The 57259-nt window shown below is 61.8% G+C and carries 52 protein-coding genes and 1 tRNA gene (1 of these 53 cut by a window edge); 17 read left to right on the forward strand and 36 right to left on the reverse strand.

Annotation, left to right across the window (positions count from 1 at the left end; genetic code table 11):
* Positions 1 to 279: 279 nt before the first annotated feature.
* Positions 280 to 1782 (reverse strand): hypothetical protein, encoded by a 1503-nt coding sequence (locus V3330_RS18725; RefSeq protein ID WP_354696988.1) that lies wholly within the window; start codon positions 1780 to 1782, stop codon positions 280 to 282.
* A gap of 98 nt (positions 1783 to 1880) precedes the next feature.
* Here V3330_RS18725 and V3330_RS18730 point away from each other — a divergent pair, with 98 nt between their 5' ends.
* Together V3330_RS18730 and V3330_RS18735 are read left to right on the forward strand one after the other, a co-directional pair.
* Positions 1881 to 3839: a sulfotransferase family protein gene (locus V3330_RS18730; protein WP_354696989.1), complete on the forward strand. Its 1959-nt coding sequence runs from the start codon at positions 1881 to 1883 to the stop codon at positions 3837 to 3839.
* Positions 3840 to 3873: 34 nt separating this feature from the next.
* A complete protein-coding gene (locus V3330_RS18735) occupies positions 3874 to 4581 on the forward strand; it encodes a sulfotransferase family 2 domain-containing protein (RefSeq protein ID WP_354696990.1) in 708 nt (235 codons plus the stop codon).
* On the opposite strand, the gene V3330_RS18740 is transcribed toward V3330_RS18735, so the two are convergent.
* The 4 genes from V3330_RS18740 to V3330_RS18755 form a co-directional block, all read right to left on the reverse strand.
* The gene (locus V3330_RS18740; RefSeq protein ID WP_354696991.1) at positions 4517 to 5404 is read right to left on the reverse strand and encodes a glycosyltransferase family 2 protein; all 888 of its coding nucleotides are present in this window, start codon (positions 5402 to 5404) and stop codon (positions 4517 to 4519) included. The two genes, V3330_RS18735 and V3330_RS18740, sit on opposite strands and share 65 nt — an antisense overlap.
* 687 nt (positions 5405 to 6091) lie before the next feature.
* A complete protein-coding gene (locus V3330_RS18745; protein ID WP_354696992.1) occupies positions 6092 to 6280 on the reverse strand; it encodes a hypothetical protein in 189 nt (62 codons plus the stop codon).
* Between the two features lie 36 nt (positions 6281 to 6316).
* Positions 6317 to 8530, reverse strand: a complete 2214-nt coding sequence (locus V3330_RS18750) for a right-handed parallel beta-helix repeat-containing protein (protein WP_354696993.1) — start codon at positions 8528 to 8530, stop codon at positions 6317 to 6319.
* 48 nt (positions 8531 to 8578) lie between these two features.
* Positions 8579 to 9373 (reverse strand): right-handed parallel beta-helix repeat-containing protein, encoded by a 795-nt coding sequence (locus V3330_RS18755; RefSeq protein WP_354696994.1) that lies wholly within the window; start codon positions 9371 to 9373, stop codon positions 8579 to 8581.
* 797 nt (positions 9374 to 10170) lie between these two features.
* On the opposite strand from V3330_RS18755, the gene V3330_RS18760 reads away from it, so the two are divergent.
* Positions 10171 to 10746, forward strand: coding sequence for a DUF6515 family protein (locus V3330_RS18760; RefSeq protein WP_354696995.1), 576 nt, complete (start codon positions 10171 to 10173; stop codon positions 10744 to 10746).
* Between the two features lie 64 nt (positions 10747 to 10810).
* Here V3330_RS18760 and V3330_RS18765 read toward each other — a convergent pair whose 3' ends face one another.
* Genes V3330_RS18765 through V3330_RS18780 form a run of 4 tightly spaced genes read right to left on the reverse strand, consistent with a single transcriptional unit; the run spans position 10811 to position 15446 of the window.
* On the reverse strand, positions 10811 to 12013 hold the full coding sequence (locus V3330_RS18765) for an ABC transporter permease (RefSeq protein WP_354696996.1): 1203 nt from the start codon (positions 12011 to 12013) through the stop codon (positions 10811 to 10813).
* Positions 12014 to 12724, reverse strand: a complete 711-nt coding sequence (locus tag V3330_RS18770) for an ABC transporter ATP-binding protein (RefSeq protein WP_354696997.1) — start codon at positions 12722 to 12724, stop codon at positions 12014 to 12016. It abuts the gene before it with no gap.
* Complete coding sequence (locus V3330_RS18775; protein WP_354696998.1) at positions 12721 to 14034, reverse strand: efflux RND transporter periplasmic adaptor subunit; 1314 nt, start codon at positions 14032 to 14034, stop codon at positions 12721 to 12723. Before V3330_RS18775 ends, V3330_RS18770 begins: the two co-directional genes overlap by 4 nt.
* The gene (locus V3330_RS18780; RefSeq protein WP_354696999.1) at positions 14034 to 15446 is read right to left on the reverse strand and encodes an efflux transporter outer membrane subunit; all 1413 of its coding nucleotides are present in this window, start codon (positions 15444 to 15446) and stop codon (positions 14034 to 14036) included. The genes V3330_RS18775 and V3330_RS18780 overlap by 1 nt, the downstream gene beginning before the upstream one ends.
* Before the next feature lie 1031 nt (positions 15447 to 16477).
* On the opposite strand from V3330_RS18780, the gene V3330_RS18785 reads away from it, so the two are divergent.
* The 4 genes from V3330_RS18785 (at position 16478) to V3330_RS18800 (ending at position 21269) form a co-directional block, all read left to right on the forward strand.
* A complete protein-coding gene (locus tag V3330_RS18785; protein WP_354697000.1) occupies positions 16478 to 18073 on the forward strand; it encodes a right-handed parallel beta-helix repeat-containing protein in 1596 nt (531 codons plus the stop codon).
* 282 nt (positions 18074 to 18355) lie between these two features.
* Positions 18356 to 19579 (forward strand): hypothetical protein, encoded by a 1224-nt coding sequence (locus tag V3330_RS18790; protein WP_354697001.1) that lies wholly within the window; start codon positions 18356 to 18358, stop codon positions 19577 to 19579.
* Positions 19580 to 20366: 787 nt separating this feature from the next.
* Positions 20367 to 20882 (forward strand): pyridoxamine 5'-phosphate oxidase family protein, encoded by a 516-nt coding sequence (locus V3330_RS18795; RefSeq protein WP_354697002.1) that lies wholly within the window; start codon positions 20367 to 20369, stop codon positions 20880 to 20882.
* Positions 20883 to 20894: 12 nt separating this feature from the next.
* The gene (locus V3330_RS18800; protein ID WP_354697003.1) at positions 20895 to 21269 is read left to right on the forward strand and encodes a hypothetical protein; all 375 of its coding nucleotides are present in this window, start codon (positions 20895 to 20897) and stop codon (positions 21267 to 21269) included.
* Between the two features lie 39 nt (positions 21270 to 21308).
* On the opposite strand, the gene V3330_RS18805 is transcribed toward V3330_RS18800, so the two are convergent.
* From V3330_RS18805 to V3330_RS18830, 6 genes are all read right to left on the reverse strand, one after another.
* Positions 21309 to 21830, reverse strand: a complete 522-nt coding sequence (locus V3330_RS18805) for a ferritin-like domain-containing protein (RefSeq protein WP_354697004.1) — start codon at positions 21828 to 21830, stop codon at positions 21309 to 21311.
* Positions 21827 to 22663: a thiamine pyrophosphate-dependent enzyme gene (locus V3330_RS18810; RefSeq protein ID WP_354697005.1), complete on the reverse strand. Its 837-nt coding sequence runs from the start codon at positions 22661 to 22663 to the stop codon at positions 21827 to 21829. Before V3330_RS18810 ends, V3330_RS18805 begins: the two co-directional genes overlap by 4 nt.
* Before the next feature lie 2 nt (positions 22664 to 22665).
* The gene (locus V3330_RS18815) at positions 22666 to 24420 is read right to left on the reverse strand and encodes a 2-oxoacid:acceptor oxidoreductase subunit alpha (protein ID WP_354697006.1); all 1755 of its coding nucleotides are present in this window, start codon (positions 24418 to 24420) and stop codon (positions 22666 to 22668) included.
* A gap of 118 nt (positions 24421 to 24538) precedes the next feature.
* Positions 24539 to 25054 carry a hypothetical protein gene (locus V3330_RS18820; RefSeq protein WP_354697007.1) on the reverse strand — a complete coding sequence of 172 codons (516 nt, stop codon included), beginning with the start codon at positions 25052 to 25054 and terminating at the stop codon, positions 24539 to 24541.
* Positions 25051 to 26106, reverse strand: a complete 1056-nt coding sequence (locus V3330_RS18825; protein WP_354697008.1) for a hypothetical protein — start codon at positions 26104 to 26106, stop codon at positions 25051 to 25053. Before V3330_RS18825 ends, V3330_RS18820 begins: the two co-directional genes overlap by 4 nt.
* A gap of 1 nt (position 26107) precedes the next feature.
* Positions 26108 to 27103 carry an MBL fold metallo-hydrolase gene (locus V3330_RS18830; protein WP_354697009.1) on the reverse strand — a complete coding sequence of 332 codons (996 nt, stop codon included), beginning with the start codon at positions 27101 to 27103 and terminating at the stop codon, positions 26108 to 26110.
* Between the two features lie 367 nt (positions 27104 to 27470).
* Between V3330_RS18830 and V3330_RS18835 the strand changes: the two genes are divergently transcribed.
* The 3 genes from V3330_RS18835 to V3330_RS18845 are packed head-to-tail and all read left to right on the forward strand — an operon-like array spanning position 27471 to position 29364.
* Entirely contained in the window at positions 27471 to 27926 is a 456-nt protein-coding gene (locus V3330_RS18835; RefSeq protein WP_354697010.1) for a DUF6152 family protein, read from the forward strand.
* A 19-nt stretch (positions 27927 to 27945) separates the two neighbouring features.
* Positions 27946 to 28755 carry a hypothetical protein gene (locus V3330_RS18840; RefSeq protein WP_354697011.1) on the forward strand — a complete coding sequence of 270 codons (810 nt, stop codon included), beginning with the start codon at positions 27946 to 27948 and terminating at the stop codon, positions 28753 to 28755.
* Between the two features lie 30 nt (positions 28756 to 28785).
* On the forward strand, positions 28786 to 29364 hold the full coding sequence (locus tag V3330_RS18845; RefSeq protein WP_354697012.1) for a GlcG/HbpS family heme-binding protein: 579 nt from the start codon (positions 28786 to 28788) through the stop codon (positions 29362 to 29364).
* A 61-nt stretch (positions 29365 to 29425) separates the two neighbouring features.
* Here the strand turns inward: V3330_RS18845 and V3330_RS18850 are convergent, their stop codons facing one another.
* On the reverse strand, positions 29426 to 30334 hold the full coding sequence (locus tag V3330_RS18850; RefSeq protein WP_354697013.1) for an MBL fold metallo-hydrolase: 909 nt from the start codon (positions 30332 to 30334) through the stop codon (positions 29426 to 29428).
* A gap of 130 nt (positions 30335 to 30464) precedes the next feature.
* Here V3330_RS18850 and V3330_RS18855 point away from each other — a divergent pair, with 130 nt between their 5' ends.
* Positions 30465 to 31475 (forward strand): c-type cytochrome, encoded by a 1011-nt coding sequence (locus tag V3330_RS18855; RefSeq protein WP_354697014.1) that lies wholly within the window; start codon positions 30465 to 30467, stop codon positions 31473 to 31475.
* 37 nt (positions 31476 to 31512) lie between these two features.
* On the opposite strand, the gene V3330_RS18860 is transcribed toward V3330_RS18855, so the two are convergent.
* The 3 genes from V3330_RS18860 to V3330_RS18870 form a co-directional block, all read right to left on the reverse strand.
* Positions 31513 to 32130, reverse strand: coding sequence for a TetR/AcrR family transcriptional regulator (locus V3330_RS18860; RefSeq protein WP_354697015.1), 618 nt, complete (start codon positions 32128 to 32130; stop codon positions 31513 to 31515).
* 134 nt (positions 32131 to 32264) lie between these two features.
* Complete coding sequence (locus tag V3330_RS18865; RefSeq protein WP_354697016.1) at positions 32265 to 33137, reverse strand: MBL fold metallo-hydrolase; 873 nt, start codon at positions 33135 to 33137, stop codon at positions 32265 to 32267.
* A gap of 65 nt (positions 33138 to 33202) precedes the next feature.
* Positions 33203 to 33835: a GlcG/HbpS family heme-binding protein gene (locus tag V3330_RS18870; RefSeq protein WP_354697017.1), complete on the reverse strand. Its 633-nt coding sequence runs from the start codon at positions 33833 to 33835 to the stop codon at positions 33203 to 33205.
* A 473-nt stretch (positions 33836 to 34308) separates the two neighbouring features.
* On the opposite strand from V3330_RS18870, the gene V3330_RS18875 reads away from it, so the two are divergent.
* The gene (locus V3330_RS18875; RefSeq protein WP_354697018.1) at positions 34309 to 37173 is read left to right on the forward strand and encodes a TonB-dependent receptor plug domain-containing protein; all 2865 of its coding nucleotides are present in this window, start codon (positions 34309 to 34311) and stop codon (positions 37171 to 37173) included.
* 98 nt (positions 37174 to 37271) lie between these two features.
* Here the strand turns inward: V3330_RS18875 and V3330_RS18880 are convergent, their stop codons facing one another.
* From V3330_RS18880 to V3330_RS18910, 7 genes are all read right to left on the reverse strand, one after another.
* Complete coding sequence (locus V3330_RS18880; RefSeq protein WP_354697019.1) at positions 37272 to 37481, reverse strand: GDCCVxC domain-containing (seleno)protein; 210 nt, start codon at positions 37479 to 37481, stop codon at positions 37272 to 37274.
* Positions 37469 to 37861 (reverse strand): organomercurial transporter MerC, encoded by a 393-nt coding sequence (gene merC, locus V3330_RS18885; RefSeq protein ID WP_354697020.1) that lies wholly within the window; start codon positions 37859 to 37861, stop codon positions 37469 to 37471. The genes V3330_RS18880 and merC overlap by 13 nt, the downstream gene beginning before the upstream one ends.
* A 160-nt stretch (positions 37862 to 38021) precedes the next feature.
* Complete coding sequence (locus tag V3330_RS18890) at positions 38022 to 38327, reverse strand: monooxygenase (protein WP_354697021.1); 306 nt, start codon at positions 38325 to 38327, stop codon at positions 38022 to 38024.
* A 112-nt stretch (positions 38328 to 38439) separates the two neighbouring features.
* Positions 38440 to 38859, reverse strand: a complete 420-nt coding sequence (locus V3330_RS18895; RefSeq protein ID WP_354697022.1) for a hypothetical protein — start codon at positions 38857 to 38859, stop codon at positions 38440 to 38442.
* Between the two features lie 83 nt (positions 38860 to 38942).
* Positions 38943 to 39638, reverse strand: coding sequence for a DUF4145 domain-containing protein (locus V3330_RS18900; protein ID WP_354697023.1), 696 nt, complete (start codon positions 39636 to 39638; stop codon positions 38943 to 38945).
* 112 nt (positions 39639 to 39750) lie between these two features.
* A complete protein-coding gene (locus V3330_RS18905; protein ID WP_354697024.1) occupies positions 39751 to 40194 on the reverse strand; it encodes a hypothetical protein in 444 nt (147 codons plus the stop codon).
* Between the two features lie 1102 nt (positions 40195 to 41296).
* The gene (locus V3330_RS18910) at positions 41297 to 41680 is read right to left on the reverse strand and encodes a hypothetical protein (protein ID WP_354697025.1); all 384 of its coding nucleotides are present in this window, start codon (positions 41678 to 41680) and stop codon (positions 41297 to 41299) included.
* Between the two features lie 267 nt (positions 41681 to 41947).
* Here V3330_RS18910 and V3330_RS18915 point away from each other — a divergent pair, with 267 nt between their 5' ends.
* Together V3330_RS18915 and V3330_RS18920 are read left to right on the forward strand one after the other, a co-directional pair.
* Positions 41948 to 42073: a hypothetical protein gene (locus tag V3330_RS18915; protein WP_354697026.1), complete on the forward strand. Its 126-nt coding sequence runs from the start codon at positions 41948 to 41950 to the stop codon at positions 42071 to 42073.
* Between the two features lie 158 nt (positions 42074 to 42231).
* A tRNA-Ile gene (locus V3330_RS18920) sits at positions 42232 to 42308 on the forward strand.
* Between the two features lie 661 nt (positions 42309 to 42969).
* Here V3330_RS18920 and V3330_RS18925 read toward each other — a convergent pair.
* From V3330_RS18925 to V3330_RS18945, 5 genes are all read right to left on the reverse strand, one after another.
* Positions 42970 to 43341 (reverse strand): VOC family protein, encoded by a 372-nt coding sequence (locus tag V3330_RS18925; protein WP_354697027.1) that lies wholly within the window; start codon positions 43339 to 43341, stop codon positions 42970 to 42972.
* 15 nt (positions 43342 to 43356) lie between these two features.
* Positions 43357 to 43953 carry a hypothetical protein gene (locus V3330_RS18930; protein WP_354697028.1) on the reverse strand — a complete coding sequence of 199 codons (597 nt, stop codon included), beginning with the start codon at positions 43951 to 43953 and terminating at the stop codon, positions 43357 to 43359.
* A 109-nt stretch (positions 43954 to 44062) separates the two neighbouring features.
* Positions 44063 to 44791, reverse strand: a complete 729-nt coding sequence (locus tag V3330_RS18935; RefSeq protein ID WP_354697029.1) for a cytochrome b/b6 domain-containing protein — start codon at positions 44789 to 44791, stop codon at positions 44063 to 44065.
* 297 nt (positions 44792 to 45088) lie between these two features.
* On the reverse strand, positions 45089 to 47404 hold the full coding sequence (locus V3330_RS18940; RefSeq protein WP_354697030.1) for a xanthine dehydrogenase family protein molybdopterin-binding subunit: 2316 nt from the start codon (positions 47402 to 47404) through the stop codon (positions 45089 to 45091).
* Positions 47401 to 47877, reverse strand: a complete 477-nt coding sequence (locus V3330_RS18945; protein WP_354697031.1) for a (2Fe-2S)-binding protein — start codon at positions 47875 to 47877, stop codon at positions 47401 to 47403. Before V3330_RS18945 ends, V3330_RS18940 begins: the two co-directional genes overlap by 4 nt.
* Positions 47878 to 48079: 202 nt before the next feature.
* On the opposite strand from V3330_RS18945, the gene V3330_RS18950 reads away from it, so the two are divergent.
* The gene (locus tag V3330_RS18950) at positions 48080 to 50140 is read left to right on the forward strand and encodes a TonB-dependent receptor family protein (RefSeq protein ID WP_354697032.1); all 2061 of its coding nucleotides are present in this window, start codon (positions 48080 to 48082) and stop codon (positions 50138 to 50140) included.
* A gap of 25 nt (positions 50141 to 50165) precedes the next feature.
* Here the strand turns inward: V3330_RS18950 and V3330_RS18955 are convergent, their stop codons facing one another.
* From V3330_RS18955 to puuE, 5 genes are all read right to left on the reverse strand, one after another.
* Positions 50166 to 52553: a CRTAC1 family protein gene (locus tag V3330_RS18955; RefSeq protein ID WP_354697033.1), complete on the reverse strand. Its 2388-nt coding sequence runs from the start codon at positions 52551 to 52553 to the stop codon at positions 50166 to 50168.
* Between the two features lie 98 nt (positions 52554 to 52651).
* A complete protein-coding gene (locus V3330_RS18960) occupies positions 52652 to 53161 on the reverse strand; it encodes an ureidoglycolate lyase (RefSeq protein ID WP_354697034.1) in 510 nt (169 codons plus the stop codon).
* Between the two features lie 5 nt (positions 53162 to 53166).
* The gene (alc, locus tag V3330_RS18965) at positions 53167 to 54186 is read right to left on the reverse strand and encodes an allantoicase (RefSeq protein ID WP_354697035.1); all 1020 of its coding nucleotides are present in this window, start codon (positions 54184 to 54186) and stop codon (positions 53167 to 53169) included.
* A complete protein-coding gene (uraD, locus tag V3330_RS18970) occupies positions 54183 to 54689 on the reverse strand; it encodes a 2-oxo-4-hydroxy-4-carboxy-5-ureidoimidazoline decarboxylase (protein WP_354697036.1) in 507 nt (168 codons plus the stop codon). Before uraD ends, alc begins: the two co-directional genes overlap by 4 nt.
* The gene (gene puuE / locus V3330_RS18975) at positions 54686 to 55606 is read right to left on the reverse strand and encodes an allantoinase PuuE (RefSeq protein WP_354697037.1); all 921 of its coding nucleotides are present in this window, start codon (positions 55604 to 55606) and stop codon (positions 54686 to 54688) included. The genes uraD and puuE overlap by 4 nt, the downstream gene beginning before the upstream one ends.
* Positions 55607 to 55681: 75 nt before the next feature.
* Between puuE and uraH the strand changes: the two genes are divergently transcribed.
* Entirely contained in the window at positions 55682 to 56032 is a 351-nt protein-coding gene (gene uraH, locus V3330_RS18980) for a hydroxyisourate hydrolase (RefSeq protein ID WP_354697038.1), read from the forward strand.
* Between the two features lies 1 nt (position 56033).
* A protein-coding gene (gene xdhA / locus V3330_RS18985) for a xanthine dehydrogenase small subunit (RefSeq protein ID WP_354697039.1) crosses the window boundary here: on the forward strand, positions 56034 to 57259 show its 5' portion. Its footprint extends 274 nt past the window's final position; 1226 of the gene's 1500 nt are visible here — the first part of the coding sequence; the start codon lies at positions 56034 to 56036; the stop codon falls past the right edge of the window.

Below are 57259 nucleotides of genomic sequence, written 5' to 3' on the forward strand. Positions count from 1 at the left end.
TTAGAGCGGCACAGGCTACTTCACCTCGCCCGCTCTTCCCACATCAGTGGCGTTGCACTTCGGGGTTTAATCCAAGCATCGAGATGAGAAATTTTCCCTGAAAATCAGGGCTCTGCATCGTTCGGCATTGGCCCGACCCCCTGTCACTTGATCCTAAGTCCGTCATCCCGGACTTGATCCGGGATCCAGCGGTCCCTAAAACCATTGCTGTTCCCGGGTTCGGGCCCACCGAATACCACCCGCCGAAATCCGCTTGATTGACCTCACGGGATATCCCATTCACTGCCCCCGTGGAGCGAGCGAATCGGCGCAACACGGCGCGGCCGCTGCAATGTCTTCGTCGGGTGCCTTGCACACCGTGCCAGCCTCGCCCGTCGAGGGCACGATGACTTCAACGGCTTGGCCGGAGTTCCAACTGTGCCGAAAATCCGCATGGCGGTGAAGCCGCCCGGGAGTTCTGTAGGTCTCGATCCCGGCCTCGCACCGCAGACCTGCGTCCCGCATCCAGCAACTGGCGCACGCCGCCCGGGTCCAGGCCGGCAGGTCCGCTGAAAATCCGGCATCCCGCAGTTCGCCGGGCTCGCACAAGCGCGCACCTGCCGACTCGCAGTGGGCCCGGGCGTGCTCGAAATTCAGTGCCAGGGCTTCGGGCTGAACCGGGCTCACGCACGAAGGGGTTCCGGTCGCGTTTGTCGCGGGCTGCGCATCCTTCCAACCGAGTTCGTGACAGCTTTTGCGGCTCGTGCGCCGGCCGGGCGGATGTTCCAACAGTCTCAAGTCCCGGTTGTACATCACCGAGGACGAGGTCATCGTCGTCAGGTCCAGCAGCCGCAGCGCACGGTTATCGATATCCGTCACGATGGCCTGAGGTGGCTCGATTCCGGGGCGGAGCGTCAAGTAATGCGGCCGGCTGAACTCGATCTCCTCGCCCGCGCCGTCCAACCATCCTGAATCCCGGCCAATCATGCTGGCGGCGTTCACACAGCTTTGGCGCCCACGGGCGTCCACGCTGAGCCGCCAGACCACGGCGTCGTAGGACTTGGGGTTCGACGCCAGCACCAGAATGCTTCCTTCGTTCAACGGGTCGTCGATGGTGGCGCGAAGATTGGGCTTCAACTCCCTGAGCCCGGGGCAGCCAGCCGCCCGGAGGTCATAAGTCCCGATGCGGTCTCCGTTTTCCCGGATGCGCCAGACATACCGCTTGTGCATGCTGACCAGCAAATTGCCGTCCTGGCCCCAATTCAAACCGTAGGGTTTGTGCCGGTCCGGACTGATGATGGCCACCGCGTTGGGTGCCTCGCCGAACGAAGTACGATACACGGCCCGATCGTCCGATGACGCGATGTAAGCGTGATCGCCGCCCTCGGCCAGGATTACGATTCTTCCGTCTGTGAGTTCACCGTCTTCGGTGGCGATGACCAACCGCTCCACGGTCGCTTCGGAAAAATCGAGACTGCCCGTTTCACGAACGAGCTCGCCCGCCGGGCCGCGGAATCGAATGATGCGGAATTCAGGGCCCCCCGAGGACGCCAGCGCGAAATCGCAGGACGGGCAGGTCGCGACCCCGACGATCTTGAATCCATCGATGACCAGCCGCTCCACGGCGCGACTGCTGGCCAGATCCACGAGCGCCAGACCCGGCATGCTCTTGTCGGCGACCAGTACGTAACGCTCGGAGATCGGCCATGCCTGGACCGGGCCGGCGCCCCGGGCTTCCGCGTTCCCTGCGGGCACCAGAACCAGCAGTGCCAGAAAAAGAATGGAAAAAATGCATTTGTGCATCGATACTCCAACACATGTCCTGGTGATTTGTGTAATCTTGCCAACTCCGAATCGACCTTGCCCGGACAGCCGCGCAGTTTTCCGGATCGCCAATGCCCATGGACCCTGACCGCAGGACACCCATCCCGAATTCAGCGCAGAGCGGATCCGGCCCATCCAGGAAGACCGTGGAAGCCAGTCCTGAATCCAATGCAGTGAACCCGGACTCGAAAATCCGCGGGCGGGTGTTCTGTCTTGGCATGAACAAGACCGGCACGTCCACCTTGAAACGCTGCTTCAAAGAGCTGGGTTATCGGCCCATTGCCTCCCCGGGCACATACTCGCGCGCGGAAATTGCGCGCGTCAACCACTTCTACAAGTACAAGAACTACGAGGACATGCTCCAGCTGGCCGAGCGGTTCCAGGCATTCGAAGACCGGCCCTGGAACATGTGGCGCATGTACCGCGAACTGCATGAACGATTTCCCGACAGCCGCTTCATCCTGACCTTTCGCGAACCGGAATCGTGGTGGCGCTCCGTCGAGCAATGGATCACTGTCACGAAGCCGGAGTCGCTCGCCCGATACCAACTTCACCTGCGTGTTCTGCGGCCCGACCGGAACGCGTTCATCGACAGCTACCTGCGTTACAACGAGGAGGTGCGCAGCTATTTCGGAGACAGCGGAATCCTGCTGCCGCTGAACGTCGAAGCGGGCGCGGATTGGGCGCAACTGTGCGATTTTCTGGGCAAGCCGATACCCGAGGCCCCGTTTCCACATGCCAACCCACAGACGTATTCATGGCAGGATGCCGATCGCACCAAGAGAAAGTTCCGCCCGAAACATGCCATCATCTGCCAGCACTGTAAACACCCCACGATCTTCAACACAAGCGTGCCCGGAAGCCGGTCGGCGGCGAAGACCGGTAGCAAGGGCATCCGGCGGCTGAGTCCCGGAAACATTCGCCAGGAATGGCGCAAGCCGACAGTGCAGGACCTGCAACACTCACCGGTGGTGCGCCGGGCGATGTACGCGACACACCGCCTTCTGAACACTTTCAGGAGCCCAGCCGCGGCAGGTACCCGGCGACAGGGGGACAGGCCGCTTCCCGAGGATGAGTTGGGAATCGTCTCCTGTTTCTTCAATCCCACCGGCTCCCGGCGACGGTTACAGAACTTCAAGCAGTTTCTGGCGGCTGTAGATGCCACCGGTCTGCGTTGTGTCGTGGTGGAACTCGCGTTCGGCTCGAACCCTTTCGAGATCACAGATCGGGATGATTTGATCCAGGTGCGTTGCGATGACGTTCTTTGGCACAAGGAACGACTGATCAATCTGGGTATTGGCCGGCTGTTGTCGCAGGGCATGCGGAAAATCGCCTGGCTGGACGGCGACATCCTTTTTCAAGAGAAGAACTGGCCCATCGAAATCGCCCGCAGGCTGGATCACGCCCGGTTATGCCAAGTCTTCGAGAAGGTCAAAATCACGGCGGATGACCATGCACCACCGATGCTGGGGCCATCCTCCGTGAAGTACTTCCGCGACCATGGCCGCCTGCTTCCGCAACCGCCATTGAGGTCCACGCTGGCGCGCGGCATGCTGCTGGGCGGGCAGTCCGGATTTGGCTGGGCCGCGCGGGCCGAGGTTCTCGAGCAGTCGCCTCTGTTCGAACATGCTGTTGTCGGTGGCGGCGACAAGTTGATCCTCGCCGCGAGTTTCGCCGACCAACTGTCCGACCAGCATATGGAACGCTTGACGCAATCCAATTTTGCCTGCGAATCGTGTGGTTACCGCAACAGGTCATCGGCATATACCAAACATTATCTCCGTTGGGCCGAGCGCTGGAATGCGGCGGTGAACGGGTCGGTTGATTACGCGCGATTGACCATCAGTGATCTGTACCACGGCAAGCGTCAGGATCGCGCTTACATGACCCGCCACGACATCCTGTACCGCCATGAATTCGATCCCGCGGGAGATCTGGTCGAAAGCAGTGCAGGTTGCCTCCAGTGGGCGGACGGGAAGGGACTGCTGAGCCGGGAAGTCGAGGCCTATTTCCTGGCTCGGCGCGACGACGCCTGAGGTTGCACTGATGCCGTATACGAATGCTTTCGGTTTGATATTCGTCGCGATTCCGAAGACGGGCACGACCAGTGTTATTCATGCACTGAATACTGCCCTGCCGCAGAATCAGAAACTGACGCTGCTGAAGGAGCGCGTGAACCGGCGCTTTCGCGCCCGGCACGGCTTGAACGAGATCGGAGACAAGCGGCCCGGCCGGGCCAAACACCTCTCCGCCATTCAGATCAAATATGTCCTGGGTGATGCGGAGTTCGACCGATGTTTCAAGTTCACGCTGGTTCGCAACCCCTGGGCCAGAATGGTTTCCAGATACCGCTTCACTCATGTCGACTTCGAGCCCACCTGGCGCCAGAAACTGAAAAGACGTACGACGAGGAAATTTCACAACTTGGAATTCGAAGCCTGGCTCAACAGATGCTGGAAGCGCCACAAGAAAGGCAAACGCCTGGGCGGGCAGCTAAGGAAGTTGACGGATTTGAATGGCCGGGTTCTGGTCGACTTCGTGGGCCGGCTGGAACAGGCGCAGGACGCGCTGGATTACGTAAGCGAGCAGGTAGGGCTCGGCCGAATCGTCATGCCCCACATCAATGGCACCCGGCCGATACACTATGCTACTTATTACAATCAGACGACCCGGGACATGGTGTGGGAGATGTGCCAGGCCGACATCGAATACTTCAACTATCGATTCGAGGAACCGTCCGCTGGCGCAAATCCTGATCCGGTTTCAGAAGCGCGCTGACACTCCCTGCTACCCAGTACACCAGACCCAACGAAAGCAGTGTGAACAAGCCAGCAGCCCGCAGTGGTGAAAATTTCTGGGTCCGAACCGCCCTGCGGAACAGCATCAGCCGCTCGCCGGTGCTCAACGGCCGGGCTCGCACGATATGGTTGTACCTGCGGCGGCTTCGCCCGTAAATGTAGTTTTTCTTGTACAGTCTGCCCAGACTGTTTATTTCCAGATGTCGAATCTTTATTTCAGGGACGTAGAGAACCGAATCACAGTCGTATTTGTCCACCAGTTTCCTGATCAGAATCGTGTCCGATCCTCGTGACCTTTCGAGGAACGGGCCCAGATCCCCGAACACCTGTTTGCGAACAGCCATGTTGTTGGTATAGCCGTAAAAGAGCTCCTTGTCGCTGCCCGTGAAAACGTACCGGCTTTTTTCAAGTTCGTACGCGGCCATCGACGAAAGAGCCGTGGAATCACCGGCCGACTGGCGGCTTCCGATCACCACCAGGGCATCAGAGTTCGACATGGCCTGATCGATCTGCTGTAACCAGTCGGGCGCCGGAACGCAGTCGGCGTCCATGAAGGCGATGACATCACCCGTCGCTTCCCTCACGCCCCGATTTCGCGCGGCGTAAGAGCTTTGCTTCGCTTCAGAGATTACCTTGATCTCGGAAAATCGATTCGCAATTTCGCGTGATCCATCGTTTGAGTTATTGTCGACGAGAATGATTTCGACGCCCTCAGGCACATCAACCTGACACAACAGCCCCCGGATCGCATGCTCAATATGGCGAGCCTCGTTGTAAAACGGAACGATGACGGAAATCGACATTGCAATCAGGTCGGCTGATGAGGCATGAAGACAAGGATTCTATTCGAAGAGCACCTGCAGAATTCTAACAGCACCCCGGGCAGTGGGCAGTAGCATTCTGACCCCTTAATCGGCTCTGATCCCCAAATGTGCAAAAAAACGCCCCCGCTTATCGCAAAACGCCACCCAAACCACTAAGCGTCATCCCGCTAATTTGGGGTCAGAGTAAAGGGACAGAGTAAATCGTCATCCCGGACTTGATCCGGGATCCACCGGCTCCAGGCTCATGGATCCCGGCTTTCGCCGGGATGACGGCAGGCCCGATTCGCAGATTTGGGGTCACAGATTTGGGGTCAGAGTAAAGGGACAGAGTAAATCGTCATCCCGGACTTGATCCGGGATCCACCGGCTCCAGGATCATGGATCCCGGCTTTCGCCGGGATGACAGCCGGAGTTCACTGGCGCTTTGTTACGAATCCACCTTCCGGCTCTGTTTTGGCCCTTCTGGTCTGTCGCTTTATTCTGACCTCTTACTCTGATTCTTTATTCTGTCCCTTTGCTCTGTCCCTTTGCTCTGTCCCTTTGCTCTGTCCCTTTGCTCTGTCCCTTTGCTCTGTCCGTTTACTCTGTCCCTTTACTCTGACCCTTTACTCTGACCCCAAATTTCGCTCTGACTCCGTCACTCGTCGGGCCTTGGTGACGATTGGGTTAGGGTTCTTCGTCGTCATCATCGTCATCGTCGTCGTCATCGTCGTCGTCATCGTCGTCGTCCCCTTCGGCGAAAGGCGCCGCGCCGTGGTCGGCGAAGGCGCTATCCGCCGTGGCGGCCGCCCATACGGATGGGGTGAACGGCAGGATCAGGGCCAACAGGAGCAGAATGAGGATCGGCTTTTTCATTTCAGTATCTCCGGATATGCTTCGCGATATCGTTAATCAGAGCGGGCGCCGCAGTACCCAGGCGGCGAGGCCGGCCAGCAGTAGTGCCAACAGCCACCGACCCCGTTCCCCGAGAACCGGAATGCCTTCGTAGAAACGGGTGTTGACCAGGGTGCAGGCCGGCTCGTCGCCGGGGGCGACCGGTACGGCCGTGCAATTACTGGCGTCCGCTTCGGTGGTGTCGTCGACTGCGACTTCGTCGACGGTACAGGTGGTGCCGCCGTCCCAGTGCGGGTATACGGCGAACGTGTCGGTGGCGACCATGCCCGAGAACGACAGCCCGCCCTGATTCACCACGCCATCGACGTCGGCCTGGCTGGAACAGGTCCAGCTCGCGGTGGCGTCGGTCGGCTCGTTCGGCTGCGGGTTGTTGATCACCCACTCCTTGGTCACGGTGAAGGTGATCGGCTGCAGGGCGTTTTCGATCTCGCAGACAACCTCACCCGACTGGATGTCGTCGAACGAACAGGCCTCGCTGTTCGGTGCGCTCGCGGAGCCGGCGACCAGCGGCCCGAGCAGGGTCGCCGTGTAGGTCGGCAGGTAGCCCGGCACCGGTTCCTCGGTCACCACGCAGTCGAGTTCGCCCGAATCGAAGTCCTGGACGATGAATACCACCCCGTCGCCTGGCGCGATGACCTTGCTCTGCTCCAGCGGCAGCCCGGTGTTGCACGACAGGCGCACCGTGACCTCGCCGGGATTGCCGTCGTCGAACACCTTGTCGACGCGGACCTGCAGGTGCGGGCCGGTCAGAGCCTGGGCCGGCTCGTCAGGCGTCTCCTGGATCACAGACTCGCAATTCACCGGGCCCGCGGGGGGCGTGCCCAGCACCGGACTGAAGTTCACGGTGCCCTGCCCGCCGTTGTCACCGTCGATGATCGTGTCGCCGGTCCCGCCCGGGTTGTCCGGATGGTTCGGGCCGCTGGCCGCGCCCCACCAGTTGCCGGTCGCCGACGTCGTCCCCGCGAACAGATTCCGCAGGCCCGGCGCGTTGCCGGCGATGTTGGTGCCGCCCACGGTATAACTGCCGCCGGTCAGGTCCCGCAGGCAGATGCCATCGGCGGCGTTGTTATCGCTGACGCAGTCGGTGATCGCGAGATTGCCGTCGGTGCCCATCACGAAGATGCCGGCATCGGCGTTCTGACGCACGCAGGCGCGCCGGATCGTCGTCGAACTCTCGGCGTAGGTCTGGATGCCGTCATCGCCGTTCATCTCGACGATCACATCTTCGATCAGGGTGTTGAGGTTCCGGTTGGGTTGATCCTCATTGACCGCGCCCGTAGTGGCGTTCGTCTTGGCGGTGTCGATACCGTCGGCGGCATTGCCATTCGACTGGCAGCGCCGGATGGTCAGGCTGCCCGCCGCATTGACGTCGATGCCGTCATCGTCGGGGTTGTTGTCCGCCCGGCAGTCCTCGAGCAGGATGTCGCCGTCGACCCAGGTGATCAGTTCGATTCCGTCACCCGAACCCTCCGCGGCCTTATCGCTGGCCTCGACGACCTGCAGGGTGATGTCACCTCGCGCCTCGAATTCAATGTTGTCCCCGGAATCCCAACCGTTTCCGGTCGCGATGATATCGCGGGCGGTGATCGTCCAGGGCGCGTAGTTGGTGAACGGGCCCGGGTCGGACGTGGCGATTTCGATGCCGTCCTCCCCGTTGCCGGTCGCCTCGATCCGCTCGAGGGCGACGGCCTCACTGGCCCCCAACTCAAAGCCGTCGTCACCGTTGTCACGAGACGTGATATCCACCAGCGTGATGTATTCGAGCCAATCTTCAATGTCCGCCGGATCGTCGGCATCCTGGTCGGAGCTCTCGAGCTGAAATCCTTCGTCGAGATTACCGATCGCTTCGCAGCGCTGCATCAGTAGATGATGGAGATAGACTGCTTCATATGGCCCGACCCGTGCGGGTGACGGATCGGCGGGGTCGGGCCGGAACCATGAGTCCGGTGGATTGATCTGGTAGGCATCATCGGCATTGCCGTTCGCGCGGGCATCGGCGATTGTGACATCGCCGTCGGTGGTAGCTTCGAGAATGAAGCCACCGCCCGCGTTATCGCTGGATTCGGCGAAACGGATTACCGTGTCACGGACCACGCCGTAGAGGTCGATGAAGGCCTGGGCGTCACCGTTGAACCATGAGACTTCCCGGTGTGCGCGGGTCACGAAGCCTTTGCCGTCACCCTCGTCATCGCCGTTGCCGTTCGTGGTCACCTCGACCGCCTCGATCCGGTCGATCTCGCCGAAGTCGATCGTCGCGAGTTAGACGATCAGCAGACCCTGGTCCGGACCCGCGACCAGGGTGTAATTTGACCACGGCCGAATGCGGATGCCGTCATCCTCGTTCGAACCGGCGTCGACGTTCTGCAGGGAGATCGAACCATCGTGCAGTTCGATCAGGATGCCATCGCCGTCGCCACCACCGGCCGTGCCGTTGCCGTTGGCGGTTGAATTCGTGATCGTGACGTCACCGGTATCCACGGTGCGGATCTGAATGCCGTCGTTGCCGTTGGCGTCGGCGTGCACGCGGCGCAGTTCGATCGAGCCGCCGGATCGGATGTCGATGCCATCGAAGGTCGCGCCGGTTGCGGTCATGTCGGTGATCAGGATGTCGCCCGTGAGCCCTTCGATGTCGATCGCGTCGGTGCTGCCCGACGAGACGTTGATACCGTGAACAGCCAGGCTGAAGGGAAACGGGTCGACGCTGTTGAAAAAGGCCTCACCTGCAGCGGGGGATACCGTTACACCGCCCACGGTGGGCGACCCGCTGGCGTCGACTGCCTGAAGCGTGAGGTTGGCCTGGGCGCCGTCGGACGAGCCCATCAGGCTGATATCGACGCTCTCGTCCCAGGTGCCGGGGAATACGTAGACAGTGGATGTTCCGCCCCCGGCGTTGTTGACGGCCTCCTGGATCGTTCCGTAGCAGGGGGTCAGGCCGTTACAGCCACCGGTATCGGCGTAGACCGAGGTGGCGGCCTGGGCGGAAGGCGACAGCGGGAGAGTCAGGGTAAGTGCGAATATCGCTAGCGAGCCTCGGAATGAAGTCCAATCCATCATTGCCACGTCCCTCATTGTGTCTGCCCCATTCTAAACGTATTTTGCAATTTTGATCATACGGTTACGTACAGAAGCGACCGCCCCTGGCCCAAGCGGCATTCCAGACGATGCGAACGGGATATCGTCCTGACTGTCCGGCGGCAGAGTGAATTATCGGGGTCAGAATTATCGGAGCCTGAATTATCGGGGTCAGAGTAAAGGGACAGAGTAAACGGTCATCCCAAATTATCGGGGTCAGAGTAGAGGGACAGAGTAAACCGTCATCCCGGACTTGGTCCGGGATCCACAGGCTCCAAGAATATGGATCCCGGCTTTCGCCGGGATGACGGCTGACGTTCTCTGACTCTTTACTTCGATTCCACGCTCTGGCTCTGTACTTGGACCTTCTGGTCTGACCCTTTTCTCCGACCCTTTTCTCCGACCCTTTGCTTCGACCCTTTGCTTTGATTCTTTACTCTGTCCCTTTACTCTGTCCCTTTACTCTGTCCCTTTACTCCGACCCTTTACTCCGACCCTTTACTCTGTCCCTTTACTCTGACCCCATTACTCACTAAGCGTCATCCCGGACTTGATCCGGGATCCAACTGCCACGGGCCCTGAATTCACCGTTTCTCCATCTTTTTTCCTCAAACCCCTGCGATGCTCCAATCGCGCCGGACTCGTCAAGGTTCGGGTCCGGTGCGTCCGCAAACCACGCCGGGGATCAGCAGATTTCCACCTGCCGACAGCCTGGAAAACGCCGCTACTTCTGACGCCTGACGTCGAGGAGTGGCGGCCAAAACTCTGGAGTACGTAACATGAAGACCACCGTGTGCATTCTCGCCACAGCAACCCTGCTTTGTCTTACACCCCACGTTCTGGCCAACCCGCCCGGCCACCGCCCGCCGGTTGGTTACGTCGTCAACCGCCTGCCGGCCAAGCACGTTCGCGTCAAGGGCGGACGTCATTCGTATTTCTTCCACGATGGCCTGTTTTACGAGCGGCGGGGCAAATCCTATGTGGTCGTTCGTCCGGTCGTTGGAGTCCGCGTGGGCGTGCTGCCGGCTGGATACATCAGTTTTCGCATCGGGCCGGCCCGGTATTTTCACTTCGGGGGAACCTTCTACGTAAAAGACGGGGATGACTACGTCGTCGTGGACGCGCCGCCCGGTGCGGAGCAGTATGTTTCGAACCCTTCCGAGGATCTGATCATCTATCCGGCCGAGGGCCAGTCCGAGGAGCAGATTTCCCGCGACCGCTACGAGTGCCATCGCTGGGCTTTCGAGACCACGGGGTTCGACCCGTCGGCCCGCGATCCCGATTATGCGCTGAAGCCGGACTACAACCGGGCGATGTCGGCCTGCCTGGAGGCACGCGGATACGTTATTCGCTGAACCGGGACACGCTCATTCCTAAACGACAACCTGCTGCCGGAGCATCCCGCTCCGGTGAGCGGGTTTATTCGTGCCGCAACGCATCGATCGGGTTGAGCTGTGCCGCTCGCCGTGCCGGAAAGTAACCGAACACGGCTCCGATCAAGCCGGAAAAAACGAAGGCCAGCAGATTGATCGACCCGTCGAACGCATAGGGAACGCCCAGCAGCCGGGTCAGCGCCAGCGATCCGGCTGCGGCCAGGATGATTCCGACCAGGCCTCCGAGGCAGGAGAGCACCAGAGCTTCGGTCAGAAACTGCATCAGAACTTCCCGCTCGAGCGCGCCGATGGCGAGGCGCGTGCCGATTTCGCGGGTTCTTTCGGTCACCGACACCAGCATGATGTTCATGATGCCAATGCCGCCCACCAGCAGGCTCACGGCGGCAACGGCCCCGAGCAGCATGGTGAGAAGCCGGGTGGTACTGGTCAGCGTATCGGCAATCTGGCGCGTGTCCATGACCCGGAAGTCGTCGCTTTCAGCGGCGGAGATCTTGCGCCGTTCGCGCAACAGCAAAGTGATCTGGTCCTGGGTGTCGCTGATGACTCCGCTGGCGCTGACCGATACCATGATCCGGCCGATGTCCTGGTTACCGGCCAGGCGTCGCTGCACGGTACGCAACGGCATGATGATGGTGTCGTCCTGGTCGGTTCCCATGGCCGACTGGCCCTTGGCTCCGAGCACGCCGATCACCTCACAGGCAAATTGCCGGATGCGGAGGTCCGCGCCCAGCGGGTTTTCGGTCCCGAACAGATTCTCGCGAACCGTCTGGCCGATGACACAGACAGCGCGGCCCGACTGCAGTTCGGAGCTATTGAAGGTGCGGCCTGACTCGAGGGTCCAGTTGCCCGCCTCGAAGTAATCGTTGTCGGTGCCGGTGACGGCTGTCGACCAGTTGTTGGCCAGGTAGACAGCCGTTGCACCGGTATTCACCACCGGTGCAACGTATTGAGCGCCCGAAATCTGCTCACGAATGGCTTCGACGTCGTCCATCTGGAAATTGGGTGCCGCATCGGACCCCGGCCCGAAGCGCTGGCCAGGCATGATCATCAGCAGGTTGCTGCCCATGCTGGAAATCTGGTCCGTGACCGACTGCGTGGCACCGTTGCCGACCGTAACCATGGTGATCACCGCGGCGACGCCAATGACGATGCCGAGCACGGTGAGGAATGAGCGCAGAACGTTTCTTCGGATGGCGCGAAAAGCCAGCAGCAAGGTATTCCACCACATCTATGCGGCCTCCCTGTCGGATGGCGACGCCGCGATCCGCCCGTCGACGAATCGCACCACCCGGCGCGCGTATTCCGCCATGTCCGGCTCGTGGGTCACCATCAGCACCGTGATGCCCTGCTCGTGATTCAGGCGACTGATGAGTTCCATGATTTCCAGACTGGTGGTCGAGTCGAGATTGCCAGTGGGTTCATCAGCCAGCAGCACCATGGGATTGGTAACGATGGCGCGGGCGATGGCGACCCGCTGCTGCTGTCCGCCAGACAGTTCCGCCGATGTGTGGCTTTCCCAGCCTTCCAGCCCGACTTGCTGTAACGCCTTGCGCGCGGCGGCGTGCCGTTCTTCCGTGGCGTAACCCCGATAGAGCAGCGGCAGTTCGACATTTTCCAGCGCGCTGGTACGTGCCAGCAGATTGAATCCCTGAAAAACGAAGCCTAGGAAATGGCGGCGCAGCAAGGCCCGCTGGTCCCGCGACAGGGTTTCCACCGGTACGCCCTGAAAGCGGTAATTGCCGCTGGTCGGTGTGTCGAGACAGCCCAGGATATTCATCGCGGTCGACTTGCCCGACCCGCTCGGTCCCATCACGGCGACGAAATCGCCCGCCTCGATCGTCAGGTCGATGCCCTTGAGTGCTTCAAACGCCGCCGGCCCGGTCCCGTAGGTCTTGGTGACGCCGCGCAGGGCGATCAGTGGATCCGCTGCGTTGTTCATGATTCCGCCACGCCGGTGATGACGAGGTCGCCTGCCTTCAGCGCACCGCTGACGACTTCGGTCAGCCGGCCATCGGAGGCGCCGAGTTCCACCGGCACGGGCCGGGGTTGTCCGTCCTCCAGTAGCCAGACCCGTGAGCCAGAACGGGTTTCCGACCCGGACGCCGGGTTGCTATTGCGACCGCGCGGAGGGCGGGGCATCAGTGCGCTGAGCAGGCCGCCATTGGTGGGTGCGTCTTCGGTGTTGGCGCGGGGTGTGAACCGCAGCGCGGCATTGGGCACCAGCAAGACATCGTCGCGCGAAAGGGTGGTGATCACCGCGGTGCCGGTCATGCCGGGGCGCAGGTTGAGGTCCGAGTTGTTCACTTTGAGAATGGCTGGATAGGAAATCACGCCATCGCTGTCCGTGGCGTTGTAGCCGACCCGGGTAATCACGGCTTCGAAGCGGCGGTCGGGCCAGGCATCCACCGTGAATTCCGCGTTCAATCCTGCGCGTACCTGGCCGACGTCCGCTTCGTCGATGTCGACCTGCAACTCCATTTCGGACAGGTCTTCGGCCAGGGAAAACAGGGTGACCGCCTGCAGGGACGCGGCCACGGCCTGGCCGGGGTCGACGGCCCGTTCGAGCACGATACCGTCGATGGGCGACCGGATGCTGCCCTTGCTCAGAATCACTTCTTCGCTGTGCAGCACGGCCCGGGCCTGCTCGACGCTGGCCTGGGCGTTGGCCAGGTTCGCTTCGGCGCGTGCCTGGTTGGCCTCGGCGGTTTCCATTTCCAGGCGCGACGGTACCTTGTTGTCCGACAGCCGGGCCACTTCGCGAAAACGCTCCAATTGCGCCGTAGTCTCCAGCACGGTTGCTTCAGCCTGTTTCACGTTCGCTTCGGCCACCGCCAGGGCAGCCTGCGAACGGGCCACGCTGTCTTCCAGCGTGGACAGGTCCAACTCCGCCAGCACTTGTCCCTGCGTGACGCGGTCATCGTCGTCGACGAACACCTTGCGCACGGTGCCCGAGAGTTCGCTGCCCACATCGACCTGGTTGGTGGGTTCGAGATTGCCGGTCGCGGTGATGGATACCTGCAGTGAGTCACGGGTTGCCGCTGTAGTCAGAAAGCGTGAGGTGCCGTTTTCGCCGCGCCCGCCCATCAGCAGTACTGCGGCCACGGCCAGCACCACCAAGACGGGGATAATCCAGCGCAGACTGGAGATGCCCCGGCGCTGCCGTGGCTGGGACAGAATGTCGGCCAGTGAACTGGAGGGGTCCGCCGTCTCTCGTGGCGCGGATCCGGTGGTGTGGTTTGCGTCATTCATCAGGATTTTCCGGGTGAGGTTTCGGTTGCGTTGGAAGACCAGCCACCGCCCAGGGCTTTGAACAACTGGGTGTGGGCCACGGCGAGTTCGCCTTCGCTGCTGGCGAGCTGGTCTTCGAGTCCCTGTACCGTGCGCTGGCTGTCCAGTACGCTGAGAAAGTCGATCAGGCCCACCCGGTAGCGGTATTCGGCCAATTCCAGCGAGCGCCGTGCCGTGTCGGTTGCGCGGCTGAGCCGGACTTGACGTTCCCGGGTCTGGGCTACCGAGGTCAGGGCGTTTTCCACATCTTCCAGGGCGGTGAGCACGGCTGAGCGGTACGCGAGCAACGCCTGTTCGAGTCGCGCGTCCTCGATATCGATGGCGGCGTCGATGCGGCCTGAATCGAACACCGGCGCGGTGATGGCGCCGAGCAGGGACCACGCGCGGGTCCCGCCGGGTTCGAGCGCGGATAGAGTCAGGGCTTCCAGGCCGATCGAGCCGGACAGCCGCAGCGAGGGATAGCGCGCTGCCTGCGCCTGGACCAGGCGAGCGGTCTGGGCCGCCAGTCGCCGTTCCGCGGTGCGGACATCGGGGCGTTGGCTCAGGGTTTCGGCCGGAATTCCCACGGTGATGTCTTCAGCCAGGCGCGGAACCTGCCCGGCAGTGCCGAGAAGTTCATTCAGAGTGCCGGGGTTGCGGTTGAGCAGAACCGTCAGGCGGTTGCGGGCGGCAACCGCTGCGGTTTCCAGCGGCGGAAGCCCGGCGAGGGTAGTCTCCAGACTGGTCAGTGCCTGCGCTTCTTCGAGTTCCGATGCGAGGCCGGCCTGATGCCGCCACTGCGTGAGCTGGAAGGTCTCCTCTTGAGCGGCGAGGTTGGCCTGCGCGACCGCCAGGCGGCGCTCCGCGGTGCGCAGGTCGATGTAGTTCAAGGCCACTTCGGCCGCTAATGAAATCCGGACCTCGGCCAGGCTGGCCACACTCGCGCCGACGTCCGCGTCGGCTGCTTCCACCCCGCGCCTCTGGCCTCCGAAGACATCGGCTTCCCAACTGGCATCGAGGCCCAGGGAGTAATTCCTGTTGCTGAAATCCGTACCGTCGTCGTAGTTGGTGTCCGAGCGGCTGGCCGAGCCGGTGAAGTCAACGGCCGGCCCCAACTGGGCTGCCGTCAGGGCACGCTGCGCCCGTGCCTCGCGCAGGCTGGCACGCGCGGTGGCCAGGTCCGTGTTCGAAGTCAGCGCTTCGCTCACCAGCGCTTCCAGAACGGGATCCTCGAATTGGCGCCACCATTCGGTCAGGGCGCTGCCATCATTCGCCGAATCGCTATTGTGAGGCGCCTGCCATTCAGCGGGAGCCTGCGGTTCGGGCGGCTGATAGTCAGGCCCGACGGTGACGCAGCCATGCAGAACCACGGCGGCGAGGACGCCCACCGCCATGCGGAGTCGTGGTCGCGCGCAGCACACGGGATTTTCAATACGGCAGGGGATACGCATATCGCTCTCCAGCCGCGGCGCACAAAGAGGCCGGCGGCACATTTTCCTTCTGTCTGGTGTGGTCAAAACTGGCCGCCGAATTCGGCGTTCGAGACTTTATAGCGGGAAAACGTGTAGCGAATGTGTTCAAAGCATGAAGCCACCCCGAAAATCGGGGCAAGAAAATTTGGGGTCAGAGTAAAGGGACAGAGTAAAACGTCATCCCGGACTTGATGCGGGATCCAGCGGCTCCAGGGATATGGATCCCGGCTTTCGCCGGGATGACGGCAGGATTGATTCGGAAATTTGGGCTCAGAGTAAAGGGACAGAGTAAAACGTCATCCCGGACTTGATCCGGGATCCAGCGGCTCCAGGGATATGGATCCCGGCTTTCGCCGGGATGACGGCAGGATTGATTCGGGAATTTGGGGTCAGAGTAAAGGGACAGAGTAAAACGTCATCCCGGACTTGATCCGGGATGCAGCGGCTCCAGGGATATGGATCCCGGCTTTCGCCGGGATGACGGCAGGGGTGAATTGGAAGTTTGGATCAAATCAACCCGTCATCCCGGACTTGATCCGGGATCCAAACGCCCCGGAGAACCGGACCGCCTCTGCAGCCTGTGGTTTTTGCTCCGGGTCCGTACAATCGGTACGCGATGTGTGGCACCGTGGATTGAGCGCTGGGCGATGCCGCGAAGGCAATCCCGTTCTTGGAAAAAATTGACAAAGATGGCAATTGGCGCTTACCCTGCCAGGGCCGAGAAGACGAAGATCGGAACAACGTTTAATTCGATTGAACCCGGCCCTCGGCCACACCGGACCTCTCCATTACCATGGGATTTCTGTGCTAAGGGAAGAAGTCCGCACCGAGAATAGACACACACTCCATTCCGCGCCGCAGTCGATCCAACCGGCTTGATGCCGGTGTTTGGCCATGTATGGCGATTCACCTCTTGGATGAGATTTTTCTCCTCAACGAAACAGGAGAGAATTATGGAGTACATCAGAAAAAGTACGCTACGCAACCTGGGCACTTCTTCGCTCGTTATCGGGCTCGCTGCAACTTGCAGCGCCCTCATGTTTTCTCATGGCGCGTACGCCGCGACCATCAATGTGCCCGGTGACCATCCGACCGTTCAGGCCGCGATCGATGCGGCCATGAGTGGCGACACCGTCGTGGTCGCTGCCGGTACGTTCACCGAAAACCTTGTCATTGACGTGCCGATAACCTTGCAGGGGGCGCAGGCCGGCGTGGACGGTTGCGCGGCCCGGGGAGCCGGTGAATCAATCATCGATAGCACTGGCTCGCAACTGGAGCTCAAGTCCGGGTCCGCGGGTGCCGTGATAGACGGGTTTACGTTCTCAGGGGGTGGGAACGCGATCCTGTCGAGCGGCGGCCCCATCGATAACGTCCAGATTCGCAATAATCGCATCCTGGCATTCACCGGTTCGGGCATCTTTCTGAACGACAGCGGAAACGACATCACCGTTCACCAGAATCTGGTTGACGGCGCGTCTTCAGCGGGCGGCGGTATTGTCCATCTCGACCAGGACAATTTTGATGGTTTCCACCTGACCGACAACTGCATCGTGAACGCAGGTAATGGGACAGGCTTTTTCGTGGACGGCACCCGAAACATCGGTGTCAGTGGAGCGAGGTCTCCGGCAATAGTCGGGAACCTGTTTGACAGTAATGCGGTGGGCGCCAATATCGGGAGGCTCGCGATCGAGTTTGCATCTATTTCGCAAAACACGTTCTCGAACAACGCCTACGATGGGCTGCAGGGCGGACCAGCCGACAGCACGATCTCCGAAAATTCCTTCACAAGCAACGGCAGGTCCGGGCTGGCTTTAACGGGTTTTGGAGGCGGTGGCGACCCGGCAAGGGGCGCTCAGGATAATTCGATTATTCAAAACTGCTTCACTGACAATGTCTCAGAAGGCATCTTCTTCAGCTCGAGCCAATCCGCTGGGACGATCAGTACCAACATCGTCAATGGCAATAACATCACCGGGAATACCACGGGCGTATTCTATGGTGGCACCGAGACCATTGATGCCACCGGCAACTGGTGGGGAGATGCCAGTGGTCCCGGCGGTGATGGACCCGGCAGCGGAGACACTGTCGATGGGATGTCCGGCGCCGGCTCGATCGACTTCAGTGGCTTTCTGGCCGTATTTGCCGAGAACACACCGTGCACCCCAGCGTCGCCGACATTCACTGGCGTGGGTTTCGAGGCGCCGATGGATAATGGCCCTGTCTCGGTGAAGAAAAACCGCGTGCTGCCGCTGAAGTGCCTGATACTTGACGATCAGGGCAGTCCGGTGACCGATATCGTGGCCGCTCCGGTGTTGCAGGTTGTCTTCACCCCGGTGGTGGGCCCTGCCGTTGATGTAACGGGCGATGCGTTGACGGCCGGTAAGGGTTCGGAGGGTAACGAGTTCGAACTCGCCGGTTCCAACTGGCAATTCAATCTCAAGACCAAGAACTTCACGGCATCAGGTACCTACGAGGTGTCGGCAGTGTCGGGCGATGCCAATGAATACATTATCGACCCAGGCTGTCACGGTTCTTTCGTGATTAACTGACCGCCGTCGGATCAACGGGAGTAGAAAAGGGCCGGGGAGTGATCCTCGGCCCTTCCTCCATTCAGCCGCACCCGGTGCCGGATCGGGCCAGACCGAAAGGGTACACCCTGTCAGCGCCCTGCGATCCGGACCCGCCTGGAATAACCCGGTTCCGGTTCCTATACTGAAATGAGGCGATAGTCTCCAGGGACGGAACAGCAGGCCGGGACGGTCCCGGCCGTAACAATTCGGGTTCCGGTTGTTATTCGCGTAGCAGAAGCGAAATGCCTGGAGGGGTTGGCCATGAAGCGATTCGCAATCGTAGTCGGCATGATGGTCATCGTGACAGGGGGTTTGTTCAGCAGTCCGGCCCATGCCGTGGATGTACTGACCTCCGGCGAGGACACGTTTCTGGTCATCGATGTCGATGGGGACGGGCCCGACGAGGAGCAGGACTGCCGCTTTCTCGTCGAGCTGTCGGGATCCCGTTACACGGCCACCCCGGTCCAGTCGCCGGTCACCCTGCGTGCCTGCACCGGCAACCTGATGCTCGACCTGGCAGCCGAAGGCCAGGACAGCAGCAGCGACTGGGCGGAATTGAATATGAGCGCGTCCGGAGTGCAGGCCGCGCAGGGCGATCCCGGATTTCCCACTCTGAGCGGCATACTCGGCAGCAGCTATGAAGTCGAGATCATCGACGAATCCGGCAGTCCGGACGGACGGCCGTTCGATGTCAACTGGATCCGCTTCGAAGACCCGCCGGGCGGCGATAACGTCAAGTCCGAAATGTTCATCTGCGAGAACGGTGGGCCGGTACTCGCGATGGAAGTGCTCGACGACTTGCTGACCGTTCACCTGCCCTTCGTTCCCTGGCCGACGGCGAATTCACCCACACATTATTCGATCAAGAGCGTACCCTGGGAGCGGGCCGATCCCAACCTGGGCACCTTCGTCAATCACGATGTGTATCTGCCCGTGAACGCCGGGCATTTCACCGTGGCCAATGAAAATTCGTCAGGCAATCCGTTCATCGATATTGACATGAACAGTCTTACTTCCTGTTCGAGCCTGACCAACCTGGACCCGCCGGCATTCCAGATCAATTCCGCGATCAGCGATTCGTGGTATCTGCCCACCACCGCCGGGCAGGGATTTTTCATCATCGTGTGGGAAGATCGCAAAACCGTTTTCATGGGATGGTATACCTACGACACCGAACGGCCGCCCGAGGACGCCACGGCCGTGGTGGGCGAGCCGGGGCATCGCTGGCTGGTGGCCGTGGGGCCGTATGACGGCGATACGGCAACCCTCGATGTCTTCAACGCCAGCGGCATGGTCTTCGATTCGACCACGCCCCCGGTCATGGAAGACCAACTCGAGGGCGCCAGCATCGTGATTCGCTGGTCGAATTGCCGGCAGGCCACACTGATTTACAACATTCCCACTCTCGGGCTGATGGGCGAGATTCACATCGAACGAATCGTCGACGACAACGTGCCGGCCTGCGAGGCTCAGCAGGAATCCTAGACCTGTCGGAGCATGTGGCGAGCAGGAGGGAGCAAGAACCGTTGTCCCTTTACCGATAATCCGCGCAAGCGCTGGATGGATCCCGGCTTTCGCCGGGATGACGGTTGTTTGATGTTCAGTATGGGTCCCGGCTTTCGCCGGGATGACGGCACGGTTGAATCGGGAATTTTGGGGTCAGGGTAAAGGGTCAGAGTAAAGGGACAAGGTAAAGGGTCAGGTTAAGCCGTCATCCCGGACTTGATCCGGGATCCACCGGTGCTGGAACAATGGATCCCGGCTTTCGCCGGGATGACGGTTGTTTGATATTCAGTATGGATCCCGGCTTTCGCCGGGATGACGGTTGTTTAATGTTCAGAGCGATTTGGGTCAGGCCCTCGTGGCGGGGTTGAGTGGTTCTGTGATACACACGATCCCGTCCGGGGATCTGCGTCCTTTCCGCACTGCAACCGATTAACCAGTTTCACTGCGGATTGATGCGGCGTGTTTCGAGATCAAAGCAGGATTTCATGGGAACAGCAGAGGGTTTCAGAGAATTCCGGAACCGGCCGCATCCGATGAATGACTGGTTTAGAATCACCCTGTGAACGTATCCCGGAGTTCAATGAAGGCCGTAACGGCATCGCCGCATCAACCGACTGAATGGGTGTCGCCGCGGCAAGCGGCCGTAACGGCATCGCCGCATCAACCGGCCGAAACGGCATCGCCGCAGCAAGTGGCCGAAACGGCACCACCACCGCAACCGGCCGAAACGACGTCGCCGCGGCAACCGACCGCTTCGGACCTGATGATGCTTAAAGCTTTCGTGGACGCATTTTCCACCCTGACGCTGGCGACCACCGGTCCCGACGGTCCATGGGCGGCGGCGCTCTTCTTTGCGCGCGACGAAGCGCTCAATCTCTATTTCATTTCCAGTCCGAAATCGCGGCATGTCCGTAATCTTGGGGCCGACCGGCGGGTGTGCGTGACGGTCAATGGTGACCACGATGACTGGTTCGATATTCGTGGACTGCAGATCGATGGCGTCGCAGAATACATAGCACCCGCGCAGCGGGACGAGGTTGCGGAATACTATCTGTCCCGGTTCTCTGACCTTCGCCGGATTGTGAGCGAACCCGGGACGGCCGCGGAGCACAAAATCGCGGCCGCTTTCCAGGCCAGTGAATTCATCCGGGTCCGGCCGCAATTCATCCGCCTGATCGACAACACCCGCGGATTCGGGACATCTATTGAATTCGTGCTCGAAGCGGGTAGCGGTGATTCCAAGGGCCATGAGCCGGCGCATCCGGCTGGGCCGGAATCCTGACGTGAGCGTGGCATGAGCGCCGACCAGACGGACCTCAAGCGCTGGACCCGGATCAGTCTGCGGACCCTTCACCTGATCGCCGTCGCCGGCGTGGGGGGTGGCATCCTGTTCGGGCTGGCGGAAGACCTGTGGCGGGGCTACTGGTGGCTGGCGCTGACTTCGGGCGGGCTGATGATGCTGATGGACCTGGTCTCGAGTCCGGTCTGGCTGGTCCAGGTCCGCGGTGTGGCCATCGTGACCAAACTTTTCCTGTTGGTGCTGCTCGGACTCTTTCCGCAGTGGGGCCGCATCCTGTTGGTGACCGTGATCGTCATATCCGGCGCCATCTCACACGCGCCCGGCAAGGTTCGCTACTACTCCCTGCTTCATCGCCGCGTCATCAACTAGAACGTCACTGGCGGAATCCGGTTGCGTTACCTTTCGGTTTCACTCCGGCACGTGTGGCGGATCCATGTCGAACCGGGCCTCGTTGGCGGAATCCGGGGTCGCCTCCAGCCACTTCTCGAGCAAGTCCATGTGTCCTTTTTCTTCTTCGGCAAACTCGGCCGCGAGATCACGTACTTCCGGGTCGGGACTGTTCTGGCTGATCAGGTGATAGAAGTCATAGGCGCGGCGTTCGTTCTTCATCGCCAGACGCAGCGCATGTCGCGTGGTCATCAGGTAGTGGGCACCATCGATGCCGCCTGCCTCCGGGCTGCTTTGTTCCCCCCAGTCAAACTCCCAGGGCGCGAACCTCGGTAGTTCTTGACCTTGCGCATGCTCCCGAACCTCCTGGGCATGCAGGCGGCTGTAGTGCGCCAGCTTGCGAAAAACGGCCGCGACTTCCGTGTTGTGATGCACGTCCATCATGTCGGCCAGTTCGTCGTGCTGCTCGGCGGCTTCCTCTTCCAGCGCGACCGAGTGCGCCAGGAAGATGGCGAGGTTTTCCGTGGGCCCGGGTTTGCTCATAGCCTGAACTCGCGCTCGATCGCATCGAGGTCGCCGTGCTCCGCCCGGCCGGGTTGAAAGACGGGATAGTTCGTCTTGAATATGACGCCGGTACTCATGCCGTCGTCGGCATGAATGCGTTGCGACGCGGTGGCCAGGTCGTCAGTTGGCCCTTCCTCGAATTCCCGTACCTGGTGTTTCCAATCCATCTGTTCCGGGCGAAACGTCGGGCACGGACTCAGTGCCTGCACAAATGAGAATCCCCGGTGTTCGATGGCCTCGACCAGTATTTTCGCCAGCCCGTTGGGATTCCCGGTAAAGCCCCTGGCAATAAACGATGCGCCGGCGGTCAACGCCATGGCAGCCGGTTGAAAAGGCCGCAGGCCCGTGCCGTGAGGCGTCAGTTTGCTGTCGAGCCAGTCCGGCGCGGTGGTCGGTGAAGCCTGGCCCTTGGTCATGCCGTAGACCTCGTTGTCCATGATGATGTAAGTCATGTTCATGTTGCGGCGGCAGGCGTGAATAAAGTGATTGCCACCGATCGACAGACCGTCCCCGTCGCCGCCGGCGACCAGCACCGTGAGATCTGTACGCGCGGCTTTCAGGCCCGCTGCCAGCGCCAGCGCCCGGCCGTGCACACCGTGAAAACCGTACACGCTCGTATAGGCCGCGATGCGCGAAGAGCATCCGATGCCGCTGATCAGGGCTACCGACTCCCGCGGAAGTTGCAGGTGGGCCAGTGCCTTGGTGATGGCGCTGAGCACGGCGAAATCGCCGCAGCCCGGGCACCAGACCGGCTTGATTTTGGATTTGTAGTCCTTTGGCACGACCGGGACCGATGTTTTCACCTGGTCCATGTTCACTCCCACCCCGTGAGGGATTCGACGATCTCGCCCGGCGTGATCGGCAACGGCCCGGGTCGCGCCAGCGTACGGGTTTCCGGAGCGATTTCATAATAGGCCCGCAGATAATGTTCGAACTGACGGCCGTGACTCTGCTCCACGATCAGCACGCGCCGCGCACCCTCGAGTGCTTCGGCCAGCCGTTCCGGCCGAGCGGGCAGTAGCAGCCTCAGCGCGATCACCCGCACCGGATGCCCGGCGGTTTCCAGCCGCCTGACCGCTTCGCGGGCAGCCGCTGTCGTAGAGCCCCAGGTGAGGATGACCGTGTCACCCGTCCCGCGGCTGTCGGCCCACAAATCTCCGTATTCGAACGAAGCGATTTTTCGCGCCCGCTTGTCGAGTTGCTGCGCGTGGTCCGCCGCGGCGGCGGACGGCTTGGCGAACGACGTGTGTTCCAGCCCGTCCGCCACATAAGTGGACATGGGGGTACCCGGAATCGCCATCGGGGAGACGCCGCTGTCCGTCAGTGCGTATCGCTCGTAGTCCGGGTCCGGCCCCGAGGTGCATCGCGGGGGGATATCCGGCAGGCGGTATTCCGGCTTCGGGATCAGTACCGTCGACTGGGCCAGCAGTTGATCGCTCAATACGATGGTCAAGGTCTGGAGTGCCTCGGAAAGCCGCACCGCCCATTCCGTGGCCTGGATGCAGTCGGCATGATCGAGCGGGGCGATCACCATGTGGGGCGCATCTCCGTGCAGGCCGTGCAAAGCCATGTTCAGATCCGTCTGTTCCGACTTGGTCGGAATGCCGGTGGAGGGCCCGCCGCGCATCACGTTTATCACCACCGCCGGTGTCTCCGAAGCCACCGCCAGACCCATCCCTTCGAGCATCAGCGCCATGCCCGGTCCCGAAGTGGCGGTCATGGCCGGCACGCCGCCAAACGAAGCGCCGAGCACCATGTTGATGGAAGCCAGTTCATCCTCGGCCTGCAGCAGGCTGCCGTTCAGTTGATCCAGCCGGGGCGACAGCCACTCCAACAGGTCGCTGGCGGGCGTGATGGGATACGCGGCGACGAAACGAATGCCGCCGCGCAGGGCACCCAGGCCACAACCTTCGTTGCCATGGAAATGCCACCGTTCTCCGTTCAATGGTGGCAAATCGGAATTCCGCGGTGCGCCGGGTTGTTCCGTTGACGCTTCCTGCCGCGCGGAAGACGCAAGAGGTTGGGCGAAGCCCTGCTCAAACGCGAGCCTGGATCCGCTGGCGATCTCCGCGTCCCGGGATTCGAACAATTCGGTGATCAGTGTGCCGGCTTCATCCGGCCCGAAACCCAGCCACCGGGTCAGCAAACCCAGCGCCACCATGTTGGGCCGGCCGGCGGCGATATCACGCGCCAGGTCGCCCAACGGCACCGCAATGATCTGGCCACCCATGTCCAGCACAGGTTGCGGAACGGCGCCCGCCGCCGGATCGGCGATGATGATACTGTCCGGGCGCAGCGTGATCTCATCGGCGAATCGCTCAGCGTTGCGCCAATCCAGTGCCAGCAGCAGATCGAAGCTGTCGTTCATGCACGCGACCGGCTGGCTGCTGATGCGCAGCAGCGCCGCAGCCTCACCACCCCGGATCTGTGGTCCGAAGGAACGCCGCATCATGCCGAAGCACCCGTTCCTGCCGGCCACGCTCAGCAGCAATTCACCCGCAGTGATCGCCCCGGCGCCGCCAGAGCCCGTGACCGCAAGCGAAATATCGAAGTTGTCGGCGGCGTCCATGAACAATCCGTGTACGTTGCATCAAAACCCGCAAATATACGGTACTGAGCGAAATTGATGCATGACACCGGTCAATACCGGTCCCATCGTCAAACGTGGCGGCCGGTTTGCTCTCGGTTCAGGGCGTGTCGAGCCCGTCCACGGCCTTGCGGAGTTTCAAAAACAGCCAGGCCAGGCAGGCAATGGCGCCGACGGCTCCGATGGCCGCGACGATTTCACCGGCCGTTGTGAGCCGCAGGTATTGCAGAAACAGCCCCACGGGATACAGGCCGGCGAACAGTGCGAACGCGATACCGGCCCCGCGCGGTGCGCCGCCATCGCCGGAACGTGCCCGCTCGAACAGCGGTGTGAGCAGCCCGATCAGGATCACCAGGATGCCCATGTTGACCGCGTGGCCGTGGGTATCGGCGGCCCGCCGCTGGGCCACGCTGACGGCGGTGATTTCCGCCTCGGTTTCCTGCCAGGAAGTCTCGTCGCCCGTTGCTGCGATTTCCTCGAACACCGGGCGGTAGGCATCGTGCGCGACCAGCCGCGCCTGGTGGCCGTAGGACAGGCTGTGTACCAGGGCGAATACGAAGCCGAGCAGGATCAGTACCAGCCCGGCCAGAACCATGCGTTGCGTCCAGGCGGTCATGAAGATTCACTCCTTTGTGAGGCGTCCACGGCGCCGCCGTGCCGGATCATCCCGAACAGCATCGCGGTGAGGCTGACCAGGGCGATACTCCCGAACAGATCCGAGAAGGCCGCTGCACGCAGTCCGTATTTTGTTGCCAGGAACACGCACACCGGCAGCGCGAACGCGCCGATTGCGAACCCCCGGGCCCAGCGTAACCGCCAGGGGTCGGACAGCATCACGAACCGCTGGACGAAGGCCAGCAGCAGCATCAGGAAACCGAATTCGACGGCATGGGAATGCGCCGCCGCGGTGATGGCGATCTTGGACTGCATGCGTTTGAACATCTGGATCTGTTCGCCCGCCAACCCGACATCGCCGGATGCCGTGGCCGTCGCCGCGCCTTGTACGGCGGCGTATACGCCCGGTTCATCGGCGCTGACCAGTTCCCATGCGTAGTAAAGGCCGAAGACCATCCCAAGCAGCACCAGGAGCAGGCCGCCCTTGACCAGGAATCGGCTGGCGGGCGAACTCAACTGTTCGGCCAGAAACTCCGCGGCTGGCTCCCGCGAGGCGAACCAGCCACTCAAGCCCCACAGCGTCGCCGCGACGGCGCCGATCGCCAGCAAGCCGCCGAGGTCGGCAACATACAGGAACGCCGGTCCGGCATAGTAGCTGACGTAGGTCCCCGCCACCTGCAATCCGGCACCGGTCAGGTAGGCCAGCCCGATGCGGAAGCGCGCGGCGGATTCCTGGGCGAGTTTTGGCTGCAGCAGCGCGAGCACCAGCGCGAGCAGTCCGAACGCGGCGAGGTGAGAGTGGGCATGCATGGTCCGGCCGCGTTTTTCCGCCAGATCCTCGATGACGGCGAAATGCTGCGACATTTGCGCGGGGTCGGTGTTGACGGCCTCGACCACACCCAGCCAGTTCTGCCCGATGATGCCGTTCGCGACGTGCGAAATGTAGATCGCATAGATTTCACCGACCAGCATCCCGAGTGCGACCAGCCCGACGCCGCCGAGGGCCAGCAGGCGGCCCGACCCGAGTGCGCGAAATGCGGTTGCGTCGTGCATGTCAGTTCTCCTTCGCCTGTTCCGCGTATACCTGTGCGACGGCGGCGGCGATCCAGTGCGGCTCGCCCCAGTCCGGGTAGCGCGCGACCATGCGCTCCGTCATAAGCTGTTGCGCCTGTTCCAGCGGGACATCCTGGCGGCTCAACTCGCTGCTTTGTTTCTGCACCGCGAGCAGGTATTCCCGGACCCGGGAAATCAGTTCCGGCCCGCCCGGCTCGCCGTGGTCCGGAACGATGTACTCGGCGCCGAGCCGCTCCAGGCCATCGAGGCTTTCGAGCCACCCGGCGATGCCGGAATCCGCGTCGGCCAGAATCGGGAACAGGTGGTTCGGAGTGAGGCCTCCGGCGAATGCGACTTTCTGTTCCGGCAGAAACACCACCGTGTCACCCATGGTGTGGGCAGCCCGGCCGAAGTGGTGCAGTTCAACCGGCATTCCGCCCAGGTTGAAATTCGCCTTGCGCTCGAAGGTGACGTCGGGTTGCACCAGGCGGACCGGTTCCAGCAGCGCCCGGACATCATCGCCAAACAGTTCGACGAACCATTCCTGGTAATGCTCGCCCTTGTTCTGGATTTCCTGGTGTTGACGCTCGGAATAGATCAGCACGGTTTCCGGTGGGAACGACTGCGCGCCGAAGTTGTGCTCGGGGTGAAAATGCGTGGATACCAGGAACGTGATTGGCAGATCACTGATTTCGCGCACCTCCGACAGCACGATTTCCGCATTGGCCGGGCCCATGCCCGTGTCGATGACGAGAATGCCCTCCGAGCCCACCACGATCCCCACGTTGGGAACCAGCATGACCCCGCCGTCGGGCAGCAGATAGACATCCTCCGCGATCGGCCGCGTTGATCCCGGTTGCAGCATCGGTGTTGCGGCCAGCAGCGGTGCGGCAAACATCACACTGATCATCAGCGCGCAACGCCCAACCAGGCCGGTCCGACAGCGGGATGGCTTGCGCGTAGGGCTGAGCGTGGAAATCAAAAGGTGCAAAGTCATCTGAATTTTTTTCCTGGAAGGTGGCAAATCGGCCCGGAAACCCGAGGCTGAATCAAAACCGAATATAATTTATTATACGTTGGAGAGGGGGCGAGTCAAGCTGTCGAACCGGGGTGCAAACGGGCGCCAATCAAGCAAATTCCCATCCTTGTACGGGAGGTTGTATTTTCGTGAACGAGCGGCTATTCTCAATAAAAAATGCTGTTCATTATTGGGAGTTCGGCACTTAAATCCGCCGGGGCTCGCCATGACGGAGCCCCTCAGATCACCAGGCAGCAGCCCCACCCGGGTGGTGGCATTGTCCTGGGCATCACGCCAGCGTGCGGAACACCACCGCCGCGATTAGCCAATCGGAGTCAGTAACATCATGGTATTAACGAGATTCAATCATCCGGTTCCCGAAGCACTGCAGCATGTGCGCAGTTCACATGCGCACAAGCCACGGTACGGGCGGACCGCTATCGCCCTGCTGCTGCTCGTCTTTTTCGTCTGGGCTCTGCCTCAGGGCGCGCGCGCGCATCATTCGGTTTCGCAGTTCGACCAGTCGAAAGAGGTCGTGCTGACGGGAGTCGTCGCCTCCCTCGAATGGGCCAACCCGCATGTCTGGATTCGAGTCAACGTCACCGGTGAAGACGGCGAAGAAGTCGAGTGGGGCGTCGAAGCCAGTAATCCGCTCGACCTGAGCCGCAAAGGCTGGTCGAAAAAGACCTTCCAGGCCGGCGACGAGGTGGCCATCACCATTTATCCGGCACGCAACGGAAAGCCCTTCGGGGCGTTCGTCAAGGCCGAAATGCCCGATGGCAAAACACTCGAAGGACCCTGAACCGGAGGATTGCACCGATATGCATATGAATGGACAGCAGTCTGGCCTGGCGCGCCACGTCAAAAGGGCCGCGCTTGGCGCGGCGTTTCTGATGGCGGGCGCTCTGGGTACCGCACCGGGCATGGCCACCGCGGACGAAGGCGGCAATTGTTGCCTGAAGAATCCAACGGCTGCACGGGCCAGCGCCCTGGTGGGCGTGTGGGAGCCGATGGAGAATCCGCGGAATCTGCCGCAAAAAGCACCGCCCAGGTTCACGCCCGCCGCGCAGAAAAGTGTCGACCACCAGATCGAGCTGCGCGATTCCGGCAAGATTACCTACGACTATTCGGCCATTTGCATTCCCCCTTCTTCCGCCACGATGACGACCCTGGGTCCGCAGGAACTTCTGGTGGACGAAAAAAAAATGACCTGGCTGATCGAAGCCGTCAGCGGCATGCGCTGGGTCTGGTTGGACGGCCGCGAACATCCGCCGCTCGATGAGTTGCGCTTCACGGCCAACGGCCACTCCGTCGGTCGCTGGGAGGACGATGTGTTCGTGATCGACTCGGTGGGCTTCATGGACAAGGCGATGGTGTACATGAACATGCTCGGGAACATTTCCATCTATCCCAGCCCGCAAATGCGCTTCATCGAGCGAATCCGGCTGATCGAGGACGGGCAGGCGATGGTCAGCGAGCGCACCCTCATCGATCCGGTGAACCTCGAGGAACCCTGGGTGACCACCGTGCGTTACGAGCGCCGCGACTGGGAAATCGGGGAAACCATCTGCATGGAAAACAACCAGGTTTTCTTCTACTTCGAGCCGGACGAACTTCCCAATCAACATTGAGCCCCGACTCGCATACAGGAGATGCACTACATGATCCGAAACATTCGAATTCCCCTCGCTATCGCTGCTTGCGCGGCCGCGGCACTCATCGCCGGCAGCGCCTGCGCGCAGTCTTCGTCCAAACCCGCGACCCTGGCGGACATCGTCGTTACCGGCGAGGCGGCGGAAAAGTCCTTTGAAAAACACCTGTTGCGCCTGGACATCGCCGAGCAGGTCGCACACGCCTGTTTCGACCATGCGCGCGAAAACGGCTTCACGGTCGCCCTGCACATCGTCGACCAGTTCGGTTACACCCTGTACGCCGGCCGCATGGACGGCGCCCAGGCCGACGCGGTGGAATCCTCGGCTCTGAAGGCGCGCACCGCGTTGTACTTCCGGGAACCGACACGGGTGTGGATGGGGCGCAGCATACAGACCCCGCTGATGGGCCAACTGGTCGGTCAGCTGAATCAGTTCCCGGTCACCGGTGGGCTCCCGATCATCGTCGAGAACCAGTTGGTCGGCGCCATTGGTGCCGGTGGCGCGAGTTCCGATCAGGACGAGGAGTGTGCCCGCACCGGTCTCATTAGCGTTTTGGGTGAGCAGCCATCACTGGCGAGTCCGGAGTGAGTTGAATCGCGGGTACCGCGGCAGCGGTACCCGCGAGTTTGCGCCGCTTCAGGCGAAGTTCTTACTCCGCCAGGCTGACCCACAGGCTGCGCACGAACCGCTCCGGTGAAACGTAGCCCTGGCCCCACTCCGCATCGAACGCCGCGGTCGGTCTGGCGGCAACGGCCGCTTCTTCGTCCAGCCCCCGGTCGACCAGTTTCTGTACCGCGTCGGCGGTGTTTTCCAGCATGGCGAGGTAGGATTCGAGCGTACCGGTGCCGGCATCCGGTACCGCTCCGTGTCCGGGGATGATCCGGGCGTTTTCGCCCGCCCGCGACAGAACCGCCCTCGCCGCCGCGATCACGCCCTTGACGTTACCGCCGTTGCCGGCGTCGATCCGTGGGTATCCGCTGGTCCAGAACGTATCGCCCATGTGAAACACGTCGTCCTCGACGAACTGGACGATGACGTCGCCGTCCGTATGGGCGTGTTCGACATGAAAGCCGCGGATGGTTTTGCCGTTCCAGTGGAAGGTCATCTCCGATGCAAACGTCACCACCGGTAACGCGCCCGCGGGAGCCGGCGCGGCGGAGTGCTCGAAGATGCGGACGAACTGCTCGGATTGCATCCGCGTTCGGGTGTTGTCGTGCGCGACGATGAGGGCCCCGGCGTCTGCGAAGTTCTCGTTGCCCCCGGTGTGATCGCCGTGCCAGTGCGTGTTGAGGACAAACTGAACGTCCCGCTCCGTGACCGCGGCAATGGCTGTGCGGATCTTGTCAGTCAGTGGCGCGAACTGATCGTCGATGACGAAGGCGCCGTCATCCCCGGTGGCGAGCCCGATGTTGCCACCCGACCCGATCAGCACGTACAGGCCGCTGCCCAGCGGAACCGTCTCGATCCGGACCTCTGAGAAGTCACGCTGGGCGAGTGCGGGAAGCGAACTCAATGCGGTGAAGATCGCGACGAGTGTGCGAATGGCGCGGGTGTTCATACGGGATTCTCCTGCGTTGACAACCGAATTATATTCATTTTATGATCCTAATGAATAATGTTCGTTATTGCTACTCACTCCAGCTGATTGCCGATGCCGCCCGCCCGGTTACTTTTCATTGGGGACACTCATGTACAGACAGGATGAGCCTTCCACATTCGCCGCCGGCCGCCGGGTTTTCTCCATGGTGCCGGCGTTCACATTGCTGTTCACGTTGCTGTTCGCGCTGCCACTGCCCGCCAACGAGGCCGGCGATGGTCCGCCGGAGTGGGCCGTGCCGCGTGCGGGGTCACCACCCCCCCACCCGACGGATCCTGCCAAGACGTTCACGGTTCCGGGCAGTGACCTCGCTCTCACCCAGGAACAAATCGACAATCCATTCAATGCCCCGGACTGGTTTCCGGACGAACATGCCCCGATGCCCGACATCGTCAAACACGGCCGGGAGCCCGGTGTATTCGCCTGCGCCATGTGTCATCTCGCTTCCGGGGCCGGTCACCCTCAATCGGCCCGGCTGGCGGGTCAGTCGGCCGACTACCTGATGCGGCAACTGCAGGCCTTCGGCAATGGTGACCGCAATTCCTACCTGGGCGACTTCATCGACAATCTGCATACCCTCGAAAGTGACCAGGACGCCCGCGAGGCCGCGCAATGGTTCGCGGCACTGACGCCGCAGCGTCACCAGCAGGTGATCGAGACCGACACGGTGCCCATGACGACCTTTTACGGCAATACGTTCATGCGCGTGGTCGACGAGGAGGCTGCCGGAAGTGAGCCGTTGGACGGCAGAATCATCGAGGTGCCCGAGGATTACCGCGCGGTCGAGAACCGCAGTCCGCGCGGCCACTTTCTGACTTACGTGCCCCCCGGCAGCCTCGAGCGCGGCCGCCAGATCGCCGAAGGCGGTTCCGGGCTTGCACCGTGTGCGAGTTGTCACGGCGCCGACTTGCGCGGTACCGCGCTGGGCCCGTCACTGGCCGGGTCGTTTCCGACCTACCTGATCCGGCAACTGTACGACTTCCGCAGCGGCAAGCGGCGAGGCATCGCCGATCAGACGGGTTACATGGGAACGAGCAGCAAAATGCTCAGCGAACAGGATATCGTGGATGTCGCTGCCTACCTGGGCAGCCTCGAGCCCTGACTCCGACTCGCCGCGCGGCTGCCGGTCGTTCGGTGAACTAGCTGTTGCTGTCGGCGACCGCGGTCAGTCCACGATACTCGCCGTACAGCAGCAGGTCCGCGAAGTGGTTGATCAGCAATTCGATGTTGCGCTTGCTGCTCTCCCGCTTGCCGACGTTGACCACGAACCCGTCGAACGCCATCCAGGACAGAAACGACAGCTTGGAGTCGGCCACCAGGAACTTGCGATCCGCCGGCAGGCATTCACCGATCAGTTCGTTGAGAAAGTCTTCACACCACTTGAGAATGTCGTGCGGCTTCTCGACGCTGTCCGGCGCCGTGATGATGGCTTCCATGAGATTCTTGGCGAACTGGTTGTCCTCGCGGGGCATGTCGCGCCACAGAGACAGGAAAATGAAGCGCAGCCGTTGCCGGGAATCGTCGATCTGGCGGGCATCTTCGGCCAGTTTCAGCATCCGCGCCTCGATCAACGGCGTCCACACGTCGTAGAAAAGGTGCAGTTTGGACGGGAAATAGACGTAGAGATTGGCCACCGCGGTTCCGGCATCGGAAGCGATGGCTTCCATGCGGCAACCCAGAAAACCGTTCTCGCGAAACAGGCGTGACGCGCTTTTGAGAATGGCGTTTCGTTTTTCTTTCTTTTTGACTTGGGCCAATGTGGCACCCCCTGGTTCGGCCGGGGACAGGCGCTGGATTGAGAGCGGGCTAAAGCCTACGCCCCAAGCTGCGACAAGGCAAACGCGACTGCGTGCCGGATTGATCTGGATCCTGGATGGGGCTGTGGCGGGCGTTAATCGAGGGTTCCCAGCTGTTTGCCCAGCAGCAGGTAGAAACCGCGTTCGGAAAGCGCGAGTTCCGCCCGGCAGGACTCCGGGTCGATGAAGGGATTGGACGGAGCGGAATCGAGCCGGGCGAATTTCTGTTCCATCTGGTGAATCGGTGCATGCGGCGCCAGGGGAACGTCGCACTGAAGGGAGCGCAGTTCGACGAACGCCTGGTGGAACTGGCGCTGAATTTCAGGGTCGGTCACGTCCATGCGCGGGGTCGCGGTCGCTCCGCCCAGAAACACCACGTGCAGGGTTTCCCCATCGTGGTCGACGGTCGTCGTCCACGTCGTGGTTCCCGGCGTATGGCCCGGCGTCAGGTGGGCCCGCAGGGTCACTCCGCCCAGGCTTACGCTGTCGCCATGCTCGATGACACGGTCGACGGCCGCGGCATTGCCGGGTACCTCCATGGCTTCGAGCAATGGCATATCCTGGCGCATGACGACCACTCGCGCTCCGGTCTGGTGCTTGGCCTGCGCGGTCGCGGACATGTGATCGGCGTGCGCATGGCTGCCGAGGATGATGGCCACGTCGGTCCATTCGTAACCCAGTTTTTCAACCGAGGCCCGCACCAGCGGCAGGGTCTCCGGGTCATTCGGGTTGATCAGAATGTGCCCGTCTCCGGTCGTGATCAAAAACGAGCCGAGATTGCGGGTGCCGACGTAGAAAATATCGCCGATGATGTGGTGCGCGGGCCAGGGTTGGAGCTGATGGTCGCGCGAAGGATTGGGATTGCGCTTCATCACGGCGTCGTCGGTCCAGCAGGGGTCGTTCTGCGCCATCCCGGCCGTAGCGGTCGAGAGCAGCAGCATGAAGGTCAGGGTCTGTAGGTGTCTCATGGATATCCCGTAAGTTGGTTCAGCTGGTGATGGTCGGGGCGGGGCGACGGTGCGATCCGCCTGCCTCAGTTCTCGGCCGGGATCAGCGGCGGTTGCGGTCCCAGCACGCGCGACAACGCCTCGTGAGCACAGTCGCCGCTGGCCCCGCCGACACCGATTGCGCCAACCAGTTGGCCGTCGATGACGATGGGCAGTCCGGTCGGCGACACGAACTGACCGAGTTGGGCCAGGCGCTGCGCCACAACCGGATCGTGTTGCGCGCGTTGCAGCCAGACCCGGGTGTTGTCGCGAAAATAAAGCGCGGTCTCGGCCTTCAGGCGCGCGACTTCGATGTTGTCCGCGAACTGGCCGTCCATGCGGGCGGCAAGGACGGTCGCTCCCATCGCATCGAGAATGTGCAGCGTGCGGGGCTTGTCGTTGCGGCGGGCGCAGGTGAAAAACGCCCGGGCGATGCGTTCGGCCAGGGCGAGCGGCAGGTCGGCCCGTTGCTCTGGCTGCGCCGCTGAACTGTCTGAAGGGAAGGTGGTGCCCGGAGTACCTGCCGCACCTGCCAACGCGATCAATGCCACCGCGGCCGGCAGCAGCCGGCGGCGGGCCGTGCGTGGCCGCGGAGCGCCCGAAAAACGGGTAGAGCGAAAGCATCCCGCCTTCGAAATTGCAATTTCCGGCCACTGTTTCAGGTGCATTTTCCGTCGCATTCAGCCGAATCCGGCTCGGTTCCGTTCCAGTTGCCCTGATTTTATTGAATATAATTCGTTTTATCCAGTTGGCTGCCAGCCGTCGCCGCCGTCCATCCGCCAACCGCGCGATGGTGTATCGATGACCTTCGCCATTCAGGCGGTCCGGCGGTGGTTCGCCCAGGCGCGGCGTTTCGCGTTCCAGCGCGGCTGGGCTCTCCGCACCTCGAGGCTTGAAAGTTGACAACCGAATTGGGTTCGCTTTAGTCTGCATTGAGTGAATGGTGTTCGTTTTTTGGAGCGGAACCATGGCCGGGAAATGCGAATGGTGCGCATTCCAGGTTCAGAACGAGCCCGACCGGGGCAATACCCGGTCGACGAGCGAGGGAGGTCCGGCAGGCCTCCAGCCGCTCGCGCGTCTGCGTTCCCGGAGGGGACGGCGGACGCCTGAGGAGCAAGCGGTACCTACATACCATTTCGGAGGGAAATGAACCATGCACACCAACACCAACCGCATTCTGATATCTCTTGTGATGGCATTGGCGTGGTGCGGCCTGACGCCTGCCTTGCAGGCACAGGTCACAAGCACCGACGACGAAGCCGCCACGGATGACCCGGGCGGCGCGTTGGAGGAAGTCATCGTGACCGGTAGCCGCGTGGGCCGCTACAGCGCTTTCGAGACGCCCACTCCGGTAACCGCCGTCACTGACGAACAGCTTTCGCGGGCCGCGCCGGCGGGCATTGCCGATGGCCTCAATCAACTGCCGCAGTTCAGCGGCTCGATCAGCAGCAGGAAGGGGGATCAGCTCGGCACCGATGAACCGCAGATCGGCAATTACCTGAACCTGCGCAACGTCGGCCCGATTCGCACCCTGATCCTGCTCGACGGCCGGCGGGTGCCGCCGACGAGCTTCAATGGCGCGGTCGATGTCAATACGCTCCCGCAACTGCTCGTGGAACGCGTCGAAGTCGTCACCGCGGGCGCGTCCGCCGTGTACGGCGCGGATGCTGTCGCAGGCGTGGTCAACTATGTGCTGGACGACGATTTCACCGGCGTCAAGGGTGTCGCTCAAATGGGTACGTCCGGAGAATCGGATGGCGATACCTGGCGTATCGGTCTGGCCGGCGGTGCGGAACTGATGGACGGCCGCATGCACGTCCTGTTCAGCGTGGAAGCCAGCGACGATGACGGCATTATGAGCAAGAACGACCGGCCGGAATGGGGTCCGCAACCTTTGATCGTCGGCGCCGGAACGCCTGACAACCCCTTCGTTCAGATCACAGACGCGCGGATGAACTACTGGACCCGCGGGGGCATCATCGCCTCGGGACCGCTGGCCGGGAACATCTTCGCTCCGGGCGGCCAGGCGGTGGCGATGGATCGTGGCATCATTTCGCCGACGCCTTCCTTCTCGATTGGGGGCGACGGGGTTCACTGGCGGCCGACGTCACTGCACGGCTCGGTGGAAACCCAGTCGGCCTTCGGGCGGGTCAGCTTCGACTTCACGGACGACATCACCGGCTTTGTGCAGGTCAACCTGGGTAAATCCGAAACCTACTATCAGGCGCACGAACTGTTCGTGCCCGGTCCGCAGATGACGATTTTCAGCGGGAATCCTTTCCTGGCGCCGGAAGTGCAGAGCGTGCTCGACGATACCGGCACCGAAAGCTTCCGGATGGCCCGTTTGCTCGGTGACATTGGCTATACCGCGGTGAATTCCGAGAACGAAGCATGGAACATCACCGCCGGCCTGTCCGGATCCTTCGGCGGAAACTGGGAGTGGAATGCCTACTACACCCACGGTGAGGCGGACTTCGACGTCGGCACCGATGAGTATTCACCGGTACGTCTGGCGGCCGCGCTCGACGCGGTGCGCGATCCGGCCACCGGCGACATCGTCTGCCGGGTGACCCTGACCAATCCGGGGCAGCATCCCGGCTGTGCGCCGATCAACCTGTTCGGCGAGGGCTCGGCTTCCCAGCAGGCCAAGGACTACATTCTCTGGACCGTGATGTACGGCTCGACCAACGAGCTCGATGAAGTCGGCTTCGACGTGGGTGGCGAACTGTTCGAAGGCTGGGCCGGCCCCATCGCCGGTGTGTTCGGCGCGAGCTACCGGGATCAGAGCATTTCTCAGTATTCCACCGCGGATCCCACGCAGCCGCCGAACTCGACGGGCATCAGGGGCGTCTGGACCACCCTGCCTTCCAGCGTGACCAACGTGGGTGTCGCCGGCGGCGGCTACGACGTGACCGAGGCCTTCGTCGAAACCGTCGTTCCGCTGTGGAGCGATGATGGCGGCAACAGCCTGGAATTCAACGGCGCGTTCCGCTACGCGGATTACAGCACTTCGGGCGGTGAAGAGACCTGGAAGGCCGGACTCGTTTACCAGCCGGTGGAAGATTTGCGCTTCCGCATCACGCGTTCGCGCGATATCCGGGCAGCGACGCACAGCGAACTGTTCTCCGGCGAAGCCTTCGGCGTGGCCGGCGTGGCGGATCCGCTGACCGGAGTGGTGGACGTGACCCTGGAACGGCGCGGCGGAAATTCCGAGCTGAGCCCCGAGATTGGTGACACCCTGACGTACGGGGTGATTCTGCAACCGCGCTGGGCGCCGGGCTTCACGCTTTCGGTCGACTACTACGATCTGGAAATCACCGACGCCATCACCTCGGTCGAACCGCAGACCGCGCTGAACGTGTGTCACGATTCCGGAGGTACGGATCCGCTGTGCGCGCTCATCGATCGTCCCATTTCGCACACCGACACTTCTCCGGCAAACTTCCCGATTTCGGTCTCGTTGCAGCCGATCAATATCGGCAAGCTGCGCACCAAGGGTATCGACCTGGACGCGCTGTACACGCGCGAGCTCGGTTCCGGAGTACTCAGCCTGCGCCTGGTCGCGAACTACCTGAAATCCTTCGAGCGCAACAACGGCGCCGGGGCGCCCACGGTGGAGTACGCCGGCGTGGTCGGCCTGGGTTCGGTCGGCGGCCGGGGCTTCGGTCTGCCAAGGTGGCGCGGCAACCTGCAGGCGACGTGGGCCGGTGAGAAATGGACCTTGTTCGCCCAGCACCGCTACATCCACAGCATGACCCGGTCGGGTGGTGACCTGCCCGCGGTGTTCCTGGACGGGCTCGCCGAGGTGGGTGCCGAGAGTTACACCGACTTTACGTTCGAGTACGCGGTGCCTCAGTGGGGCGCCAACCTGTTCCTGTCGATCAACAATGCTTTCGACAACCGCCCGCCGGTGATCGCCCCGGAAAATTACAATCCGGGCGTGAGCTACCCGACGGCGCGCAAGGTGTACGACATCATGGGCCGTTACTACGTGGCCGGAGTGCGCATGAACTTCTGATGCGAAGCATGGCCTTCGGGGGCGCAATGCCCCCGGAGGCCAGTTCGTTGCGGCTCGAGCCGGCAGGTGGCGATTCTTGAGCGATGAATCCGTGCGCTCTATGTATGACAACCGCCCTCCTGCATGGGCGGACACTCCACTGAACCGTAAGAGCAGAAAACACAGCAATCGCCAGGCAGGGGTTTCAGCAGCACCTGGCAACTCCGGCACTCGTGGAAGTACTGGCACGAGTCGGTGGGCATGGTTTCCTGCTGCCGATGTCCGCAGCGTGGACAGGTAATTTCCGATTCGAGAATTACTGCGGGCATGTCGGTGGCCTCGGCGGTTTGATGACATCCAGGATCGAAACAGAGAGCATGAGTGCGAGTGCCGCGTAAAACAGATACGTGCTCCACCCATACCGCCAGAGCGGGTAAAGGGTGAGCAGAACGGCAGACGGACCGAGCAGCGCAAGCAGGCCGCGCCAGTGAACCCGATGCCGCCACCAGTACAAAAGATTGAAGCCGAGAGCGAGCGCGGCGAATACAGGCAGCAGTTTGTTGATCAACAGCCCTTCATGAGTCGCCAGGAAGCCCAGCCCAAGCGAGGCGCCCAGTGCGCCCAGGGCGGGGAAACAGGCGGCGCAACCCAGAGCCGCGACGACGGTTCCCAGCGCGGCGAATTTCTCGGCGAATTTTGGAGCGTGCATCCCGGCCTCCGGAAAGGGATTACTGAGCGTTCAACACAGTAGAGACCTTCCTGGACGCCTGTTTCTTGCACTTCCGGCACGGCGAGCCGTTGCTCCGAAAATTACGGGATTACCGGGCCACAGCCGGCTGAACAGTGCGGCAGGTTTTCAACACGACCTGCTAGCCAACGGGTCCGTTCGTGATGGATGACAGCGGTTCATTGACATCGAAGACCCTGGCGCGCACTTCCGCGATTCCAAGGCCCTTCAGTCTGGCGGTGTGTTTTTCAAGATAGGCTTCGGCGGTTGCTGCATCCTCGAACAGGTAAATGCCGCCGGCTTCCTGCGTGCCTTCATTCTCGGTCCATAATTTCCACCCGAACCCGGGCTCGTCGGCGATTGAAATGGCCAGGTCTTTCAATGCCTCCGCCAATTCATCGCCAAACGGTCCGCTGAACGCGAAATCAATCTGTAATAACGTCGGCATGACTGTTTCCTCACATGCTTTGACCTCCTTTGATGGATGTAAATCACTGTCCATCAAAGTGGTGCAAGATCAGCGCCGTTCACGGCGTCCGCCTTTAATGATTTGTTAGGCATCACGGTTTCGTCGTGAAATACCAAACTAACCAACTCGAAATTCCTCCAGTGAGGAGACCTATCACGATTCCTTCAAGAAGTCCTCGCCCGCGCCCCTTAGCAGCTGCCCTCGCAAGCAATCGGGAAAAAGCATCTTCCGGAGATTTAAGAATTTTTTCCGCTACTTCCTTGTCTTCTCGAAGCCGATTTACTTCCTCTTCAAGTTGGTTCGCTTCACGTTTTGCTACGAGCGCACTTTGCTCTAATTCATCAACTGCTCTCGTAGCTTCTCCCAGATCTTCTTTAATTTTGGAAAGTTTCGCTAACCGCTCGTCAATCGTGGGCTCAGCCTTGAAAGCCTTTGCAAATCCTTCAAAACCATACATTCGCAACAACGCATCAACCAAAGTGCTGACGGTTGTTTCTAGAGATCGCGTCATACTTCCCCCAATTGCCTAACGCTCAAGCTGTGGGGCCGGAGCGAAGCGGAGGTCCCACACGAGCGCCTTGTTGGGTGCATTAATCATTCGGATTTCTCTCTACGTTTGTTACGCCGCTCAGCAGCAAGCTCAAGTCGCTTTGGTTCCGTATACAAACGCTGCAACAAAATAAAGGTGAAATCCAATATATCAGCAGCATCTTCTTCACCTAGGATTCCTTCATGTGCACCATCGTTTCCGTCATCCTTAATACATGAAGAAAGCTCTCTTAGAGCCTCAGGAAGGATTTTGTTATCTATAAGCCAGGGTAAACGCAGACCTAGATTTCTTCTTACTTTACTGTTTAATCCCTCGCCTTCTTCGGGAAGCAAAGATTGGGTAGCTAGGTCTAGGCAAAGTCTAAACATGGTTGCGGCAGCGTTATTACAACCAATTGCCATACAGGCCGCACCTTCACGGAAAATGTTTTCGATATTCTCAGGTAGATATTCTGGTGGCTCCTGAGCGGAAGTGTCCTGAATACCAATATGCCGTTTTACTTCTACTACCTGATTTGCCGAAATTGTAAGCTTAGACAAACCTTCTTTTATGTATTTGGAATCGTTGTATTTTTTTTGTGCAACAAGAAATATCGTTGGTTTATTGCAGTTTCGGCAAACACAAAACACCTCAATCCAATATTGCCAGTCGTAACGAATTGAAACAGGAACCTGATTCAATAAATCAAAAGTCATATGACTAGCGCCACACCTTGGACAATTAGCAACAAGTTCAGACAATTGTAATTTCCTCGAAGTGTAAGCACCTAACGTTTGAGTTAAGCGGCGCGGCGGAGCCGCGTCCGGTGAGCGAAGCGAACGTACTTTAACGTTTTGTTATGCGTTTCCTGGCTCATGACTTCAACTTGAGTTCCTTTGCCCCAATTTGAACAAAAGCGGAACGCAGCTGTTCGAATTCTATGTTTGGAATATTCTTGATAGAAATATGAGCATGAAGAACCTCCTTGTATTTATTTGCAACCGTTTCTGAAAACAGCGCCTCAATCAGTCCTTTATGATGCTCTAACGCTTCACTGGTGGAGGGGTTTAGATTTGTTATCGGTCTTGACCCGTCAAAATCTTTATTCTGCGCCTGAAGTTCTGGATTCATAGCATCAGCTTCCCATTTAGCAAGAGCATTCAAGGCCCCTTCAAACGCATTAAATTTCAAATCAAGGCTCTTCTCTTTCTTCCAACGATTGAGAGAAAGCACGTGAGAAACTATTGGTGCTAATACACCACCAAAAACGCCTGCAACAATTGCGATCAATATGGATACCCAGAGTGAAATTGTCATCGACTGTTCTAACAATTTCGCATAACGTTTGAGTTAAGCGGTGCAGCGTAGCTGCGTCCGGCGAAGCCCGAAGGGCGGAGCACACTTGAACGATTTGTTATTTGGCGCGGAAAAACACCTGGAACTGGGTTTCATCTGGGCTCCTGGATTAAAGCTGGCTCCGTTCTGGCCATGGCGCCTCGACCGCCACCGTAGAAATTTGGCTCTGATACCCCTTAGTGATCGAATCTCGCACATTCTCTCAGCGAAAATTCCCGCGGGAACGCTTGGGCCACGTTTCCGCGGAAACTTCTGCGCCTGTCTCCGGGCCAAACAACACGCTGGCATTGCCCATTTTCATTCTGGTTGGCGCAGTACAAATAACGTTTGAGTTAAGCGGCGCAGCGTAGCTGCGTCCGGCGGAGCCCGAAGGGCGGAGCGCACTTGAACGATTTGTTATTTGGCGCGGAAAAACACCTGGAACTGGGTTTCATCTGGGCTCCTGGATTAAAGCTGGCTCCGTCCTGGCCATGGCGCCTCGACCGCCACCGTAGAAATTTGGCTCTGATACCCCTTAGTGATCGAATCTCGCACATTCTCTCAGCGAAAATTCCCGCGGGAACGCTTGGGCCACTTTTCCGCGGAAACTTCTGCGCCTGTCTCCGGGCCAAACAACACGCTGGCATTGCCCATTTTCATTCTGGTTGGCGCAGTACAAATAACGTTTGAGTTAAGCGGCGCAGCGTAGCTGCGTCCGGCGGAGCCCGAAGGGCGGAGCGCACTTGAACGATTTGTTATTTGGCGCGGAAGAATACCTGGCTCTGGCGCTCATTCTGGCTCCTGCATTGAAGCCGGTTCGGGCCCCGAAAGGGCACACCGGCCGACACCGCAAAACCGTACCCCTGATACTTCTTAGTGATCGATTGCGGCAATTCCTCTCAGCGGACGTTTCAGCGGTAACGAGCTGACGACGTTTCCGCGGAAACTTCATCGTTTGTTATCTGCTCCCCGCTGAGTTGGCATTGCCCACTCTGATTCTGTTTGGCGCCGCCCAAATAACGTTTGAATTAAGCGGCGCCGTTTACGGCGTCCGCCTTTAATGATTTGTTAGGTTTCAAACGCGTCATAGCAGGCACCAAACTCCCACAACGAGCTCAACAATGGCAACTCCGATGAGCGCTATGGATGCGTTGAGGCAAAAACGCTCCTTCTTTTTATAACTGTGCGCTTTGCCTGTGCGAAATTGATCATGCTCGGAAGTTTCATAGCGATATTTCATGAACAGAAGTGCTGCAACCATGCTTGCAGCGAGCAACAAAATACCGACCAAGACAACTTTGACGAGACTCGGCTTGGAGGAAACAGCCTGCAAAAACGCGAACAATGCGACGATGCCACCACCTCCGACAATGAGCAGCCCACGAAAAAGCTGATTGAAGATTTCGAGGCGGTGTCGCGTGCGCTCCGGCTCTGGAAGGCTTGATTTATTTTCGGCGGTACCAGTCACGACTGTAAACCTAACTACATTTATGGAGAATAATTCTCGATATTACCGGGAATCAGAGTTTATGCGGAACAAGCTGCTGAGGTGAATCCTGCTGGTCCATGTACTTATTCTCATCGCCATTTGATATCGCATGTCGAGCTCGCCGCCAATCACTGTCACATCATGAGTGTCGGATGTTCCGGAATTCTCCCAGCAAAACCAACGAAAGTGGGTGATGGGCTGAAATAATACGCGCTAGTACGCATTCTTCCACTGCTCGGTATCCATATGCCAGTTTTCTTCGTTATCGCCTTCGATATGGCGCGGGCCAGTGGGCTCGAAGCCCGGCGGGAGCATTGCGCGGACAGGCTCGAGGAAACCGATGCCTGGCTGCGCGATGCAAAGTGCTCATAAGTGGGCCACGCCGGACGAGATGGGTGATTTGTCCGATCGGTTTTGCGAGGGGGCAGTGCTTCATTCGCGCAGTCGATCCAACCGGCACGTGGTGAGTACATTTAGGTGTCGAACTGCCCGCCCGATCCGGTAGAATGCGCCTTTACATTCCTCGATACGGGCCCTTAGCTCAGTTGGTTAGAGCAGGCGACTCATAATCGCTTGGTCGCAGGTTCGAGTCCTGCAGGGCCCACCATTCTATCGGACGAGGCTTCATACACTTCGCCTGTCAGGCGAAGTGTAAACCGCCTCGTCCTTACCGTCGTTCCAAGACCCGATCAGAGTGCATTCTGGCGGGTTTGTTGTCGTGGTCCCGTGGGTGATCGTGGGCAGGGTGTAACCGTTTTTGGCTCGTTGGGGTCGAGGGCGGGTTATTGCGCAGCGCTTTTGGCGCAGCGTAAACCGCTTCGTCCTTACCGTCGTTTCAAGACCCGATCTGAGTGCATTCTGGCCGTATTGTCGCCGTGGTGCCGTGGGTGGGCGAGGGTGAGGGGCGCGAATTTGGGACGATTCCCGTGGGTTGAAGAAGCAGAGGGCGCTGGATGCGCCCCCTGCCGGGGTGTTCGCCGTTCAAGTTGGCGAACGAGGGTAAAACTCATGTGTGGCCGATTTTTCCGGTCCGTCGAATTCGTTACGGTGCTGGTGCGACCGGGTAACCAATCCTTTTGACACGATTAACTCTAATACTGCCCTGCCCGCAGGGGAACTGTCTGTTTTGACAGGTTTTGTGACAGGCCCGGAGTTCCCGGTTGCCGGTCCTGCTTGGATGTCGCACCGGGGGGTAAGCGGTATCGGGGGGCAGTTTCGAGCGCCCTTCCTTCGGGTAGTGCGCCGTAAGCCTGCTTCGCGGGCGGAGATCAAACGTGCTGGTCGACCAGGATGGGGTTGCCGTCCGGGTCTTCGAGGACGAAGCTGGCCGGGCCGGTTGAGTTCTCGTCGGCCTCCTGGGCGAAGGCGATGCCGTCAGCCCGGAGTTGCTTTTGCAGTTCGCGCACGTCGGTGAATTCCTCCAGGGTCTGGCATTCGCTGTTCCAGCCCGGGTTGAAGGTCAGGATGTTCTTTTCGAACAGGCCTTCGAACAGTCCGATGATGCAGTCGCCGTTGCGCAGGATGAGCCAGTTCTGTGATTCGTCACCGCCGATTGGCGCGAAGCCCAGTTTGACGTAGAAAGCCCTGGAAGCCTCGAGGCTCTTGACGCTGAGGCTGATTGAGAAATTTCCAAGTTGCATGGGGTGTCCTCCGGTTCAGTGGTCGTCGGTGACCCGGGGTGATGCCTGGCGCAGGCGTTCGGTCACGCGCAGAGCGAATGCCTGGAGTTTTTCCACCGGGAACTGGGGTGAGGAGAAGAGCAGGAAAACGCCTTCGTCCTCGACCAGCAGGGCGGTTTCTCCGGAACGTCCGGTAAAGCCGTAGGTGCGCCGCCAGGGTCCTTCCACTTCGATGGGTGTCCAGTCGCTGGCGCGCATTTCAGCGACGAAGGTATTCATGAACTGGCCCAGTGAATTGCCGACGTCGCGGTAGCGGACGTCTGCTTCGGTGGTGAGCATGACCCGGGCGAGCGGGGGGGGATTGCCGGATATCGCCGAGGAGCGCTCCTGCGAGAGTTCGCAAATCGAACGCCCATCGCCCAGGGTGCGGACCACGACGGCATTGCCCTGATCGGTGAGCGCCGTCCAGGTGTCCGCGCCCAGCAATTCGCACAGCGGCACATCGCGGGCCAGCGCCAGGGGATGATCCTCGGGGCGCAGAATCCAGAACAGTGCGCCCAGAATGAGTACGGTGAATACCAGCAGGCCGATCCCCGCGGGACGTACTGCGCCGTGGCTATCTGTCTTCGGCATGGTCGACTCCCTTCGCCGGAATGGTCCGTGGCGGCGTTTTGCCGCTGCACGGACATCCATTCTAAGCCGAATGGCGGAGCGGTGGCGTCCGGCCTTCGTACTACAAGGATCAGTCCCGATCGGCTGGGGGGGCGCTGATGGCTTTTTTGCCGGTGAACATCGCGCTCACCAAACCGCCATCTTCGCGCACCTCGGTCACGACCACGGCCAGGATGTGCAGGGTGATGAGAACCAGCAGCGTGTAGAAACCGTAGTAGTGTGCGGTGATGAACGGTTTGCGAAATGCGCGCATGGCCTGGTAGGCGGTCTCTTCATACATTTCCGGCGCATAGGGAACAAGCGTCGCCGGGTCCACGCCCGCAGCCGCGATCCAGCCGGCGATCCACGAGCCCAGTGGCGGATAGAACAGGTCCGTGCCGGCCAGCACCAGCCCGGTAACGGCCTGATTGAGCAGTAACAGCAGCAACAAGAAGATCGCGATCCGTCCCAGTGGATTGTGGCCGAGATACTGCCCCTGCCGCCCGGAGCCGAGCCTGGAGAGATAGCCACGCAGCTCGCCGACGTAACCGCGGCCGCCCGGCAGAATGGCTCGCCACCGTGCATGGCGGCCGCCCACGAAGGCCCAGACGAGGCGCCACAGCAGGTTGAGGGCAAAGACATAGCCGATCAGAACGTGCACGGATTTCAGCAGAATCTTGCCGTCGTTGGGAATACCCAGCGTTCCGGCGTTGAGAATGACCGTTCCAACCACGATCAGCCCGAGTACGCAAAGAAAGTTCACCCAGTGGAACACGCGGACCGTCCGGTCCCAAACGGTCACCAATTTCACTTCAGTCATGGACACATCTCTTCTGACTCCGGGAAGAAACGCTCCCCGGTTTTTCGCAACTTATCAAAGCCGGGAATCCACGGCATTGTCCTGAATCAAGGCGCGGAGGGTACATGAGTCTGGCGCTCGCCGGGGCTGGCCATGGGGCCAGATTCAATCAATCCCCAAAGCCACCGAAGGAGTCATGACCCCCCCGCATACAGTTTCAGTTGAGCCGGCCCAGCATGCTGTGGCGGCCCGGCTTTGGACTCGTCTTCATGATCCCTGGCTCTGAACCGGCGGCCTGCCGGGTCGAATGCATCGGGTTCACGCGGTGGCCAGAAGCGCCGCCTTGATCGCATCGGGCCGGATCGGCAGGTCACGCATGCGCACCCCCACCGCGGCGAAAATGGCGTTGGCGACGGCGGGGCCGACCACCGAGACCGCGGGCTCGCCCAGGCCCACCGGGAATTCCGTGCTGTCCACGAAATCGATATGCAGACGCGGCACGTCGGCCAGTCGCAGGGGCGAGTAGCGGTCCAGGTTGCGTGCCGCGACCTGGCCTTTCTCAATGGCGGTGCCCTCGTGCAGGGCCATGCTCAGACCCCACAGTGCCGAGCCTTCGGCCTGCGCCAACGCGCCGTCGGGATGAACCACGGTGCCGCAGTCGAAGTCGAGGTAAATGTCGCTGACCTTCACCACACCGCTCTCGCGGTCGACCCGGACCCGTGCCACACAGCCGATCCAGGTGGGCATGTTGCGTTCCTGGCCGTAACCGGTGGCGACCCCCAGGCCTTCGTCGGCTGCGAGTTCACCGCCCCAGCCGGATTTCTCGCGCACCCGCCGAAGCACGTTGGCCAGGCGGCTGGCGCCGCCCACGCTGTTGGGCGCGCTGCCGGCATTCCGGCCGGTTGCGTCCAGCAGATCCAGGCGGAAGTCGATGGGATCGCGGCCGGTGGCGTGCGCCACTTCGTCCATGAAACTCTCAACGCCGAAATTGATCCAGCCGGGTCCCACCGACCGCAGCCAGCCGGGCAGGAAGGTGCGTTGCGCCAGGTCGTTGTTGATGGCGCGAACGCGGTGATTGGGCACGGTGTACCAGTGGTCTGCACCATTGGCCGAGAACGGGTCGAACTGGCCCTTGCCGTCGACACCCTCGCCCATGAAGCCGGGCGCCATGCTCAGGGTCGGCCAGCCCGCCGCGATGGCGTGTTCAATCCCGGTCAGGCGGTTGTCGCTGTCCAGCGAGGCGCTCAGCCGGCACACCGATGGCGAGCGGATGCAGTCGAAACGGGCATCGTCTTCGCGGGTGAACACGGCCTTGACCGGCCGGCCCAGCGCTTTGGCCGTCAACGCGGCCGGTAAAGCGTAGTCGCCGAAGAGCCGCCGGCCGAACCCGCCGCCGAGGTAGTACTGGTGCATGACGACCTGGCTGTCTTCGACTTCCAGCGCCTGCGCGAGCAGCGGAATGATCAGCGATTGCCACTGGTTGCCGGTGTGTACGTGCCAGACGCCGTCGCGTTCCTCCACGGTGGCGTTCACGGGTTCGAGATGGAAGTGCAGCACCGAACTGGTGCGGTAGGTGGCCTCCACGGTGTGGGCCGCCCCGGACCGGGCGGAGTCTACGTCACCCTCGTTGACGAACAGGGTGCCCGAACCGGACTGGCTGGCCAGGCGTTCGCCCTCGGCCAACAGGTCCTGTTCACTGACGCCGGCCGTGGGACCGGCATTCCATTCGACGTTCAAGGCATCGGCGGCCTTGATTGCGCCCCACTGGCTGTCGGCCAGCGCCATGACCCAGCCCTGCAGCGTACTGCTGGGATCGGTGATGACGTGGTGGCCCTGGTAGCCGCGGACGTCTTTGGCGGCGCTCTCGTCCACGGCCACCACGCTGCTGCCGTAGCGGGTCGGAGGCAGGACCGGGCGGGCGTAGACCATGCCGTCCAGTTCCACATCGATGCCGTAACGGGCGCTGCCGTCGGTCTTGGCCGGAATGTCCAGGGCCATGGCCCGGGTGCCGATCAAACGTCGTTCGCTGGCCGGTTTGATGGGCAAAGCCTCGAGTTCCTCGGCCGTGAACACGCGGTCCGTATCGCCGCGGGCGATGATGTCGCTGTAGGAGATGGACTGATCGCCGCAGCGCACCTCGCTGTCGGCCACGGTGCAGTTGCCGGGCGCGGCGCCGAGCAGCTTCGCGCCCTGTTCCAGCAACACCGTGCGTCCGGCCGCTCCGGCCCGCGACAGCATGGCGAAGGAGGTGAACACCGACCACGAGCCGCCGGTCACCATGTAGCCCCACTTCGGGTCGGAATCGACATGGCGGATGCGCACGTGCTTCCAGGCCACGCCCAGTTCGTCGGCGACGATGCGCGCCAGTGCGGTGCCCACGTGCTGTCCCATTTCCGCCTTGGCGATGTTGACCCACGTGGTGCCATCCGGTTCCATCTCGAACCACACCACCGGCGAGAAGTTGTGCGCGGCCAGTTCGGCGCGGGCCGAGCGGGCGGCGGTCAGGCCGCCAAAGCCCATGACCAGGCCGCCGGCCAGGCTGCCCACCATGAAGGAACGCCGGGTCAGCGCCCATCCGTCGGCTTCGGCGCGGGATTCTTTCGCGGGGAGTGTCTGTGATTTTTTCGGGTTCATGCCGCACCTCCGGCGCCGTTGTTGAGGTGGTCTGCGGCAAGCCGCACCGCTTTCATGATCCGCGTGTACGACATGCAACGGCACAGATTGCCGGTCATGTGCTGCACGATCTCGTCGTCGCTGGCATCGGGTTTGCGCCGCAGCAGGTCGGCGGCCTGCATGATCTGCCCGGACTGGCAATAACCGCATTGTGGCACCTGCGCTTCGACCCAGGCGATCTGCAACGGATGGCGGCCTTCCGGGTCCAGGCCCTCGATGGTGGTGATGGATTGTCCGGCGACACTGCTGACCGGTGCCGAACAGGAGCGCAGCGGCGCGCCGTCCACGTGCACGGTGCACGCGCCGCACTGCGCGATACCGCAGCCGAACTTGGTGCCCTTGAGTTTGAATTCGTCGCGGATGACCCACAGCAGCGGAGTGTCGGCCTCCGCCTGCGAGGTCACCGGTTTGCCGTTTAGCGTGAATGAAGTCATCGTTTCGGCCCTGTCTCCTGTTTATTGGTCGAGCCGAACGGGGAATCGGCTCGATAAGCGCATGGTGTTAACAGTATAGTGCCTCTTTTTCGCAGATAACTTGCAGTTGAGTCAGTAGCCGCGCCCGCAGGAGGTATTCGTGTCGTATGTTGAAGGATGGGCCGTATCGGGGGGCCGCACAATTCGGAACCGTGCGGAATCCGTGCCCGCGCGTGCGATGTCGATTCGCGCGCTGCTCATGGCTGTGCTGCTGGCCGCATCCGCAGGCGCGTCGGGGGATGTCACGCTGGAGGAAATCACCGTCACCGCCACGCGCATCCCGGTGTCGTGGTCAAGGGCGCCGCTGGCCTTGAGCCGGGTTGACGGGGCAGCGGTACAGGCCGCCCGTCAGCAGCTTGGTCTGGATGAAGCCCTGACCCGCGTGCCGGGGCTGTTCTTCCAGAATCGCTACAACTTCGCCCAGGACCTGCGCATTTCCATTCGTGGCTTCGGCGCGCGAGCCAATTTCGGCATCCGCGGGCTGCGACTGTTCGCCGACGGTATTCCGCTGACCATGCCCGACGGGCAGGGCAACGTGGATTCCATCGATCTCGGTTCGGTCGAACGCATCGAGGTCATCCGCGGTCCCGTGTCGGCCATGTACGGTGCAGCCGGCGGTGGCGCCATTCTGCTGTACAGCGAGCCGGGGCCGGAAGAAGCCTTTGCATCCGCGCGTCTGAATGCTGGCGCCTATGGCTTTCGCGAGGCGCGTGCCGAGGCTGGCGGCCAGGCGGGGGCGTTCAACGGCATCGCCAGCCTGGTGCGCACCGAACTGGACGGTTATCGTGATTTCTCGGAATACGAGCGCACGCTGTTCAACAGCCGCCTGCGCTACGCGGTATCCGAGCGGTCGGCTCTGACGGTTGTGTTCAACGCCGTTGATTCGCCGCAGGCGCAGGACCCGGGCGCACTCAACAGCGGTGAGGTGGGCGCCGATCGCCGCCAGGCAGCACCGCGAAACGTGCTGTTCGACGCCGGCGAGGCGTTGGAGCAGCAGAAACTGGGCGTGACCTGGGAATCGGACCTCGGCGCCAACCAGGGGCTGGTGCTGCGGGCCTACGTCATCCGGCGTGATTTCAGCAACAAGCTGCCGTTCGACATCAACAGCAACGGCCAGGGCGGCAGCGTGGATCTCGATCGCGACGTGCGCGGCGTCGGCGGTCACTGGTCGCTGGAAAGTGACCTCGGCGGCGGCCGCGCCAATCGCCTGGTCATCGGCTTCGAGTACGACGAGCAATTGGACCTGCGGCGGCGATTCGCCAACAACGAAGGCGTGATCGGGGCGCTGACCACGAAGCAGGACGAGGACGTGATCGCGCGCGGCGTGTTCATCGAGAATGCCTACGATGTCACACCGGCCTGGACCCTCTCGCTGGGTGCGCGCTTCGATGATCTCGAGTACCGGGTGCGTGATCGCACCGGGCAGGGGGGGTCCGGCACTACGTCGTATGGTGAATTCAGCCCGATGGCCGGACTGGTCTGGTCGCCCGGACCGGCAGTGAGTGTATACGCCAACGTTTCGACCGGATTCGATGCACCCGCCATTACCGAGCTGGCCAATCCGGAGGGCGCGACCGGCTTCAATCGCGACCTGGGGCCGCAGCAGGCCACCAGCCATGAACTCGGCCTGCGCGGCGTGCTGGCCGACCGGGTGCGGTACGAACTGGCGGCGTTCCGCATCGACGTCGAGGACGAACTGGTGCCATTCGAACTGGCCGGCTCCGGGCAGTCATTTTTCCGCAATGCCGGGTCGTCGTCGCACGATGGCGTGGAAGCCTCGTTGCAGGCCGAACTGCTGCCGGGTTTGACGGCCAGTGCCACCTACACATGGTCGGATTTCACCTTCGACGAATTCAGCGCCGCCGACGGCACGGTATACGACGGCAACCGGATCCCCGGCGTACCCGAACACCTGTTTCACGCCGAACTGGACTGGCGCCACGCCAGCGGATTTTTCGCCGGCGCCGACGTGTTGCTGGCCGGGCGATTCTTCGCCGACAACGCCAACACGGTCGAAAACGACCGTTATACGGTGGCCAATGTCCGGGCCGGCTGGCGCTGGTCGGGCGAGCGCTGGCAGCTCGAGCCCTTCGTCGGCATCAGCAACGTGGGTGACGAGAAGTACAACGGCAATGTCCGGCTGAATGCGTCGTTCGGGCGCTACTGGGAGCCGGCGCCGGAGCGCAACGTGTACGGCGGGCTGGAGATCCGGACCGCCTTCTGAGCCTGAACGGCAGTCCCGCCGCCGTTCACGGGCAGTCGATGCCGTCCAGGCTGGACAAGCGTTTCAGATCGAAGGTGCCGGGTCCGAAGCCGGCTTCGGTGCTTTGCCAGTTGGCGCTGCCGCCATCGCAGTCCAGTGTGAGCTGCAGCGAGCCCCAGGGCGGAGCCTCGACGTCATCGGGGTTGAAAGCTTCCCCGAACCTGGCGCCGCGGGTGGTCAGCAGCTCTTCGAACACCAGGCTGCCGTTTTCGACCCCTCCGACCCCGAAAAACCAGCGTCGCGCACCCTGCGGGTCAAAGCTGAACCAGTAGACCAGCGTGCGGCCGTCGGCCAGCACCTCGAGTACGTAGCCTTCGCCGGTGTGAGCGGGGTCGTACCAGGACCCACTCAGACCGGCGGCCGCCGATACCGGATCGGTGCCGGGCGAGCCGCAGTTCGCGCCCATCACCCGCGACAGGCGCTGTAGCCGCATGCGGCCCTGGTCGTCGCCGATGAACCAGTCCATCGCGCCCTCGTCGCAGCCGGTCCAGGTGAAGGCGGCCGACCCGACGACCGTCGTATCGATCCGGTCCGGGTCGAAGCCCGGGCCGAACTCGCCGCCGGATACCCGCAGCAATTCGGGAAACAGGATGCGGCGGCCGGTGACGGAGCCGATCGCGATGTACCAGTCCTGTTCGCCCGCATCGTCGTAGGTGAACCAGTACACGACGGCGCGGCCGCCGGCCAGCAGTTCCAGCATGAAGCCTTCGCCGCTGCGCGACGGGTCGTACCAGGCCGCCGACATTCCCGGCTGCAGTGCGAACGGCGGCGGCTGTGCGCTGGCGGCGTCCACGGTCAGACGCTGGTTGGCGGTGATACCTGTCAGTACCGTTTCGCCGCCGTGTGGCCACGTCACCCGCACCTCGTCGACGCTGGCGGCGCCCCCGAGGCCGAAATGCTGGGTCAGTGGATTCTGCGATTCGTAATTGCTGCCCACGGTGACTTCGCGCATCTGGGTCAAATCGCCGGTGGTGACCCGGATGACCGCCCCGATCGCGTCCGGGTTGTCTGCCTCGCCGGTCAGATTCACCTGCAGCCAGCCGGGGTTGTCGTCCAGATCATTGCGGTACAGCCGGGCCGGGCCTTCCCAGTTGGCCGTGAAGATGTCGACGTCGCCGTCGGCGTCGTAATCGAAACACACCACGCCGCGGCCCTGGCCGGTGTCGGTGAAACCCAGTTCTTCAGCGCGGTCGATGAACGTGCCATCGCCCTGGTTCATGTAAAGCAGTGAAGGGTCGTCACGAAAATCGGTCTGGTGATCGCCGTAGGAAGGAAAACCGTTGACGTGGACGATGTCCAGCCAGCCGTCGTTGTCGAAGTCCGCCGCGCAGGCGCCCCAGCCCCAGTGCCCGATTTCGACGCCGGCTTCGGTGGTCACGTTTTCGAACGTGCCGCTGCCGTCGTTGAGATACAGCCGGTTGCCCGTGCTGCCCCAGGTATGCGGTTCGGCCGGATCCCACACGCTGGTCACAAACCAGTCGATGTCGCCGTCGTTGTCGAAGTCCGCGGCGGCCGAGCCCATGCCGTTCTCGTCGTCGATGACTTCGGTCGTGGTGTTTTCGAAGCGGCCGCCGCCGGCGCACATGAACACCTGGCTCGTGCCATAGTCGGCGGTCACCAGCAGGTCCTGAACGCCGTCGCCGTCAATGTCGGTGAACACCGGCGCGAAACTCCAGTCGGCTTCCCCGAAGGCATCGATGCCGGCCCAGTCGTCTCCCGCCGCGAAGCGGCCGTCCCCGCGATTGAACCACAAGTGATTGGTGGGCACGTTGGCGCCCCAGTGGGTGACGAACAGGTCGAGGTCGCCGTCGCCGTCCGGGTCGCCGAACGCGCTGGAATAATCGTTCTGAACGGAGTCGTCCCCGGTGATGCCTGCACTCCCGGTCACATCCTCGAAGCCGCCGTCGCCGCGGTTGCGGAACACGCGATAACCGGAGCCCGCCACGCCGCCCACCACCAGGTCGGGCCAGCCGTCGGCGTCGAGGTCGGCGAAAGCGGGGCCACTGCTGACGTGCCCGGGCAGGGTGACACCGGCTGCCGCGGCGATGTCGGAGAAACTGCCGTCGCCGTTGTTGCGCAGCAGGGCATTGGGGTGGGCATCGCCGGTGACGACATACAGATCGGTGTCGCCGTCGCGGTCAAAATCGCCCGCCGCGACGCCGCCGGCCATCATTTTCACGCCGGGGTCTTCGGTGTTGGAAAGCGTGTGCTGAACCGCGGCACCCGCGGGCCCGCTGATTTCGGTGAAAGCCCATTCGCCCGCCCGCAGGGAGTCCGGAACGGTGGCATGCAGGCAGAGGACAAGAGCCGCCGCATGGCCGCGGGCGGGGAGTAATCTGATTTTCGGGGCACGGAACCCGATTCCTGTCGCCATCGCAGTCAACGCCACTGACCGGAATGAAACCGTAGTATTACCGTCTTTTGCTCCGCGGGCAAAGACGGGCGGTCTTTCCAGGCGCATTGAGGTCCCGGTCAGGGTCGTTCGGTTTCCAGGCTGCGGATGATCAGCGGCCGCTCGATGGAATGAATATCGCAATTCTCCCCGGGGCCCGCCCGGTCGATCACCAGGTAGTCGGCCGCTTCCTCCAGGCTCACCTGGGGGTGGTGCCACACCCCCCGGGCCAGGTTGACGCCTTGCAGGCCGTGAGCCAGGAAGGCGCATATGGCGCCGCGGTCGGGGATGTCCGTCGGGGGTGCGACGATGACGATCCAGGGCCGGTCCTGCAGCGGCATGAAGGCCTGGCTGCCCAGCGGGTGGCGTTCCAGCATCGTCACGGTGAGCGGCAGGGCAGTCGGCGCGCTGCGGTAGATGTGGACCGCCGGACGTCCGCCTTCGCATTCCACGTCGATGCGGGCCTGGTCGGCGAATTTCCGGGTCATGCCCGAATTAATGATTTCGGCCTGTCCGGCCGCGGCGATAACGTCGCCGAACGGGGCGAATGCCTCGGGTGTCAGTGGGCGTAGCCGCAGTGCGTCCGGCATGGAGTTCAGAGTTCCCGCCAGTCGCCAAACAGGCGAAGCCGGCCGACTCCGCCGTCCGGAAAAATGTCCAGGCGTACATGGCTGACCCGGCCGGCGTCCAAGACTTCGTCTTCAAACTCGTGCATATGGTCCGGTCCCAGCGGAACTTCGGGAAGAATGGGCTGCCAGTAATCGCCTTCGGCCGTCACGTCGGCGTCCGCCCGGTCCGGCAACAGGGCGCCGTGCAGCGCGCACCGCGCCGGATAATTGCCCTTGAAGTAGGCAGTATCGACCTGCACCCGGCGGATGGTGCCCGGCCTGGCGAGCCTGAGGATGACCCAGTCGTTGCCGGGTGTGCGCCGGCGCCGGGTTTCCCAGCCGTCGCCCATATTGACCGGATGGCCGGGCGCAATCAGGTTCGACATGTGGCCGAAGTGCATGTCGTTGCAGGCCAGTGCCCGTCCGCCGTTGCGCATGGCGGCGAGGTCGACGGTTTCGCCCTCGGGGATTTCGCCCCAGTCGCGGTGCGCGGTGCCGTACACCCGCAGGCGTGCGACGCCCCCGTCGGGATAGATGTTCAGGCGCAGATGGGTCCAGATACGCTCGTCGTCGATGGCGATGAAGTGGTGCGAATCGCCGGCCAGGTGGGTACGCGGCAGCAGTTCCTGCCACTCGGTCCCGTCATCCGGATCCCCGATGACGCGGCAGGCGTCGAGGGATGCCTCGGGCGGATAGTTGCCGGTGAAGTGGGATGTATCGATATCCACGCCCCGAATCGTGCCCGGGCAGATACGCAACACGCAATGATCGTGTCCCGGCGTGCGTTTCCGGCGACTTTCCCAGCCGTCCATCCATTTGCCGTGGTCGTCGTATTTGCCGGGAACGAAAATCGGTGGTTCGGGGTTGATCAGGCGCTCGGCCGCCGCGAAGAAATCATCCGTGACGGCGATGACGGCCGCGCCGAGGCGCGGCTGGGCGAGATCGACGTAGCGGTCGGCGAACTCCGGCCGGGCGCTGGCGCCGGCACCCGAAGGCAGGCTGTTCATTCGAAAATCTCCTGCAGCCGGAACAGGCCGATGCGCATCACCTGGTGCAGCGCGGCCTGGAATTCCTCTTCCTCTACATGCGCCAGGCGGGTGCGGAACACTTCCAGAATCTGGCCCCGCTGATAGCCCTTGACCGCGACAATGAACGGAAAGCCGAACTTCTCGCGGTAGGCCTGGTTCAGCCGTTGGAATTCCGCGTACTCGGACTCGGTGCAGCGGTCGAGACCGGCGCCTCGCTGCTCGCGCCGGGAGTGGCCGGTCAGTTCCCCGGCGCCAACCTGCACGGCGAGTTCCGGGTGCGCACGCAACAACTCGAGTTGCTCGTCCCGCCCGGCACGGCGGATCTCGTTGCACAGGGCCTGGTGCATGCCCGCAATCGTATCGTGGCGAAATTCCACGCCGTGCTCCCAGACCCGCTCGGCGATCCAGGGCGAGTGTTCGAACACCGGCCCGAACATTTCCAGAAATTCCTCGTGCGTCATTTCGCTGGGCTGCAAGTTCATGGGGCGTTTGCCTCCGGCGGATGGTGCTCGTGCCAGTGCCGCGCGATGTCGATGCGCCGGCACCACCAGACATCGTCATAGGATCGGACATAACGGATAAAACGTTCGAGTGCGGCGAAGCGGCCGGGCCGCCCGGCCAGCCGGCAGTGCAATCCCACCGACATCATCCGCGGCGTCCGCTGGCCTTCGGCGTACAGCACGTCGAACGTATCTTTCAAATACGAATAGAACTGATCACCACAATTGAACCCCTGGGCGCTGGCGAAGCGCATGTCATTGGCATCCAGAGTGTAGGGAATGACCAGGTGCGGCCGGCCGTAACGGGTATCCCACCAGGGCAGGTCGTCGTTGTAATCGTCGGCGTCGTAAAGGAAACCGCCTTCTTCGACCACCAGTCGCCGGGTGTTGGGCCCGGTGCGGCCGGTGTACCAGCCCAGCGGTCGTTCGCCGGTAATGGCTTCGATCGCGGTGATGGCCCGCCGCAGGTGGTCGCGTTCGACATCGGGGTCAACGTGCTGGTAGTCGATCCAGCGGTATCCGTGGCTGCAGATTTCGTGTCCCGCGCCGTGCAGGGCCCGGATCGGCTCGGGATTGCGCTCAGCGGCCATGCCCACCGCGAATACGGTAACCGGCACCTGGTGCGTGTCGAACAGACGCATCAGGCGCCACACACCCACCCGGCTGCCGTATTCATAGATCGACTCCATGCTCATGTGACGCACGCCGTCGCGCGCGTCCGCGCCGATAATTTCCGACAGGAACGATTCCGACGCGGCATCACCGTGCAGCACGCAGTTCTCGCCGCCCTCCTCGTAGTTCAGCACCAGTTGCACGGCGATGCGGGCGCCACCGGGCCAGTCGGCCTGTGGTGGGTTGGGGCCGTAGCCGGCGAGGTCCCTGGGATATGCCTGGTTCATGGAGTTGTATAATTCCGGAATGACGATCAAACATACTTTAGGTATGCCGCACGCCGCAATGACCCGGTCGCTCACATGGGTGCGCTGACCACGCACGTGCTGGACACGTCGACCGGAACGCCGGGACGTGGCATTCGCTACGATCTCTACCGTTCGGGTCCCGAGCCGCGCCACCTGGCCGGCGGCACCACGAACGACGACGGTCGCTGCCCGCAACCCCTGCTGGAAGGTGAGGCGTTCGAGGCCGGCACCTACGATCTCGTGTTTCAGGCGGCTGACTACTTCGAGGCGCAGGGTCACGCGCCGGGCGAGTCACCGTTCCTGGGCGAGGTCGTGATTCGTTTCGGGGTCGACGACCCGGCCCGGCATTATCACGTACCGCTGCTGTTGTCGCGATTCGGCTACACGACCTATCGAGGTAGCTGACATGCCAACCGCCGTGCCCATTCGTTTTCTGCTTGGTGACGAGTTGTGCGAGCCGGGCGGCTTCGACCCGCATACCACCGTGCTGGAATGGTTGCGCGGCCGCGCGGACCGGCGCGGCACCAAGGAAGGATGCGCCGAAGGCGATTGCGGCGCGTGCACGGTGGCGGTGGGGGAACGTCGGGGCGAAACGGTTCGCTACCGGGCCTTCAATGCCTGCATCCTGCCGCTGGCGGCGCTGGACGGCAAGCAATTGCTCACGGTCGAAGACCTGGCCGAGGCCCCGCGTCCCGGTGCCGCTCTGCACCCGGTCCAGCAGGCCATGGTCGACACGCACGGCGCCCAGTGCGGTTTCTGCACGCCGGGTTTCGTGATGAGTTTGTTCACCCTGCATCACCGCCATCGCAATGAGCCGGATCGGCCGGTGAACCGGTCTGTAATCGACCGGGTTCTGGCCGGAAACCTGTGCCGTTGCACCGGCTATGCACCCATCGTGCGGGCCGCGCGCCGGAGCGTGGACGCGGCCGGACCGGACCGCTTTGAACAGCAGGCCGGGCGTACCGCGCAACGTCTCGCGGCTCTGGAGCGTGGTGATGACGCCCGGTTTACCCACGACGGCGTTACCTGGGCCGCCCCCCGTTCACTGGCGGCATTGCTCGAATGGCTGCGTGAATGTCCGGACGCGCGGATGGTGGCCGGCGCCACCGATGTCGGGCTGTGGGTGACCAAGCAGCTTCAGCGTTTCGAAACCCTTCTCTACGTCGGCGAAGTCGAAGAACTCCGGCGGGTCGAGTTGACCGCGCCCGACGGCCCGCTGGAAATCGGTGCGGCGGTTCGCTACAGCGATGCGCTGGACCTGCTGTCGGCGCATTACCCCGGCATGCGTGAAATGCTGCTGCGGCTGGGGGCCGAGCAGGTGCGCAATGCCGGGACCATCGGCGGCAACATCGCCAACGGTTCGCCGATCGGCGACATGCCCCCGGCCCTGATCGCGCTGGGGGCGCGCCTGGTGCTGGCGCGGGCCGGGGCGGAGGGTGGGATCGAAACCCGCGAGATCGATCTCGAGGATTTCTTCATCGAGTATGGCCGGCAGGACCTGCGGCCGGGCGAGTGTGTGGCCCGGGTTCGCCTGCCGTTACCACGTCCGGACCAGTACTACTCGGTCTACAAGATTTCCAAACGCTTCGTCCAGGATATTTCAGCGTTGTGCGGTGCCTTCCATGTACGGCT

It is taken from the genome of Elongatibacter sediminis (assembly GCF_037892215.1).
Classification (GTDB): Bacteria; Pseudomonadota; Gammaproteobacteria; order Xanthomonadales; family SZUA-36; genus Elongatibacter; species Elongatibacter sediminis.

Excerpts from the sequence above, each read along its gene's own strand:
- V3330_RS18725 (WP_354696988.1), bottom strand. The coding sequence starts at position 1,782 with ATGCACAAATGCATTTTTTCCATTCTTTTTCTGGCACTGCTGGTTCTG.
- V3330_RS18730 (WP_354696989.1), top strand. The coding sequence starts at position 1,881 with ATGGACCCTGACCGCAGGACACCCATCCCGAATTCAGCGCAGAGCGGA.
- V3330_RS18740 (WP_354696991.1), bottom strand. The coding sequence starts at position 5,404 with ATGTCGATTTCCGTCATCGTTCCGTTTTACAACGAGGCTCGCCATATT.
- V3330_RS18745 (WP_354696992.1), bottom strand. The coding sequence starts at position 6,280 with ATGAAAAAGCCGATCCTCATTCTGCTCCTGTTGGCCCTGATCCTGCCG.
- V3330_RS18755 (WP_354696994.1), bottom strand. The coding sequence starts at position 9,373 with ATGATGGATTGGACTTCATTCCGAGGCTCGCTAGCGATATTCGCACTT.
- V3330_RS18760 (WP_354696995.1), top strand. The coding sequence starts at position 10,171 with ATGAAGACCACCGTGTGCATTCTCGCCACAGCAACCCTGCTTTGTCTT.
- V3330_RS18765 (WP_354696996.1), bottom strand. The coding sequence starts at position 12,013 with ATGTGGTGGAATACCTTGCTGCTGGCTTTTCGCGCCATCCGAAGAAAC.
- V3330_RS18770 (WP_354696997.1), bottom strand. The coding sequence starts at position 12,724 with ATGAACAACGCAGCGGATCCACTGATCGCCCTGCGCGGCGTCACCAAG.
- V3330_RS18775 (WP_354696998.1), bottom strand. The coding sequence starts at position 14,034 with ATGAATGACGCAAACCACACCACCGGATCCGCGCCACGAGAGACGGCG.
- V3330_RS18780 (WP_354696999.1), bottom strand. The coding sequence starts at position 15,446 with ATGGCGGTGGGCGTCCTCGCCGCCGTGGTTCTGCATGGCTGCGTCACC.
- V3330_RS18785 (WP_354697000.1), top strand. The coding sequence starts at position 16,478 with ATGGAGTACATCAGAAAAAGTACGCTACGCAACCTGGGCACTTCTTCG.
- V3330_RS18790 (WP_354697001.1), top strand. The coding sequence starts at position 18,356 with ATGAAGCGATTCGCAATCGTAGTCGGCATGATGGTCATCGTGACAGGG.
- V3330_RS18795 (WP_354697002.1), top strand. The coding sequence starts at position 20,367 with ATGCTTAAAGCTTTCGTGGACGCATTTTCCACCCTGACGCTGGCGACC.
- V3330_RS18800 (WP_354697003.1), top strand. The coding sequence starts at position 20,895 with ATGAGCGCCGACCAGACGGACCTCAAGCGCTGGACCCGGATCAGTCTG.
- V3330_RS18805 (WP_354697004.1), bottom strand. The coding sequence starts at position 21,830 with ATGAGCAAACCCGGGCCCACGGAAAACCTCGCCATCTTCCTGGCGCAC.
- V3330_RS18810 (WP_354697005.1), bottom strand. The coding sequence starts at position 22,663 with ATGGACCAGGTGAAAACATCGGTCCCGGTCGTGCCAAAGGACTACAAA.
- V3330_RS18815 (WP_354697006.1), bottom strand. The coding sequence starts at position 24,420 with ATGGACGCCGCCGACAACTTCGATATTTCGCTTGCGGTCACGGGCTCT.
- V3330_RS18820 (WP_354697007.1), bottom strand. The coding sequence starts at position 25,054 with ATGACCGCCTGGACGCAACGCATGGTTCTGGCCGGGCTGGTACTGATC.
- V3330_RS18825 (WP_354697008.1), bottom strand. The coding sequence starts at position 26,106 with ATGCACGACGCAACCGCATTTCGCGCACTCGGGTCGGGCCGCCTGCTG.
- V3330_RS18830 (WP_354697009.1), bottom strand. The coding sequence starts at position 27,103 with ATGACTTTGCACCTTTTGATTTCCACGCTCAGCCCTACGCGCAAGCCA.
- V3330_RS18835 (WP_354697010.1), top strand. The coding sequence starts at position 27,471 with ATGGTATTAACGAGATTCAATCATCCGGTTCCCGAAGCACTGCAGCAT.
- V3330_RS18840 (WP_354697011.1), top strand. The coding sequence starts at position 27,946 with ATGCATATGAATGGACAGCAGTCTGGCCTGGCGCGCCACGTCAAAAGG.
- V3330_RS18845 (WP_354697012.1), top strand. The coding sequence starts at position 28,786 with ATGATCCGAAACATTCGAATTCCCCTCGCTATCGCTGCTTGCGCGGCC.
- V3330_RS18850 (WP_354697013.1), bottom strand. The coding sequence starts at position 30,334 with ATGAACACCCGCGCCATTCGCACACTCGTCGCGATCTTCACCGCATTG.
- V3330_RS18855 (WP_354697014.1), top strand. The coding sequence starts at position 30,465 with ATGTACAGACAGGATGAGCCTTCCACATTCGCCGCCGGCCGCCGGGTT.
- V3330_RS18865 (WP_354697016.1), bottom strand. The coding sequence starts at position 33,137 with ATGAGACACCTACAGACCCTGACCTTCATGCTGCTGCTCTCGACCGCT.
- V3330_RS18870 (WP_354697017.1), bottom strand. The coding sequence starts at position 33,835 with ATGCGACGGAAAATGCACCTGAAACAGTGGCCGGAAATTGCAATTTCG.
- V3330_RS18875 (WP_354697018.1), top strand. The coding sequence starts at position 34,309 with ATGCACACCAACACCAACCGCATTCTGATATCTCTTGTGATGGCATTG.
- V3330_RS18880 (WP_354697019.1), bottom strand. The coding sequence starts at position 37,481 with ATGCCCGCAGTAATTCTCGAATCGGAAATTACCTGTCCACGCTGCGGA.
- merC (WP_354697020.1), bottom strand. The coding sequence starts at position 37,861 with ATGCACGCTCCAAAATTCGCCGAGAAATTCGCCGCGCTGGGAACCGTC.
- V3330_RS18890 (WP_354697021.1), bottom strand. The coding sequence starts at position 38,327 with ATGCCGACGTTATTACAGATTGATTTCGCGTTCAGCGGACCGTTTGGC.
- V3330_RS18895 (WP_354697022.1), bottom strand. The coding sequence starts at position 38,859 with ATGACGCGATCTCTAGAAACAACCGTCAGCACTTTGGTTGATGCGTTG.
- V3330_RS18905 (WP_354697024.1), bottom strand. The coding sequence starts at position 40,194 with ATGACAATTTCACTCTGGGTATCCATATTGATCGCAATTGTTGCAGGC.
- V3330_RS18915 (WP_354697026.1), top strand. The coding sequence starts at position 41,948 with ATGCCAGTTTTCTTCGTTATCGCCTTCGATATGGCGCGGGCCAGTGGG.
- V3330_RS18925 (WP_354697027.1), bottom strand. The coding sequence starts at position 43,341 with ATGCAACTTGGAAATTTCTCAATCAGCCTCAGCGTCAAGAGCCTCGAG.
- V3330_RS18930 (WP_354697028.1), bottom strand. The coding sequence starts at position 43,953 with ATGCCGAAGACAGATAGCCACGGCGCAGTACGTCCCGCGGGGATCGGC.
- V3330_RS18935 (WP_354697029.1), bottom strand. The coding sequence starts at position 44,791 with ATGACTGAAGTGAAATTGGTGACCGTTTGGGACCGGACGGTCCGCGTG.
- V3330_RS18940 (WP_354697030.1), bottom strand. The coding sequence starts at position 47,404 with ATGAACCCGAAAAAATCACAGACACTCCCCGCGAAAGAATCCCGCGCC.
- V3330_RS18945 (WP_354697031.1), bottom strand. The coding sequence starts at position 47,877 with ATGACTTCATTCACGCTAAACGGCAAACCGGTGACCTCGCAGGCGGAG.
- V3330_RS18955 (WP_354697033.1), bottom strand. The coding sequence starts at position 52,553 with ATGGCGACAGGAATCGGGTTCCGTGCCCCGAAAATCAGATTACTCCCC.
- V3330_RS18960 (WP_354697034.1), bottom strand. The coding sequence starts at position 53,161 with ATGCCGGACGCACTGCGGCTACGCCCACTGACACCCGAGGCATTCGCC.
- alc (WP_354697035.1), bottom strand. The coding sequence starts at position 54,186 with ATGAACAGCCTGCCTTCGGGTGCCGGCGCCAGCGCCCGGCCGGAGTTC.
- uraD (WP_354697036.1), bottom strand. The coding sequence starts at position 54,689 with ATGAACTTGCAGCCCAGCGAAATGACGCACGAGGAATTTCTGGAAATG.
- puuE (WP_354697037.1), bottom strand. The coding sequence starts at position 55,606 with ATGAACCAGGCATATCCCAGGGACCTCGCCGGCTACGGCCCCAACCCA.
- uraH (WP_354697038.1), top strand. The coding sequence starts at position 55,682 with ATGGGTGCGCTGACCACGCACGTGCTGGACACGTCGACCGGAACGCCG.